We start from the raw sequence: 57,671 nt of genomic DNA, 5'->3' as shown, positions 1-57,671 counted from the left end.
ATTCCTATTACAGCGATCTGCTTAACCCTCAGACCGTCCGTCTGTTCATCGATTCGACTCACGAAGTATATAAGAAAAATTTTTCCGAAGATTTCGGCAAGACTATTCGCGGTATATTCACGGATGAGCCGCAGTATGCGGCCGGCAAATATCCATGGTCGGAGGCGATTGCTCCTTATTTTGCTCAATTGCAAGGGTATGACTTGTTGTCAATCCTGCCGGATCTGCTGGTTGGCTGCGAAGATGCGATGCCCGTCAAACATGATTACTGGCAGACGATATCCAGCTTGTTTGTGAAGTCTTATGCCGAGCAAGTCGGAATGTGGTGCGACGAGAATCGTCTTTGCTTCACCGGACACTTCGCATGCGAGGATACGCTGAAATTTCAAATGACGGCAGTCGGGGACGTCATGCGCAAGTACGAATGGATGCATATGCCCGGTATTGATCATTTAGGCAATCGGACGACTAGACCGGTCATTCTGAAGCAGGTTGCGAGTGTAGCTAATCAGTTGGGCAAAAAACAAGTGCTGTCGGAAATGTTCGGATGCAGCGGTTGGAGTGTGAGCTTTCGCGATTTGAAATATATAGCCGACTGGCATTACAGCATGGGGGTTAATGTCCAATGTCAGCACTTGGCCGCCTATTCGCTGCGGGGGAGAAGAAAGCGCGATTACCCTCCGTCCTTGTCTTATCACCAGCCGTGGTGGAAGGATTATACGTTATATACGAATTATGCGGAGGAAGCCCATCGCTGGATTACCCGCGGCCAAGCCGCATCTAATGTGCTTGTGTTGCATCCGTTGACCAGTGCTTGGTGCGTACATGATTCTGGAAATCCCCGGGAGATCTGGGAATTGGATCGGCGCCTGGGAGAGTTGACAGAGCTTCTGGCTTCGATGAAGGTTCAATTCGATTACGGTGATGAGCATCTGCTTCAGAAGTATGGTGGAGTTAACGAGGGTACGCTGCGGATCGGCGAGATGGGCTATCGCGCAGTCATTTTGCCCTCGTTGCTATCCATAGAGCCTGCAACGTTTGCCATTCTCAAGCAATTCCGCGAACAAGGCGGAACGATTATTAGTGCAGGGGAAAGTCCTGCGCGAATCGCGGGTTCGCCGTCACCGGAGCTGAAGCTGTGGTGCAGAGAGCATATCCGCCAAGTCATGCCGATAAGAAAAGCGCTGGAAGCCGTACTTCCCGAAGAGCTGCGACAGCTGACAATCTATAACGGCAGCGGAGCGCTGGACGATATTTTATATGCTAATGAAAGACATGACGGGGAAACAAGCATCTATTTCCTGTATAACCGGGAGAAGCACAGGCAATGGTCGGGAATGTTGCAGTGGAAGGGCACATACCGGATCAGCCTTATTACTATCGGCAACGATGATGCAACGGATCTCGCCGTCACTTATGAAGACGATCAATCGTTAGTGCGCTTGGACATGGAAGGAGGAGGGTCCGCATTGCTAGTCGTTGTTCCCGTTCACCTTGAAGCAGAGGGAGGACCAGGCGTGTTGCATCGTTCTCAGGAGGTCATCCCCACACCCTATGCGCACTATTCTTCTAGGACGACCATAGCCCTCACGGATACATGGGAGCTGACAACGCCGCTCGATAATAGGCTAGTGCTCGATTACTGCCAATATCGATTACACGAATCGGAGCAATGGAGCGAACGAATTCATCATCTACGACTTCAGGAACAGCTAACCGAGCTACGCCGGCAAGTGGAAATCCAACTTCGCTACGAGGTCCACATTCAGGAAGATTTCGACCTAGGGCATTCTCTCCGTATAGTTCTAGAGGATGCGGAGGAATGCACCCTTTATTTGAACGGTAATCCGTTATTTGTCGATGATACGCACGAATGGCTGGATCCGGCGATGCTGTCGATCAAGCTTCCTTCGGGACTGAAGCACGGCATTAACGAATTAATCATCCATCGTACTTTCCGATCCGGGGAATCCGACCATAGTTATTCGGATGAAGACGATGTATTCGAGACGGAAACGAACCGGTATTTCCAAGCGACGGAGCTGGAGTGCATCTATGTGACGGGGGAATTCGCGGTTATTCCGGGCAGCAGCAGCTTTCAGGATACGAATCTAGTGCACGTTTGTCGGACGCAGCATTTCATCATTGCTCCACAGCAGAACAAGGTTAAGCCAGAAGATTTGACCTCGCAGGGTTTCTGGTTTTATGCCGGGGAAGTCGAGATCAAGACGAACCTTCCTTATGCGGCCGGCGATGATGAGGAAGAAATCTATTTGGAGCTGGCATCCCCTCAGGCAACCGTAATTGGGCTGGATGTGAACGGTCAGCAGCTAGGCTCACGCGCTTGGGAGCCCTATTTGTTCCGGTTAACACCATACCTAAGGGAAGGAAATAACGTTGTGACGCTTCGGCTAACAAGCGGATTGCGTAATTTGTTAGGACCGCATCATCATGTCGACGGGAACCCTTCCTTCGTTGGGCCCAGTAGCTTTAAAGGGAAGAGTGGATGGGAGGATCACATTTTTGCTTATAATCCGCCGGACGTAACCTGGAGTGATCACTACCACTTCGTTCCTTTCGGAACGGGTCAAGCACCGATAGTCCATGTAGTTTCAGGAAAGGTGGTGGTGACCACATGATTGTGGTTGATCGCTGAAAAACGGATATTCAGTTGCCGGATTGGACGAATGACCTATCAGCAGTATACGTAGTAAATCATTCGGAAAGGAGGGAGCATAATGGCAGGAATCGGAACGACAGGCTTGATCGTCATAGTTTTTGTAGCATTGCTTTTGTTCGGTCCAAGTAAATTGCCCGAATTAGGAAGGGCATTCGGCCGCACGCTGAAGGAGTTTAAGAACAGTGCGAAGGAATTAACGTCGGACAAAGAACTCGTGTATGAGAGCAAAGATATACCGCAAATCGAGAAATAATCAGGTACCTTTTCGATCTCCGGATATCGTTTCGGATTTTCTCGTTGAATGCAAAATGAACAATGAACAATGAGGAGGATGTTAGATGAGAGAAGACAATCAAGATTATCTGCAGTCCGAACAAGAGGGGAGTCAAGATACCGGAGGGAGATTGATTAGCAGAAGGAAAATACTAGGCAGTATTGGCGCGGCCGGTGCGGTCACGGCAGGAGCATGGCTCTTGGGATCGTTCGGAGGAAAACTGCCTGAGGCAAACGCAAACGGGGCATATGCAGAGTGCTGCAAGATGGTTACGATCGCACAATTGAGAGCCCTAACAACCCCGGAAACCGATCGTATTTATTTCGTGAAGGATCGCGATCAGGAAGGTTCTTATTATTACGATGCTAGCGATACGTCTTCCGCAGATAATACGGGGATTATCCTCGTATCGACTTCCGGCGCCAGATTCAGACGGATTTTCGAAGGACCTGCCCATGTCAAATGGTTCGGAGCGAAAGGCGACGGAACGACAGACGACACAGTGGCTATTCAGTTGGCTATAAATTCGTATTCACACATTTATTTCTCTCCCTCCTCCTACAGAATAACAGATTACGTGTTTTTGCAGGATAATTCCCGGATAGAAGGTACTCGGTCTTCCAAGATATTCATGTCAACGAATCCCAACGGCGTAAATTTAATTTCCGCGAAGGATAAAGTGAATATTACGATCGATAACCTATGGATTGAAGGGGTATACGGTGTTGGCAATCCTTTTCCGGTACCTGGAGTGATGGAGGGTCAGGGCGTTACGCTCGCGGTCTATGGGTGTAGGAACGTAGTGATAACCAATTGCTATTTTACTTACAACGGAGAAGGTTCGGGGAATATTTACGTATCCAAATGCAAAGATGTCGTCGTTACGAATAATTTCGTAGAGAAGTCGATGAATGGCATTTGTTTCGATAATTGGTACGGTGATAATGATACCCCTGGCGGAACGCATGTGTTGAATGTGACTGTTGCCAACAATGTGGTCAGTGATATGGGCGGCAGAGCTATTGCATTTGATCTGGATGACAAAAATTCCAACATCGCCGTTGTGGGCAATACGGTTCGGGCAGCTGCTTATGCTGCTATAGCAGTTAATGCCACCGGTGTCACTGTCGTAGGTAATATTATCAATGGCAAAAGAGATGGTGGCATATCCACAGTAGGCGGTCAGCAGTCTCTACCAACCTATTATGGATTTTTATCCAATTTCCATTGTGAGCATGTTCATCTTGCGGACAACATATTTGAAGAAATTTTTATGAATGGTGTAAAGATTTTAAATGGATCAAGTGTATCGATCGTGAATAACAGCTTTTCATTTGCACTTAAATATTTGAATCAAAATAATAACCAAGTATTGGACCTACATGAGCCCAATAATCAAATGATTTCCTTGGAGTGGGATACGAATGCCTACACCTCTCCCTTTACGATTAAGATCGATAACAACACAATCGTTAATGACAGGAATCCGACAGGTCAACTTCCAATCGCCGAGCTTATCTCTTTAAAGGATATTTCTAACAGCGCGGAAAAGGCTGCCTCTTCATTTATCCATGTGACCAATAATCAAATAAGATCGAAGAAAATATCAACGGCTATACAATATGCCAAATCGTTGTATCAAGAAGGGGGAACCGGTAAATTGTATATTACCGGAAATACCATTTATTCTCCCGTCAAGTCAGGTACTGCTATTTTAGCAACGAGACTTGAGGAGCTCCACATTGAAGGAAATAAAATTAACGGCATCGCCATCGCGATTGAAATGGGGACAGGGGGGCTTGCGAATTTTTCTAGTAATGTCATTCGCAACTATAACACAGCCTATTTCTTCAACGTATCCAATTTACTCAATGAGATCGACCAGCTCATTGTACAAGATACGATAATAGGCAATCCAGCGGAAGGATCATATGTCTTTACTGGACTTGTAACCAACCCCTACATCGTAGCATCTTCGAATGGAGCGGGCATGAAATTTATCGACGTGAATGTGAATCAAATCAAAGGGACTTATTATCCGGAAAGCCTGGTAGTAGAAGGCACTAATTCGGCTCCTACGGCAGGCAGATGGGCAGTTGGCGATCGTGTGACGATCAAAAATGTGACTGCTGGCGGGTATTCGGGATTCATCTGCACGACTTTAGGTACGCCAGGCATGTGGAAACAATACGGCGCGATACTTGCTTGATTGGATAAGCGAGGTATGCTGCTGCCAAGGGTGGAATTGAAGACTTCACAAAAACACTGGCGGCGGAGGCTATTCCACATAGGGCTAAAAATCAGCGGCAATCTTGGACGAATCCTAGACTGCCGCTGATTTTTAGCCCTTTTCAGCTCGTCCTTAATACCGATTCTGCTTGCGGAACTCGGAGGGGCTTATGTCCATCGCTTTGCGGAACACGCGGCTGAGGTAGAAGCCGTTTTCGTAGCCGCAATTTCCAGCAATGACGTCAAGCGTCCAATCCGTGGTCAAGAGCAGTCTGCACGCATGCTTGACCCGGTACGACGTTAAGTATTGCAGCGGGTTGACGCCATAGCTCTTTTTGAACTTGCGAATCAGCTTCACGGGCGTCATCCCGAACTGCTGCGCGACATCGCGGATTTCGAGCATTTCATGGGCATGTTTGTGCAGATAGTCCGCGACATCGCGCATGGAGTCGTCATGCCCCGCTATGAGATCGGTGTCAGGGGATTCCATCGCCTGCCGCGTAATCATAAGCCAAATATCGATCAAATAATGCTGCCGCAGCTTTTGACTTTTCGGATTGTAGGACATTTGCTGATCCGTTTGTCGTAAACCACTGTAATTTTCGGACAGTCGCCGGATTTGCGGCAGCCTGATTTTTCGTTGTGCAAGGAGGGGCTGAATCTGCTGCAATTCTCCTTCGTGGAGCAGGAACGTAAGGGAATGAAAGGATAAAGGCGTCAGCACATTCCGATGAAAAGTAATTTGAGGCGGGCACACGACCACGTCTCCGAACTCCGCAACTCCGTAATCTTCTCCGATCTGGTATTCAAAACTCCCTTCTTCCACCGCGAAAAGCACCCACGTCGCATAGTTATCCGCTTCCATCAGAAATTTATCTTTTTTGATCCAATAGTTATGCCATATGAGCTCGGGCAAGGCTGCGGGCATCTTGGTTCACCTCGTCGATTGGATGAAATTTTGGATATGAAAAGTAAATTTTATGAATTCAAATACGATATTAAAAGATAGTATCATTGAATTAAAGATATAGTATAGCAAGCAAAGGAGTCAATAAGTGATGGGACAGACGGATACGAAAATATGGGATACGGATGTTTTGATCGCCGGCGGAGGGATGACGGGAGTAGCAGCCGCATTAGCGGCAGCACGCAATGGCGCGCGCGTTATATTGTGTCAGGATCGCTCCGTACTGGGCGGGAACGCCTCGTCGGAGATTCGCATGAATATATCCGGCGCTTCAACCATCGGAACGATATTGGAAGCGGAAAGAAGAGAAAGCGGTATCATTGAGGAAATTATGTTGGAATGCTCTGTACGAAATCCGCAACGAAGCGCGAGCATGCTGGATTTGATCCTGTATGAGAAATGCCGCGCCGAACCGAATTTGACGCTGCTGTTGAACACGGCGGTTGTCGGAGCCGATGTCGAGGATTCCCGAATCCTTGCCGTTCATGCGGTTAGAGAGAGCACGGAAGACCGATTTACGATTCATGCTGCCATTTACGCGGATTGTACGGGCGACGGCAGGCTGGGGTTTGAAGCGGGCGCCGCGTTTACGACCGGTCGCGAAGCGGCTCATGAATTTAATGAATCCGGCGCGAATCTGAATAGAGACGCATACCGGCTGGGATCCTCCCTCTTATTTACCTCGAGGGATATGGGCCGCCCGATGCCTTTTGTTCCACCGCCGTGGGCTCGCAAGTTTACGGAGGAGGATTTGCAGTTTAGAGACCACAATGCTTGGGAGTTCGGTTATTGGTGGGTGGAATTCGGAGGGACGCTGGATACGATCAAGCATAATGAACATATTCGCGACGAATTGCTGGCGATTATGCTCGGGGTATGGGATCACATCAAAAACAGCGGCAATCACCCGGATTCCGCCAATTGGGCGCTGGACTGGTTCGGTTTTCTGCCAGGCAAAAGAGAGTCCAGACGTTTTATCGGTCAGCATGTCCTGACCCAAAACGATATTCAGCAGGCTGTCGATTTCGACGATGTAATCGCTTACGGCGGTTGGTCGATGGATACGCATCCGCCTCAGGGCATCGATGCGAAAAACGAAGAGCCTTGCAATCAGCCATTTACTCCATATTTGTATAGTATTCCGCTGCGCTCGATGATAAGCAACAATATTGCGAATCTGATGTTCGCGGGCCGCAATTTGTCGGCTACTCATATCGCCTTCTCCAGCACGAGGGTAATGGCGACTTGTGCGGTCATGGGAGAAGGGCTTGGCACATTCGCGGCAACGGCGGTAAAACGCAATCTGCCGCTAGAGTTGGCATTTCGTGAAAGCGGTGTCGTGAAGGAGGCGCAGCAGCAATTATTGCGGCAGGGCGCGTTTTTACCGGGCCGTATGTTGGAAGGAAATCTCGCGCAGCTTGCTCGAATTTCCGCATCGTCCGAGCAAAAGCAAGGAAAATGCAGTAATGTGGTGAATGGGCATACTCGCGCGGTACACGGAGAGAAGGGAGTACGTCCCGACTTGACGACGGCGGGCACGCATCGCTGGATGTCGGAGCCGGGAGACGACAGTCCGTGGCTGGAGCTTGAGTGGGCGGAGCCGGTAACGGTTTCCCGGATTACAATCGTCCTTGATACCGGGCTGCACCGATTGCTTATGTTATGCCATCTGGACGTGCTCCAGAAGCATATGCAGTGGGGACGGCCGCAAGCCGAGACGCTGAAGGAATTCAAGTTGATTGCGCAGGACGAAGATGGAAGAAAGGAAGTGGCTCATTTTAAGGATAATTACGAGCGAATGGTTCATTTGCCGACAATGCTGAAAAATCTGAAGACGCTGCGTCTGGAGGTCATCGCGACGAATGGATTGGACCATGCGCGAGTGGTTGAAATCGTTTGCGAGTAATTGCTTTGCGGCAGCGTCCTCGGGAGGAGAATGTGGATGAATAACGGCAAAGCCAGTTCCGTCTGGCTCTACATGAGAAAAAACAAATGGCTGTATCTGTTGCTTATACCGGGATTTCTTTATCTGTTTATTTTCAAGTACGTTCCCATGTTCGGAATTATTATTGCGTTCCAGGATTTCAATTTGATTAAAGGCATAACGGGAAGCGACTGGATCGGCTTCGAAAATTTTCGTTATCTGTTCCAGTCGGACGATTTTTTCATGATTTTGCGAAATTCGCTCGTCATCAGCTTTTATCAGGTGTTGTTCGGATTTCCGGCGCCGATTCTGCTGGCCATTTTGCTCAACGAAATACGCAGTCTGCTGTTTAAAAAATTTGCGCAAACGGTGCTGTATTTGCCGCACTTCATATCATGGGTTGTCATTGCCGGCATCGTTATTAATATGTTGTCCCCGTCGTCAGGCTGGGTCAACCGGTTGATTGTCGATTTTGGCGGGGAGCCGATTCATTTCCTGCTCAAGCCGGAATATTTCCGGACGATTCTCATTTCCGCAGAAATATGGAAGGAGCTTGGTTGGGGAACGATCATTTATTTGGCCGCGCTGACGACCATCGACCCGTCGTTTTACGAAGCGGCCACAATTGACGGAGCCAACCGGCTGCAAAAAATATGGTATATTTCGCTTCCTAGCATCGCGTCGACGATCATAATCATTTTGATTTTGCGGGTCGGAAGCATTCTGGATATCGGTTTCGAGCAAATTTTCCTGTTGTACAATCCCGCCACGTACAAAGTGGCCGATGTGTTTGAAACGTACACGTACAGGGTGGGGCTGCTGGAAGGAAGGCTCGCTTTTACGGCTGCGGTCGGTTTGTTTAAATCGGTAGTTGGACTCATTATGATCGTGCTGGCTAATCGGATTGCGCGTCTGTTCGGCAAGTCATTATGGTAGGAGGTGAAGGAACTTGCGCAAGAGAATCGAGCTTTTTGACATCGCCGTCTATCTGATTGTATCCGTGATCTGCATGGTCATGCTGTATCCTCTGCTGAACGTTGCCGCAGTCTCGATCAGCTCGCACACCGCGTATATGCAAAACCCGATGCGCATATGGCCGAGTGACATCACATTTGATGCCTATAAGGATATCCTTTCGCATCCCGTGCTGGCAAGAAGCTATCTCAATACGATCATGATTACGATCAGCGGCGTGGCAATTGGGATATTTCTGTATATTATTACTGCTTATCCGCTCTCCAAGGTACATCTGAAAGGCAGAGCGATTATGATCAATTTGGTTATTTTCACGATGCTGTTCAACGGCGGACTCATTCCGAATTTTTATTTGATCCGCTCGCTCGGCATGGTGGATACGCTGGCTGCACTCGTGTTTCCTACGCTGTTCTCCGCGTTCAGCTTGATTCTGATGATCAATTTTATGCAGAACATACCGGAGGAGCTGGAGGAAGCCGCGAAAATCGACGGAGCCTCAGAGCCCTACATTTTATTTAAAATTGTCGTCCCGCTTTCGATGCCGATTATCGCGACATTGACGTTGTTCGCAGCAGTCGGTTATTGGAACAGCTTTTTCTCGGCGATCATCTATATTCGCAGCGTGGAGAACTGGCCGCTCATGCTGTTTCTGCGGGAGGTCATCGAGGGAGCCAAAATGCTGCAAATTTCCGCAGGAGGCAACAATGCCGAGATTGGCAATATGAACGTCATGCCGGAGACGCTGAAATACGCGACGATCATGATCGTCATTCTACCGATTTTGTCGGTGTATCCATTCCTGCAACGTTATTTCGTCAAAGGGATTATGCTCGGGTCCGTCAAGGGATAACTCCTTCCGGCCCCTGTCATAGATAAACATAATTAAGGGAGGCTGAATCAAGGTGAAATTAAAAAAAGCAATAGCTTGCGTGGGCGCTGCGGTGCTGCTTGTCGCAGTTACCGCGTGTGGAGACAAAGGCGGTCCGGCGGAAATCGACGACCCGAAGCCGACGTCGGGGGCAGCGGGGGAAACCGCCAAACCGAAAGTAAACATGACGATTATGGGAGAGTTCGCGTCATCCAACTTGTCGGAAACGGACAAGCTGCTTGTTCAATCAATCGAGGAAGCGACGAATACGGCGATCAAATTCGATATCCCGCCGTCGACTGGTTATACCGAGCGGTTGCAATTATCGCTGACAACCGGCGATCTTGCCGATGTCGTCTGGTTTCCAAGTCCGGACGATGCCTCGTTTTTGAAAGCGGTTAAGGATGGCGTTATCATTCCGATCAACGAATATTTGAATGAAGCCGACAATATCCAGAACTATTCCTACGACATTTCCTGGGACGCTCTGCGCGTAAACGGCGACGACAAAGTTTACGGCATTCCGCGTACAACCGTAATCCGTTCCGACGGGTACTGGTTCCGCAAAGACTGGCTCGATAAATTGAATATCCAGATCCCGGATAATAACGAGATTACATTTGATCAAATGCTCGATATCATGACCAAATTTTCGAAGGAAGATCCGGACGGCAACGGGAAACACGATACGTACGGATATGGATGGGCCGCGCAGCCTGACAAATCGATCAGACCGGTTTTCCAGAATGAGCAGGGACTTTACGGCTGGCAGGAGTCCGACGGGGGAGAGTACAAGTATATGAATCCCCAATACGATCTGAACTCGGATAAATACACGAAGGCTTTGGAGCTGACGGCCAAGCTGTTCAAAGAAGGAGTGATCGATCCGGATGGCCCTACGCTCGACGGAAGCAAAGTTCTGGAACAGTTTCAAAGCGGTAAAACGGGTGTAATTGATGGGTTTGCAGGTCATTACGAAACTTTTCTGAATGCCGGTAAACAGATCAATCCGGAGTTTGAGCTTGCCTATGTTTTCGTCAAGAACGAGCAAGGCGAGATGAAGGGATTAGGGCAAGGTACGGGCTTATGGGGATTCTGGGCGGTAACAAGCAGCGCGAGTGACCCGCAAAGAGTGGTTGACGTATTTGACTATATGCTTTCGGATGAAGGTTGGGATTCCATCTACACCGGCATTGAAGGGCATGACTACAAGGTGGAAAACAACCAGCGCGTCTACTCGGCGACACCGCTGGAGACATTCGTCCGCAAAAATATGGTTCGCCGCGCCAATGACTTCATGTTCTTTATTAATCCTGCTATGTCGGAGGAACTGAAGCAGAAGCTTGTGCCGAATATCGAGAAAGCCGTAAAAAGAATCGTGATGTCCAAAGATCGCAATTACACGCCAGCCATTGCGAAGACGCCGCCATACCTCGACTTTAACAAAAAGTTCAGCGAGGTTACGACAAAAATCATTATCGGCGATGCGCAGTCATCCGAGTACAAAGAGGTGCTGCAGGACTGGAATACGAAGTTCGGTCAAACGTATCTGAAGGAAATGAACGATTATATTGACCAAATGGAAAACAAAAAATAAGTAGCAGGATGTTTGCTCGGATATCCTTTTCCCCCCACGTTCTACATGAAAAAAACGGATACGCTTTCATGCGGAACGTGGGTTTCTTTTGTTGCGTCCAATTTTGCTCACTCAAATCACGATTAGAAGGAGATGATTAATGTGATAGGAAAGCGCTTTCTTGTATGGGGGATGATTATTATGCTGTTGTTTTCCGTAGTTCCCTCGGTTTTGGCGGAAAATGGCTCAACCGGTTTGCCTGAGGAGATTGGCATGGATGCTTTGAACGCAGTGCCGAATGATACGGGTCCTAAGCTCGCATTGGTCGAGAACGGAGAATCACGGTCCACGATCATCTTGTCGCAAAGCGCAACCGAACAGGAACAGAAGGCCGCGCAGGAACTCAAAGACTACATCAAACAAATATCCGAAGTTGAGCTGCCTGTCGTGAGCAATTCGATCGGCCTGGACGGAATCAAGATCTATATTGGAAGTGCTGCCCCAGACCTTGATACAGCGAAGGCCGCGATCCGGGCGGAGGGAGATGAACCCGACTCATTCCGGCTACATGTAGAGGAGGGAGCCATTAACCTGGTAGGGTTGGACGACCGCGACAAAGGAAGCCTTTATGCCGTTTACGAGCTCCTCGAGCAAATTGGCGTACGGTGGTTTATGCCTGGCGATATCGGAACTGTCGTTCCGGAGCTGGAAACGATTGAGGTTAACTATCAGGACACCATCCAGCACGCGGGTCTTTCTTTCCGTTTTTTTCAAGCTACCACGCCATACTTATGGGCTGCCGGTATGCCGATGGGGAGCAATCTCGAAGAGGCTACACCCTGGGTCGAGCATATGCGCCTTAATCAAAAGACAGTAGGTGCGCATGAATTGTTGAGCGCCCCTCCATCGAGATCAACGCGAGCGGATCTGTATCTGCCCAACGCCGACGGAACACCTTCGTTACACCTCGACGTGACGAAGCCGGAGGTGCTGGATATGGTTGTAGCAGAGTCGCTTGCAAAAATGCAGAAAAATCCCAACCTTGAATATCTGAGTATAGGACCAAGCGATGGGCATGTGGTGGTACTCAAGCCTGACCCTGAATGGGATGGGGATGATAGGGATGTATTAACAGGAGCATTATCGACGACGGATCGTTATATAAAGTTTTTTAATCTTGTTTTGGAGGAACTTGAAAAAGAAGGCTATCAAGATGTGAAAATTGTTTTCTACGCTTATAACACTTACTATAATCCGCCGGTACGGTGGACGCCAAATCAACGAATTGTACCGATGATTGCTTCCCTCACTCTGGATCGGATACACAGCATCGGAAATCCGCTTGCATGGGAGCGCAACTATCTAAAAGAAGTTATTGATGGCTGGAATGAAGTAAGTCCCACGGTAATGATTTACGACTATCTGTATAACCCTGCCGATCCGGGCCTGCCTGTTTCGCTGGCAGAAAGAGTAGGTACAGAGTACAAGTACTTCAAAGAACATGGAGTTATAGGCATACGCGCCGAGACTACGCCGGAGTGGGGGTATGGAGGCCTGGGACTTTATCTGGCGGCCAAGATGATGTGGAACCCCGATCTGGACGTGGAAGCTTTGCGGGAGGACTACTTTACAACGTTTTATGGACCTGCGGCATCGCCGATGAAGGAGCATTTTGAAATCTTGGAAAATGCTTTTGCAAGAGCGGATTATTCCGCCGGAAACATTTATGATTTCCAACACATTTTGACCGATGAAGTCATGCAAGAATTGGCAAGAACACTTGGGGAAGCAAAGGCGAAGGTGGCATCGGATTCGGTATATGCCAAACGGATTGATATGATCAGCATCGCTAACGGTTTCAGTGAAAACTTTCTTGAAATGCTTGAACAGTTCAATCTTTTTCATTTTGATGCGGCAAAGGAAAAGCTTAATAACGTTTATGATTTCAGGGAACAGGCCGTTCTTCACTCCCCGGCCATTTTAAGCAGCTATAAAGCTTATACCTATGTAGAGTGGTTTTTTGACAGAATGGTAAACGGAGGAAAACAACGAGTCAGCAATGGGAACCAAATTGTTGCTGAGTTGCCGGATGAATGGAATGTCAAGCTGTTCCCAAATGCATCCGGCGTTGACCTGGGGCTTTGGAAACCTGGCTTGGGAACAGAATCCTGGGGGAAGCTGAAAACCTATTCAAAGACCTGGTCCGCCCAAGGGCTTCGTTATTACAAGGGACATGCCTGGTACCGGACAACGATAGATATCGCCGAGGAATTTGACACAGGAAAACCGATTCGGCTTTGGTTCAGCAGTATCGATGAGACAGCCAGGGTTTGGATAAACGGCGAAGAGCTGTCATTGGTGCAGAAGGGGACGGGTTTGACAAAACCTTGGGAATTCGACGCTACGCCGGCGGTTAAATTTGGCGAGCCCAATGTCATTGTCGTTGATGTGCGCAATGAAGACATAGATGAACTGGGTACCGGGGGGATCATGGGTCCTGCCATGCTTTGGCAGGTCAATACGGAGTTGGATTATCTCCCGCCTGCGGATGTGAAGAACTTGAAAGCTGTACACATCCCCGGTACCACCACCGTGAAGGTAACCTGGGATATACCCGCAGATAATACAGGAGTTACAGGATATCAGTTGGAAATGCTGAACCGGGAGAGCGTAGGGGGAGTGCTTGGATCGGTCATCACTACGACAAATGAATATATCGACACCGGTATGGAACCCGGCATGGAACGCAGGTACAGGGTAAAGGCAATCGATACCGGCGGAAATAAATCGGTTAACTATAGTGCTTACGCACGCGTAACCATGAATCCACCCTCAACGGTGACGGGTTTGAAGGTTAAGCAAACCTCCGCCAACCAGGTTTATATAAGCTGGGACCCTTCTACCGTTTATGAAGATTTCGAAATTGCCGGGTATAGCCTGGAAGTGCTGAACCAGAATCCTCCGGGGGGAGTGCTGGAAACGATAAAATCGACAACGAATGCGTATATCCTCAGCGGACTGCAACCCGGTATGACACGCAGGTTCAGGGTGAAGGCAATCGATACTGCCGGAAATATGTCTGCTGATTATAGTGCCGTAGTACAGATAACAATGGCGGAAAATGTAGCACCTGCCGGCCCGCCTACAACCCCAACGGGTTTGAAATCGGAGCCGCTGGCTAACGGCGCGATGAAAATAAGCTGGGATCCGGCGACATCAGATGTAGGGATTGCCAAATACATGTTGGAGGTGTGGGATGTAGACGGCGGAGCGGGACAGCTTATGACGGTAGAAGCAACAACAAATGAATTTATCTTCACCGATTATTTTAAAATGGGCATCGTACGCAAGATAAGGGTACTGGCAGTCGATAATGCTGGAGGTCAATCTGCCGTGAGTGCTTTCATGACTCTAAAAGTCCCACCTACAAAGCCTACACTGACCGTTGAGCAGATCTCTGACACCGAGGTGAAAATAAGCTGGACTGCATCCGAATCGGTTTACGGAATGAGGGAGTATGTTTTGGAATTGCTGAATCCGGTCCCCCCGGGAGGAGTCAACAAAGAACTAATGAGAGCGTTAGAAACGGAATTTACCCACACCGGACTGGAAGCTGACGGTAAGACGCTCAGGTACAGGGTAAGGGCGATCGATCATTATAGTACGGCGTTTCCGAATGTAAGCTCTAGCGACATAGTGGAAATCACCATGCAGCCCCAATGACCCTCTAAATTATGGATGATAGGAGTTGAGCATCTTGACAAGAAAACTTTTTCTTTGCTGGGGATTAATCATTGGGTTATTGTTTGCTTCGGTGCCCCAGACATTGGCTGCAAATGGCCCTGCGGATCCCAAGCTCGTATTGGTGGAGAACGGAAAATCACGGTCTACGATCATCTTGTCGCAAAGTGCAACCGAATATGAAAAGAAGGCGATGCAGGAACTCAAAGACTTTATTCGGCAAATATCTGGAGTAGAACTGCCTGTGGCTGATGACACGGCCGAGGTGCAGGGCACAAAGATCTATATCGGAAGAGCCGCTCCAGATCTTGATGCAGCTAAGGCCGCAATCCGTGCCAAAGGAACTGAACCCGATTCATTCCAGCTATATGTGAAGGAGGGGATCATTCGATTAGCAGGATTGGATGACGATGACAAAGGAAGCCTTTATGCCGCTTACGAGCTCCTGGAGCAAATTGGCGTGCGGTGGTTCATGCCCGGTGATATCGGCACCGTAGTTCCGACTATGCGTACAATTGCGGTCGGTTATCAGGACAACATCCAGCACCCGGGCTTTGATTTCCGCTTTTTGCAAGCTGTTGCGCCATATGTCGTGGGTGCCGGTTTGCCGGTGGGCGTCAATCTGACAGAAGGTGCGCCCTGGGTCGAACATATGCGTCTGAATCAGAAAACGTTAGGAAATCATGGATTACTGATTACATCGCCTACGAATAAAGAACGCCCTGATTTGTTTTTGCCCGATGCCAAAGGAAATCCGACCGGACAATACGATGTGACCAAGCCGGAAGTACTGAACCTTGTCGTGGCGGAGGCAATCAGAAGATTGGAGGCAGATCCCAAGCTTGAATATCTAAGAATGGGACCCAATGACGGACCTGTATTGGTACTCCAGCCTGACCCTGAGTGGGACGGGGATTTTAAGGGTGCCATTCATGGAGGAACATTATCGTTAACAGATCGCTATATGAAATTTTTTAATCTTGTTTTGGAAAAGCTTGATGATGCCGGATATCATGATGTGAAAATTTCTTTCTTTGCCTATGACGAGTATTATTATCCGCCAGTAAAGCATATGCCGGATCCCAGGATAGTACCGAACATCGCTTCCATTAGAACGGATAGGATGAAAAGCATTGACAATCCGCTTTCGTGGGAGCGACAGCACATCAAGGACATGATTGACGGCTGGAAAAGGGTGAGTCCTAACGTAATGATATATGATTATCTTTATAATCTTGCTGATCCGGGGCTACCTTTTTCGCTTACAGAAAGAATAGGCTCAGAATACAAGTATTTCTACGAACAGGGTATTATCGGCATACGCGGCGAGGCGCTTCCGGCGTGGGCCTATCATGGACCAACGCTCTATTTGGCGGCCAAGATGATGTGGAACCCCGATCTGGATGTGGCTGCTTTGCTGGAGGACTACTTTACAACGTTTTATGGATCTGCCGCAGAGCCGATGAAAAGACATTTCGACATTTTGGAAAATGCTTTTGCCCAAGCAGATTATTATGCGGGAAGTATCCATGATTTTCAGCATATTTTAAGTGACAGTGTCATGCAGGCGATGGAGCAGTCGCTAAGGGAAGCTGAAGATGCGGCGCAACGGGCAGCGGATCCCGTATATGCCAGACGGGTCAATATGGTGCGCGTTGCTTTTAGCTTTGGCGATAACTTCCTTCAAATGAAGGAACGGATTAACAGCTTTAAGTTTATTGAGGCTAAGGAAAAATTCGATCAAATCTCTAAAGTAAGAGAACAGGCTGTTATTCACTCTCCTGTCATGCTCAATACCCTTGCCTCCTATAATTATACGGACTGGTTCTTTGATAAAATCACAAATCAGGGAAGTCAACGGCTCGGCAACGGCAACCGAATGGTTGCCGAGTTGCCGGACGAATGGAATGTTATGCTGTTCCCGAATGGTTCCGGGGATAAATTGGGGCTCTGGAAACCTGGGTTGGGAACGGAATCCTGGATGAAACTGAAAACCTATTCGGAGTCCTGGTCCGATCAGGGGATTGGTTATTACAAAGGACATGCCTGGTACAGAACAACGGTTGATGTTGACTCGGAGTTTAATACAGGAAAGCCGATTCGGCTTTGGTTCAGCAGTATTGATGAGACAGCGAGAGTATGGATGAACGGTACAGAGCTGACATTAGTTCAGAAGGGCTCTCCTTTGATGAAACCGTGGGAGTTTGACGCTACGCCGGCGATTAAATTTGGCGAACCGAATTTGATTGTCGTTGATGTGGGAAATGAAGTCCTGGATGAACTGGGTACCGGGGGCATCACCGGTCCTGCAATGCTTTGGCAGGTCAATACGGAACTGGATGTAACACCGCCAACGGCTCCGGAAGGTTTGAAAGCCGAACAAATCTCGGGCAGCGAGGTGCGTGTAAGCTGGTCGCCGGCTACCGATGATGTAGGCGTTGTCGGATATATTCTGGAAGTGTTGAACTCGCCGGAGATAGGCGGGATTAATGGAACGGTCAGAACGGATTCAACAACATATATTCACGCCGGATTGGAGACCGGTACGGTACGCAGGTACAGGGTAAAGGCCATTGATGCGGCCGGAAATATATCCGGGATTAAAGATGTCGTGCTGATAAAGATGGTGAACGGGACGACAAGTCCGGGGACGCCTTCCCCGACACCAACACCAACATCGGTGCCTGGAACAACGTTTGAGGATGGACGTGTAACAACGACGATACCTGTAAAACCCGCGACAGATCAGAACGGAAAGGCTGTAGCGCCAATATCCGAGAAACAGGTGGAGGATGCCATCGCGAAGGCTGAGGCTGAAGCGGCAAAGCAAGGTGCAGGAACAGTGACGACAGTTAGAATTGAAGTGAACGCGGGGGCGGATGCCGGGACAGCGGGTATTAGTCTGACAGATGAAGCCCTAAAAGCATTCATAGATAGCAAGGCGGATACCTTGATCGTTTCTACACCGTTTGGAACGATGACCTTGGATGACAGGACGGCAGAAGGACTTCTGAAACAGTCGGCGGGGACCATAACCATTACGGCTGCGAAGGAGAAAGACATCGGATTGCCGGCTGGAATTCGGAGCCAGGTTGGCAGCAGACCGGTAGTGAGCTTTGATATTGCAAGCGGAGATAAGGGAATACCACAGCTTGTAGGCAAAGCGGAAGCAGCTATTCCGTATACACTGAAAGCAGGAGAAAATCCGAATGCCATTGTCGCTTATGCCATCAACGAAGAGGGGCTACCGGTGATAGTGACCAGTGGCATCTACGACCCGGCAACAGGAATACTGACCTTCAAGATAGAAGGAGCCTCGAGGTTTGCAGTCGCGTACAACAAGGTCGGCTTTGCAGATGTGGCAGAGGGCGCATGGTACTATGATGCGGTTACCTTTGCGGCGGCAAGAGGAATCACTACAGGGGTGGGCAATGGAAACTTCGGTTCGCATGACAGTGTAACCAGAGCTCAAGCCTTGGTCATGATGATGAGAGCTTTCGGTATCAGTCCTGATGAAAACACCGGAAACAACTTCGGTGATGCAGGGAACGCCTACTACACCGGATATCTTGCAGTGGCGAAGCATTTGGGAATTACCAACGGGGTAGGCGGCAATAAATTTGCCCCTGACAGACAGGTGACCAGACAGGAATTGTTTGTGTTGGTATACAATGCGCTTACGAACATCAATGAACGGCCGGCAGCAGGCAACGTCAAAAATCTGTCAGACTTCAAGGATGCAGGGAAGATTGCCGATTATGCCAATCACGCCATTGAACAGTTTGTGAAAGCGGGAATAATCTCCGGTTCCAATGGCAACATCCTGCCGCAAGATTCGGCAAGCAGAGCGCAATTTGTACAGATACTCTACAACATCTTGACTAAATCATAATAACTAGGCGGAGTGAAAGGGTAACGGACGGAGAACGGTGAGGGTAGGAGGATCATACGTGTACAAAAAGAGCTTAGAGAATAAGATTATTTGGATTACCGGCGCATTGGGACTGATAGGCAAAGCTTCAGTCGAACGCTTCCTGAAAGAGGGAGCATGGGTGATTGGTTCGGATTTGCACGAGCTCTCCACAGTTGATGAGTTCCTGGAATGGAAACGAATTTACGGGGAACGATTGGATCTGTATGCGTCAGATGCGACAAATGAAGAACAAGTTAAAGATGTAATTCAGCAAATAAAGATCAAATACGGCCGATTGGATGGTTTGTTCCATAACGTCTACACCCAAATCTGGAAGACGATTTCCGAGGCGTCGTTGCAGGAGTGGAACCTTGTCATCGAGGGAACGTTGACAAGCACGTTTATCGTCAATAAATATGTCGTGGAGATGATGAAAGAGTCGGGCGGAGGGACTATCGTCAATACATCTTCCGTGCTCGGCAATATTCCGCTCAAGAATGCTCCGATTGCTTACAGCTCGGCGAAAGCAGCGATCAATCATCTGACTCGTATTATCGCGGTTGAGCAAGCGCCGTTCGGCGTGCGTGCTAATGCGATCGTGCCGGGAGATATCAAATCCCCCGATGGCCTTCAGTCCACGCATAACCTGATCGGGAGAAGCGGCCGTCCGGAAGAGGTCGCCTGTTTGGCGGCATTCTTGCTCTCGGATGACGCCGCTTACGTTACAGGCTCACTCTATCCAATAGATGGAGGATTCATGTGTTGAACGGAATAGACTTTGGCGCATACACGCGCGAACAATTGAAGCAATTCGCCAATGGCGGTTACACTGTGGTCATTCCCTTGGCCGCTACGGAGCAGCATGGCCCGCATCTTCCGGTGTGGACGGATACGGTGATCTGCGAACGAATATGCCGGGAGGCAATTGGAATCGCCACAGGTGCTGGGGCGAAACTCCTGATGGCGCCGGTGCTTGGCATCGGCTGCTCGGAGCATCATCTCGCGTTCGGGGGAACGTTGTCCATTTCATCAGAGGTATACCTGCAGATACTGATGGACATTGGACGGAGCTTGAGTCTTGATGGTTTCGGGAAGCTCGTCTTCGTGAACGGCCACGGCGGTAACGAGTGGGTGATGCAGCAAGCAGCAGTGGATCTGGCTCTACAATATCCGATGTGGACGGCTGCCGCGTCTTATTGGAACTTGGCGAAGCAAGCATTGGCGGACGCTAATGCCGGGGAGATCGGTCCGGTGCCTGGCCATGCGGGCGCATTCGAAGCAGCCATGATGATGGCGCTCAATCCGGAAGTCGTGACCGGCCCCTTCGAGAAGCAGGAGCATCCCGCCATTACTTCGATCGCGCGCGGGATGACGAATGTCTTCGTCGGCCGTCGCGGCATCATTACCGGTTGGGACGGTTATACCGACTCGCCGGGCGGGGCGACGAAAGAGCTGGGCGAGCACTTTTTTAACGTAATTGCAAGTGCAGTTGGGGAGTGGCTGGTCTCTTGCTGCAGTTCTATGGAGAACATTGGGCAGGCAGGGAGTGCGGAGAAGGTGGATCGGGAGAAAGGGGGCAATCGATAATGGGGCAAACGGGTGGATCGGCCAAGCCGAAAGTAGCCGTTATTATAACGGAGTATCGTTACAATTCACATGCCGAAGTCATTGTCGGGCGTCTGTTCGGACAGCTCGGATTCAAGCCGCGCATCGAGGTCGCTTCGCTTTATTTGGATCAATTTCCTGAAAACGATATGAGCAGGGAGGAGGCGGCGCGTGCGGGAATACCGATTTGCGGGACGATTAAAGAAGCGATTGTCGAAGCTAACCGTCACGGTCAGGGGCTTGCAGGCGTTCTGATTATAGGAGAGCATGGGCAGTATCCGATGGTCCCGAACGGTCAGAAAGACTATCCGCGCCGGCGCTTTGTGGAGGAAACGCTGAATGCGCTCGATGAGATTGGCGTGCGGGTCCCGATCTTTTCTGATAAGCACTTGTCGTGGCACATGGACGATGCCTTATGGATATACCGGTCATTGAAAGCGCGCGGAATTCCTTTTTTGGGAGGCTCTTCGATTCCGCTCGTTCCGCCCGTTCCGGCCGTCAACGAAGCGTCGTTGCAGAAGCCGCAGGAACTGCTTGCGGTCAGCTTTGGGGGAACCGAGGATTACGGCTATCATGCATGGGAAGCGTTGCAGTCGTTAGCGGAGAGACGTTCGGGAGGAGAAACCGGCGTAACGTCCATTCGAGTTGTCCAAGGCGAACAAGTCTGGGAGGAGATGGATCGGGGAGAGTGGCCGGAACAATTGATGCATCTGGCGCTCGCAACTCATCCGGATCGCCGGGACGATCATCCGCGGACAAGAATAATCGATCCCGTTTTGATGACTGCGAAGTACGCGGACGGGTTAACGGGGTATGTGCTGCAACTGCCGAACGAAGTTCAGCAGTGGTCCGTTGCATGGCGAACGTTCGCAAGCGAGGAGTACGCCGTACGGTTCGAATCAGATTTGGCGCGTCCGTTCAATCATTTCGAGACGTTAACGGCAAGGATTGAGGATATGGTCCTTAGCGGGCAATCTCCCGTGCCGATCGAAAGGACGTTGCTTACAACCGGAATGATTCATTATTCGATGGAATCCCTCCATCACAATGCGACGATTCAAACTCCTGCGTTGCATATTCAATATTAACGGACAGCTTTAGTTAAAGCATATATTAATAGAAAAGGTGGTTTTTTACATGAGTAGCGTGCCGAAAGTGTTGCCCTTCTCCTCTTCTTCCCGAATCGGCGACTCCATATTCGTTTCCGGACAAGGCGGGCTCGATCCGCAGACAGGTGCGGTTGTCGGTCCTACGTTGGAAGAACAGACGGTACAAACGATGGAAAATATTCTCGCAATATTACGAAAAGACAATCTTGATTTCTGCCATGTCAAGAAAGTAAACATCTACTTATCCAGACGGGAGCTGTACAAAGAGTTTAACGAAATATACGCTCGGTATTTCACCGCTCCTTATCCAGCGCGAACAACCGTATACTGCGACTTGAACTATGATTTGCTTGTCGAAATCGACGTTGTCGCCGAGATGAGCAACGGTACGAAGTAATCATCCGAGCAGCAAAAGACCGCCTCTATTTTGCAGAGAGGCGGTTTTCTTGTTGTGGTCTTTCTGATTATGTTAGAACAAAGGCAGGATTTCACCGGTTGGCAAGGTAGAGGTTTGGTGACTTGGGTGACTGGTAATAAAAGCAAGACATTGTATAATGATAGACAGGATTTCCAAGCCGCTTGGAGCCGCATAATTGTAGAAGGAGGAGAAGTACATATGGGGAAATTCATTGGCAACGAGACGCATCAATACGAAGTGGCCGAGGGATGGGGCCGGCTTCCGGAGGGAATCGCTTATGGTTATACACATGGTATTTGCGTAGATGCGGAGGACAATGTTTATGTCCATCATACAAACAAACACTCTGTTGTCGTGTTTGACCGCGAGGGCAACTTCAAGTATTCATTCGGCGATGAGTTCGAAGGGGGAGCGCATGGATTTTATCTGCACCGGGATTCGGACGGCATAGAGTACTTATACTTTACAGATACGGTAAGAGCGCTATTAGTAAAAACAACTCTTAAGGGTGAGGTGCTGTTAGAAGTTGGTCAGCCGGATCGGCCTGATCTGTATGATGCAGAGCGTAAGTATATTCCGACGGATGTATGCGTGGCGCCTAATGGAGATATTTATGTATCGGATGGCTATGGTCAATATTATGTACATCAATTTACCTCTGCGGGAGACTATGTGCGTTCCTGGGGCGGGAGAGGCTCCGAAGCGGGCAAGCTACTTGAGCCGCATGGCATTTCCGTTAACCTGCGTGGAGATGATCCGGAGCTATATGTTGCGGATCGCAGCAACAATCGCATTCAGGTATTTACGCTAGAAGGCGAGCATAAGCGGTTTATTAATCATAATCTGGATTTTCCGTGCAGCTTTTACTTCTTCGGAGATGAGATCTATTTGCCGGATCTCCACAGCAGAGTCACGATTCTGGATAAAAATGATCGTCTTATTACCCATCTTGGAGAAGATCAACAAGCGTATAAGCAGGCCGGATGGCCGAACTTGCCGAAATCGTATTATCGCGCGGATAAAGTAAGCTCCCCGCATGGCGTGTGTGTCGACTCGCATGGCGATGTCTATATTGCGGAATGGATCTTTGATGGCCGCATCACGAAGCTTATCCGTCAAAGCTAGCCCTAGCCTATCTAGACTATAGGAAAGCCACTCGGAATTTACTTTGCCGGGTGGCTTATTTTGTTTGTCAGGGTACATTTATTATTGCAAATCAATGTTACACTTGTTATAGTTTATATATAACAGATAGTGTTGATGTTGAGGACGACGAACAGCATTGCACAGCGATAAAGAATATGGAGGCGATTGGAATGAGAAAAACTAGCGTTTATGTTTGCTTATTGTTAGCGACTTTATGGATACTGGCCGGCTGCGGAAAGTCTAAGGCGGAGGAACCTGAGAGACAATCCGATTCATGGGAAAGCATAGCCGGGACATGGGAGGGCTCTATTCAAATTCCTGATCAGCCACTGCTTATTATTGTGAAGTTTGAGGAGAGCAAGGGGACGATTAGCATTCCTATTCAAGGACTTACGGATTACCCGCTATCAAGCGTGAAGCTGAGCGATTCCGATTTGTTCTTTGATATGAGTATTGGAGGACAGAAGATTACGTTTGACGGCAATGTTGAAGAAGAAAAGATTGCAGGCACATTTAAGCAGAACGGTCAAACGTTCCCTTTTGAGCTGAGCAAGAAACAAGAAGAGTCTATCGACGAGGGGGATATGGTACAAATGGAGGTTGCTAATGGTACGATGCTGGGTCAGTTGGAATTGCCCGCAGGAGACGGTCCATTTCCGCTCATGATTATTATTGCCGGATCAGGGCCTACTGATCGCGACGGCAATTCGTTGTTGATGCCGGGCAAGAACAACAGCTTGAAAATGATCGCCGAACAGTTGGCCGCAGAGGGTGTGGCAAGCATTCGCTACGATAAGCGCGGTATTGGCAATAATGCTGGATTAGGCGGTAAAGAAGAGGATACTGCCTTTAAAGATTTTGTAGATGATGCGGCTTCCTGGGTTCAGTTTGCAAAGAAGGATAATCGTTTTTCCAAGGTTGGCATAATCGGCCATAGCGAAGGCTCCTTAGTAGGCATGGCAGCGGCCCAGCAGGCAGGTGCAGATGCGTACGTATCTATTGCAGGAGCAGGCAGGCCGATTGATCAAGTGATGCTTGAGCAGCTCGAAGCGCAGCTTCCGGCTAATTTGCTGAAGGAGTCAAAAGATATTTTGGAACAGCTAAAGCAAGGCAAGCAGGTGGACACTTTCAGTGCTGAGCTGCAAAATCTATTCCGCCAATCCGTACAGCCTTACATGATTTCCTGGCTGCAGTATGATCCGGCACGATTGCTGGGCGAGCTTAATATTCCAGTGCTTATTATTAATGGAACAACGGATATACAGGTGCCTGTCAAGGATGCCGAGCTTTTGCATGAAGCCAAGAAAGAGTCAAAGCTGCTTATCATCGACGGCATGAATCATGTATTAAAGGAATCGTCCAACGATCAAGCTGAAAATATGGCGACATACACAAATCCTGATCTTCCATTAACTAAAGGGTTAATAGATGGAATTGCCGGCTTCTTGAAGGAAGCCGGTATTGTACAATAGCTGGTTTTGACCGGCAGGCAAACTAACTTCGTTTCGATTCCATCTCCTTCCGGAACGCAGCAGGAGTCATGCCATATTTCTTTTTGAAGATCGGATAGAACGAAACGGTGGATGTGAAGCCGGATTGAAGGACGATCTCATCAATGGTCAGCGTGGCATCTGCCATTAGCTTGATTACCTCTTCCATCCTTCTATCCGTAATAAAGTCCATTAGCGATTGTTTCGTTTCCGTTTTAAATAAATTTCGAACGTAATTAACGGATAAGCCCAATTGATCGGATATCAGTTTGGTCGACAAATTTTGATCCTGGTATTGCTGATTGACCACGTATTTAATTTCTTCAATGATGCTTAAGCTTCTGGGCGAGATCTCTAAGGAAGAAATTTCAGAGCAAGCCTGCTTGAGCAGACGTCTTGTCCAATCCAGCACGGCCTCCAAGGTTTCCAGTTGATCCAGCTGCTTCTGAATCGCCGATAAGCTCCAGTCGCTGTCCTGATATGCCCGGATCGGAAGCTGCCGCAACGTCTTCCCAATGCTGAGCAGCAGCATCGTTGCCGCCAGCTTCGATTCGGAGTAATGAAACTTTTGAATAAGGATTTCAAAGGCGTCCAATTGCGCGAGCAGCGGGATGCTTTCTCCTTTTTTCAGCCATTGGACAATGAGCTTTTCCTTATCTTCGGGGTATTGGAAAGTTGGATTAGACGGCTCGGCATTGACGGCTTCGGATAGGATGCTGCCCCAGCCCAATTGGAACCGGGCATCCGTCAAATGGTAGGTTTGCTTATAGCTTTCGTGCAGCTCGTGGACTTGTTCGATTAGCGGGCTGACAGCGACCGTCGTGCCGATTGATAAATAATGCTCGATATCGCCTTGGCAGCGTTTGAATTCCAGGCACAGCTCAACGATATCCGATTCGTTTTGCAGATTGAGAATGACGGCAATATGATCTTTGCCCATATCGACGGTTTCGACAGGCCATTTCTCCTGCAGCCTCTCCTTGGCGATATTCGAAACGCCAAACCGAAGAAGCCGCTGATCGCGATCCGAATAATGATCGGTAAAGCTCTGGAATTGATCGATTCGCAGGATGGCCACGGTTATACGCTCTGGCGCGATGGTCAACCTAAATTGATTAAACGGCTGCTCCATCCGCTCGGCACGATGGGCAATATCCGTTTCCAGCAGCTCTTGCAGAAAGGATTCTTTTGCCAGCAACCGTTGGTTGCGCGAATAGGCATCCAGCTCTTGAGACTGCTCTGTAAATACGCCCGAAAGAAAGGCAAACTCATTGGAAATCTGATGGTCTTCGACCATGTGACGATTTCGGGAAGTGACGGCGACAATCAGCTCTTGAATCGGCGAATAAATTTTTCGCGACAGGTTCCAAATGATCCAAATCGTGGCGAGCAGAATACAGCCGAAGAAGAGAAAGGTTTGCATTTTCAAAGTGTTGATATCTTTTAAAATTTCGCTTTTGGGGAAAATTTCGATCATGGTCCAAGGGCCGAGAACGTTTAACGGAATTTCCTCCTGTACGATCAGATACCCCGATTGATCCCCCTCATGCTCGTAAAATCCGGGTTTTCTGGCGACATTATTGCGATAGTCGAGCTCGGAGAAGTTTTTGAGAAAATCCGTTTGACTGTTGCCGGAAATGATGTTCTGGTCGCCGTCCAGCACATATAATTGACTCCCGGCGTTTGCCGAATTCGTACGGTTGGCCGAAATGAGCGCGTCGGCGTTAATGTTCACGACAAAAGACGAGCCCGAGTAATCGAACTCTAGCGGAATAATAATAGAAATAATCCGGGGTTCTATTGGCGTGATGTAATCCGATTCGAGCAGCCGAGGGACGATGGATTTCCGCTCGTTAGCATGTTGGGCTGCCCGGTCCAGCATGGACAGGATATCCTGATCGTAAAACTCCTCGTTTTCCGAGACGCCGTGCCGGGTATCGACGACTTTGCGGTTATAATGGTTGATCAAATAAATCGAATCGATATAAGGGTTGTTGTCTTTCATTTCGACCAAAGCGTTCCATATAAGGTTATCCTCGTGCGGAGTCGTTGAAGACCGCAAAGCATAAGATCGGACGGGCGTGCTGAGACTTGATCGTTGCGCGTAATCGATATTCCAGTTCATCGTAAACGACAGCGTTTCGACCGCATGATGGAGCTGCAATTTCGAATGATTTCCGATAGTCCTCATTAAGGTATTGGAGGAAACGATATAAAGGAATAACGTGCTGATGACCAATATGCCCACGCAAGCCACGATGAAGTAGACCAAAATTTGAGCATACGTTTTACGCCTCTTCGCACCTCTCCATAAGCGGGATATCGAAAATTTCATGCCATAACCTCCATAAAAAATTTAAGAAGCTGCCATCATTACGTTTGCGCAGAAACATAATAGCATACATCCCCCGTTCCAAGAACCGTCCCTCTTCAATTCTGATGGATTTCGATTATTTGCTGAATAGTGATGGATATCTGAATTGCCCTAATTGATGACTTTCTGATAAAGGCTGAAAACGATGAATATTCAACGTGGCGGCGCTGTGGTAGCTTAGGTTCTGTCAGGATGAGTCAAGCGGTCCTGGCTAATAACTCACCTGCGATTGCATTTGCATTATCGGTGTTGAGGACTAAGGAGAGCGTTGCGTTGAACAGCAAAATAATGGAATCATGTCGGCAGGCGTTTAAATCTCCGTTTCTGATTCTTCTCGCGGTGCCCGGTTTGATTACACTATTTATTTTCAATTATTTGCCGATGTACGGGGTGCTTCTCGCTTTCAAGGATTTTGATTATTCGAAAGGGATTTGGGGAAGCTCATGGGTAGGTCTAAAAAACTTCGAATACTTTCTAACGTCCAGTCAACTTTTTGTCGTCATTCGCAACACGCTGCTCTTAAACGTCGCTTTTATCGTATCCCAGACGATTGCCGCGTTGGCGATTGCCGTATTGTTAAATGAAATTCGAATCAAATGGTTCGCCCGTCTATCGCAATCCGTTATTTTTCTTCCGTACTTTATGTCTTGGATCGTCGTCGGCATGATCACGCAGTCGATGCTCGGAGGGCAAAATCCGACCGTCAACGAATGGCTGATCCAGCTGGGATTATCCGAAGTCAATTGGTATTTCGAGGCGCATTTGTGGCCATGGATACTTAGCGTCATTAAAGTATGGCACGGCGCGGGTTACTTCGCGATTATTTATTTGGCCGCCATAACCTCCATTCCGGAGGATCTCTATGAAGCTGCCAGAATAGACGGCGCGTCGCGTTTTCAAGCCGTTCGCAAGATTACGCTGCCTTTGCTGATTCCGACGATCTCCATTTTGACGCTGCTCCTCATTGGGAGAATCTTTAACGGCGATTTTGCGATGATCTATGCAATCGTAGGCGACAATTCGCTTCTGTTTCCTACAACCGACGTCATCGATACGTATGTATATCGCTCGATGAGGGTACTCAATGATTTTGGAATGTCTTCGGCCGTCGGCTTGTTCCAGTCGGTTATGGGACTGGTTCTTGTACTCGCAGTCAATAGTTTCGTAAGAAGAGTGTCGAAGGAATCGGCATTATTTTAGGGGGGGGGAGGGACAGCTATGAATGATAGCTTAAGGGATAGAGCTTTCGGAATCGTATCGTATGTGTTTATCGGTGTTTTCGCTTTGTTCTGCTTTTTGCCCTTTTGGATGATGATCTCCGGATCGTTTACGAAAGAGTCCGAGCTTATATTAAACGGATATTCGTTATTTCCCGAGTCGTTTTCGACGACCGCCTATTCCGTGCTGCTTCAATCGAAGCTGCTGTGGTCCAGTTATATAAACACAGCTTTAATTACCGCCGTGGGTACAGCGTTAGCGCTGTTTATATCCGCGATGCTGGCTTATTCGCTGGCGAACGGGCGCAATACGCTTAGGGGCGGCATGCTGGCCTTCGTTTATTTTCCCATGCTGTTTTACGGAGGATTAATCCCGTTTTACATTACCGTGTCCAAGTATTTGCATTTATCGAATACGTTGTGGGCCGTTATATTGCCTCTCGTATGCCAGCCGTTCCTTGTGTTTCTGATGGTCAATTTTTTCCGGACGCTGCCGAAGGAGCTGGAAGAATCGGCGAGAATCGACGGAGCCCATGAGTTTAACGTGTTTATTCGAATTATGATTCCGATATCCAAGCCGATTCTGGCCACCGTGGCGCTGTTTTATGCGCTCGGCTATTGGAACGATTGGTTTATGTCGCTGTTATTTATTGATGAAGAGAGCAAATATCCGCTTCAATTGATTTTGCGGAGAATGGTGTCCAACCTGGAAGCGGCCAAATCGCTTATTCCGAGTAATGCGGGGATTAGCATCGAATCGCCTTTGCTCGGTGTCAGGATGTCGACGACGATTGTGACGATCGGCCCGATCGTGCTGTTGTATCCGCTCCTGCAGAAATATTTCGTTAAGGGGTTAACTATTGGCGCCGTTAAGGGCTGATGCGACGATAAGTCTGTACCCGGACACGTTCCGGTTATAGAATAAATATCAAACCGTAGGGGGGAAACGCGATGAAAAAGTGGAGATGGATGGGCTCGGTTACAGTCGTACTTCTGCTCGCGGCCATGAGCTTGTCCGCCTGCAGCAGCAACGGCAATTCAAAGCCGAATGCGGAGAACGGCGCAGGGGCACCGACCGCGAGTGAAGGGAACGCCGAGAAGCAGAAGGAAATCGTGGAATTAAAAGCACTGTTCCCGGGCGACACGCCGCAAGGCTTCGACGAAGTGATGGCCGCGGTCAACGAGAAGCTGAAGAAGGACAATATCGGCGCATCCTTAAAGATTCAATTCATTCCATGGAGCGATTACGGCAACACGACTAGCGTAAAGATCGCCGCGAACGAGCAATTCGATATGTTCCTTGAAGCGCCTTGGCTCCATATGGGGCAGATGATCGCTTCCGGTTCGATCTATGCGCTGGACGAGTTCGTGGAGGGACGGGAAGAGCTTAAACAGTCGATCCCCGAAATGATGTGGGAAGCGAATAAGTTTAATGGCAAAATTATGGGCATTCCGCTCGGCACGACACAAACGATGGTATATGGCTTCCAAGTCCGCAAAGACTTGCGCGAGAAGTACGGATTGCCTGAAATCAAAACGTTGGACGATATGGTCAACTTCCTCTATGCCGTAAAGGAGAATGACAAGGATCTCATTCCGTTCGTCGTCGACCAAAGAACCGCGGGCCACAACGCGCAGCGATTCAACAGTCTGTATTATACGAACGATTACGACGGATTTGCGGTAACTAACGAATTTTTGGCGACAAGCGACAAAAAAGTGATTCCGATTTACGAGCGGCTAGGATACGAGAATGGGTACAAATACAGCGAGCAATTTTATAAAGACGGCATTTTCCATAAAAACATCATGCAAGAGCAGAACGCGGCCACACTGTTTAATCAAGGCAAAGCGGCTTCCTACCCTTATTATTCGGACGGAGTGGTCAACTACACGGATTTGCTGAAAAACGTACCGGGAGCGGAATTGGAAATTGTTGTGCCTGCGGTAGACGGCTGGAAGCCGCTGTCCGACTTTAAGCAGTGGAATTTCCTGTCCGTGCCGAAGTACAGCAAAAACGTAGAGCTCGTCATGGACGTGATGAACTGGCTGTCGATCAAAGAAAACCATGATCTTCTCGAATACGGCATCCAAGGAAAGGACTGGAACCCTGTAGGAGAGAGCGGATACGAATCGATTAGCGACTATTCGTTCCCGGGTTACGTGATGACATGGAGACCGCAATTGGCGAGAACGCCTTCCACTATGATTGCGGACGATAAAAAATGGGTCGATTTCTCCAAAGACGCAAACAACTTCAGTCCGGCCGTTACAACGGGCTTTACGGCTAATCTGGATGCGGTGAAGACGGAAATCGCGCAGATCACGCCGTTAAACGAACAAATTCTTTCGCCGATGGCGGCAGGCTTGCACAAATTCGAAGACGGCATTGCGAAATACAAATCGGAAATGGAAAGAGCGGGCAGCCAAAAAGTAATCGAAGAACTGCAAAAACAGCTGGATGCGTTTTTAGCAGGCAAATAGAATTTTTCAATTCTTATTTTTTCGAAATTCCCTCGGTGTACACCCTGTGTATTTACGGAAAATACGATTAAAAAAACTAATATCGTTAAAGCCGACGTTCATCGCGATGATGGCTATTTTGTCGTCAGATTGCTTTAATGCTTGGCAGGCGCGACGAATTTGGGCAGCATGCTTAAATTCGACCAGACTCATACCGGTCGCGCGCTTGAATTTTGCGGTAAAGGAAGAGACGCTCATGCGACATGTCTCCGCGAGGCTGATAAGCGTCAACTCTTGTTCGCAATGCCGTTCGACGAAGTCGACGATCGACGTAATCCAATCGTAACTGGATGGCGTGTTTGGGGCCTGAAGCGACTCACGGTTTTCATTATGGTAACGACTGAGCAGCACCAGACACTCTATCCATCGGCTTTTAATGATGATGGAAAACCCGTCGCGGTGCTGCTTAAACTCTTCATGCATAACCCGAAGATGCGATTCGAGTTGCAGACGTTGATAGTTGTCTAATGCGGTATACGGGACAAACGATGCGTTGTTGCGCAAAAAAGGAGCAAGGTAGAAAAAGTCGATGAATGCCGGAAAACGAAGCAAAGCTTCCATTTCCCGCTCGAGTAACGTCCGATGAAACAAGATGTTGTAAACGATAGTTTCCTGGTCCGAAGACCCGATATAGCCATGAACTGTGTTTGGTTCTATAGCGAACACATCGCCGGGAGAGAGAGGGCTATTTTTGTCCATCCATTCGTGCATCGCGTTTCCGGATACGATGTAGACGAATTCCACGAAGTCATGTTTGTGCGGAGCAATGATTTCATTTTGCTTTATGGTGTACCGATCAATAAAAAAAGGGAAAGACGGATCATCGAAAAACTGCTGCCCCCTCATCTCGATCATTTCTTAATTACCCCCGAGCGTTTTGGTAGATAGTCTTAGTTTTTTCTTCAATACCCCAAGATTGTAAGCCAATGAAGTTGTAATGTAAAGCTAAGAAAGCACAAGTCTTGAGTGAGAGGGGCATGCAGAAATGTCGGGGAAAAGGGTAAAGGCAACAGAGGAACAAGTAGGGTTTTATCGTGAAAACGGGTTCGTGCAAATGGATCATGTATTATCGCAAGAGGAACTGGAGGAGCTTCGTGGGTACATGGACGAGGTGATGAATAGCGAAGGCGGAAAAGCTGTTCAGACGGATCAACAAGGAGGGGCTTACAGTAAGGTTCTGAACCAGAAGGTCAATACGTGGAGAGATCACGGTGGTATGGGGAAGTTCGTACTGCGTAATCGTTTCGCGGAACTTGGCAAGCAACTGACGGGGTTCTCTGGCGTTCGGTTGTTTCATGATCACGCCCTATTAAAGATGCCAGGAGACTCCAAGCCGACGCCGTGGCACCAAGACCGTCCTTACTGGCCGATGGTCGACAACGGCAAGCCGCTGCAAGCTTTCTCTATATGGATCGCCCTCGACGACGTAGACGAGAACAACGGCTGCATGATGTTCGTGCCCAAGTCGCAAAAGATAAAAAATCTGAAAGGCGTGGATTTGGTTTCGCCCGAAGACATTTTCGGACAGGAGGGTGCTTCCAATGCGGATCGGAACACCGCCGTCATCGTCCGAATGAAAGCTGGCAGTTGCACGTTTCACGACGGCATGACCTTCCACTACGCTCACGCCAACAACACCGCCAAGCCGCGCAGGGCGCTTGCGATAATCTTCTTCGAGGATGGAGTTAAATTTAGCGGCGGAAATCATCTGGTGACAGACGGGACGGGGCTTGTTGCGGGAGATAGCTTGGCAGGACCGTTGTTTCCGCGTTTAGTTTAATGAAGAAGAAGGGCTGGCCGCTCCTTCTGGAAACTCAAATAAGCGAGTCCCAAACCAGGGACTTGCTTATTTGGGTTGGTTATCCCGGCATGGGCGATTATGATGAAAATAATTGCGTTCCCCAATCTGCAGCAGCTCGTATTTAACGCCGCGCTTGGGGATCGTAAGCGCAGGCTGGCGCTTTATAACCTTCTGCTTGCGCAGCTGCTGTATTTTATCCACTAGAAGCTGACGGTTGCCAAGGCGACTAACGATGATTTCATCCGGGTCATGCTCAGCAGCATATTGAACAATAAAAGCGTCGGATAGCTCTGCGGGATCATGAGATCCTTTCGGCAGCTGTTCGATATAAATGCTTGTTATGAGACCATGCGAAATAGCGAGTATACATACTTCATTGTCGCCAAAATAGAGCACAGCTTGTCTTGTATCCGTTTGGCGCTCGACGATTTGTTTCTCCTTGGCCGCCGCCTCCAGGCTTTGGGCCGTCAGCAGCAGCTTTTGCGCCTTTTCGAAATGCAGCGCATCAGAGCACTTTTGTATTTGCTCATATAATGAAGCGATTATTTCATGCGAAGGCTTTGAAAGCAACAGCGCAGCCTCTTCGGACTGCAGCTGGTATTGCTTCTTGTCGATCAGCCCTTCACAAATGCCGCTGCAGCGGTGAATATGATAGAGCAAACATACTTTTTTCGGCATGGCTTCGCAGGAGCGCAGTCCGAATTGTTCCGTTATGTAGTTGGCCAGCTCATCGCGGTAACGGGAGCTTTTGAAGGGGCCGAACTTTTTGGCGGCTGATGATTTGGATGCAGATATTTGATCATCACGATTTCTATAATAAATAGCTAGACGAGGAAATTCCTCCTCTGTCAGCTGCAAATACGCATAGCCGCTATCCTCTCGGATCAAGGCGCGATTAAACGGAGGCTTGTGCTGTTTAATGAGATTATTTTCGAGAAGCAGGCTTTCGGCTTCATTATTGACGAGCATTACATCTATAGAATCAACCTGCTCAACCAGTTGAATTAACTTGCGCTCCGTATGCTGACGGGTGAAATAAGAACGCAGCCTGTTTCTAATGTTTTTGGCTTTGCCGATATAAAGCAGCTCGCCTTCCTTATCTCTCATTAGGTAGCAGCCAGCGCTTGTCGGATATTGATCGGCCTGAAAGTGAAACGGCATCGAGCTTCACCCCCTTGGTTATTGTCTAATAGCAGTGAGCCTCCAGGATTGGCCCATGCTTTTATCCTAATAAATATGCAATTGCTTTACAATATGAATGATGAATCTCGAGGAGGAAAACTGATGAGCAACAATTAAGGTGAAATATTTCCATTATGTGTTAATATAAAAACGATGTTTCTATGTTTCAAGCAAGCCTTGATCTCGTTGAAAATGAAAGTGGGAGGGTGTTATTGAAATGGCTAATCTGATCTACGCTACCAACGTATCTTTGGACGGGTACATGGAGGACGAGAACGGCAATTTCGAGTGGACGATCTCCGGTGACGAAGAGTTTGCGTTCTGGACGGACTTCCAGCGGTCGATTGGCACCTACCTATACGGGCGTCGATTGTACGAATCGATGGTGTACTGGGAGACGGCGAGCGCAAAGCCAGGCGATCAACCGGAGGTAATGCGGGAATTTGCGCAGATCTGGCGAGCGGCTGAGAAGATCGTATATTCCCGGACGCTTGAGGCGGTTTCAAGCGCAAGGACCAGGCTCGAGCGCGAATTCGATCCTGATGCGATCCGGAGGCTGAAGGAGTCTGAAGAAGCCGACATTACGATTGGCGGCACCGGGCTTGCTGGGCAGGCGATGAGTGCGGGACTAATCGACGAGTTTCATCTGCTTCTTAATCCGATCGTCTTGGGCGGAGGTAAGCGAGCATTGCCGGACAACCTCCTCTTGCGACTAGAGCTGCTTGGCGAACGCCGCTTCCGAAGCGGTATTGTTCATCTTCATTACCGCGTGATCGTCTGAGCGCGACGCTAGAGGGAAATCTATTAATTTATCGATAGAGACTCGCTGAATGCGGGTCTTTTTTTTATGGATCAAAGGGGCGATAGAAGGGATTCGTCATTCGCTAAAAATGGACAACAAAGTCCCAGTCGAGTCAACAGAATCCGGAATAAGCAGCGGAAAGCGCGGAGTTTGTTTCCAAACACAAAAGAAACGAAAGAAGTTTTGTTTTTCAAACAAAATCAATAAAAACGAAATGTGTTATTGTTTTTACATTAAATTGAAATCTGACAGAACGGGAGACAATCATGATGATTATCGGCATTCCGAAGGAAATTAAAAACAATGAAAACAGAGTTGCCATTACTCCTGCTGGGGTCGTGACTCTTAAGAAGGCCGGCCATCGGGTTTTGATCGAAAAGGATGCAGGTATTGGCAGCGGTTTTATTAATGAAGATTATATCCTTGCCGGTGGAGAAATCATCGCTAATGCTTCTGAGGTGTGGAACGATTCGGATATGATTATGAAGGTGAAAGAACCGTTGGCAAGCGAATACGGTTATTTCCGTCGCGGTCTTATTCTGTTTACTTATCTGCACCTGGCTGCTGAGCCTGCGTTGGCTGCGGCACTCAAGGATAAGGGCGTCGTCGCGATTGCTTATGAAACCGTTTCGGTTAATCGGACGCTCCCATTGCTAACGCCTATGAGCGAGGTTGCCGGTCGGATGTCGATTCTGCTAGGCACACAATTTCTACTGAAAAACAATGGCGGCCAAGGCATCCTGCTGTCGGGAGTGCCGGGAGTAAGCCGTGGCAAGGTCAGTATTATTGGCGGTGGAGTGGTTGGCACTAACGCCGCAAAAATGGCGATCGGACTTGGGGCAGATGTCACGATTATTGATATGAGCGCAGATCGTTTAAGGCAACTGGACGATATTTTTGGTACGCAGATTCAAACGTTGATGTCTAATCCATTTAATATTGCCAAGGCTGTGGCAGAAGCAGATTTGTTGGTGGGCGCGGTTCTAATACCTGGAGCCAAGGCTCCGAAATTAGTTACAGAAGCGATGGTAAAGACGATGAAGCCTGGTTCTGTTATTATCGATGTAGCGATTGACCAGGGAGGAATCGTTGAAACGATTGATAAAATAACGACGCATGATCATCCGGTATTCGAGAAGTACGGCGTCCTTCATTATTCGGTTGCCAATATGCCGGGAGCGGCTCCAAGAACATCGACAATGGCATTAACCAATGTTACCATTCCTTATGCCTTGCAAATTGCGAACGAGGGTCTCCTTCGTGCACTCGCGGGAAGCGACGCATTAAAGAGCGGTGTTAATGTAGCTAATGGATCCATTACCTGCGAGGCTGTTGCAAAGGATCTTAAAGAAGAGTATGTTTCCATAGAGAATGCGCTTAAACAGGAATTTTTAGCGAATTAATATTTTGCTGCAAGGGGAAGACGGCCAAATAGAGGGGTGGCTGTCTTTTTCCTATTTGGGCAGTCAGACAAGGTGATGAATGCGTTGCAAGAGAGAGAGAGCTTTCGGGATACATGGGCGGAAATCAGCCTGGGATCCATATCGAACAACATAAAAAGTATAAAAGGCTACATCGGCTCCGAGACGAAAATGATGGCGGTTGTAAAGGCCGACGGTTATGGGCATGGAGCAGTTGAGGTGGGGAAGTTGGCGCTGCGATTGGGAGTGGATTATTTAGCAGTGGCCATCCTGGATGAAGCTCTGCAATTACGAGAATCGGGCATCGAAGCGCCTATTCTTATATTAGGTTATACGCCGATAAGATCCATCTCTGCAGCAGTCAGCCATCATATTACAATAACAGTTTACACGGATGATGTGCTCGAAGAAGTTATTACGCAAGCTGCTCGGCTTGGCATTGTGGCGGCGATTCATTTGAAGGTGGATACAGGCATGAATCGAATAGGGATAAGTTCGAGAGAGGAGGCATTATCCCTTGTAGAGAAGGCTAATAAAAGTCCATTCGTACGATTAGAAGGGATATATACTCATTTTGCCATTGCGGATGAGCAGGATTGTCCATTTACGGTGGAGCAATTTATGAGATTTATGTCCTACATCCAATTCATTGAGGAAAAAGGGTTCGAAATCCCCATCAAGCATTGCTGCAACTCCGCCGCCACACTGAATTTCCCGCATATGCATTTGGATATGGTTCGAGTAGGTATTGCCTTGTATGGCCTATATCCGGCTCCATCGATGAAGAAGCATCCTGTCGTATTGGAACAAGCGATTAGCTTGAAATCAAAGATCGTTTCAGTAAAGACAGTACCCGAATCTCAGTCGATTAGTTATGGTTGTACCTATAAGCCGGATCGGGAGAGTCTGATCGCCACCTTGCCTATAGGTTATGCGGATGGACTTTCCCGTGCGCTGTCCAATGTGGGGTATGTCGCTGTTCGTGGTCAGAGAGCGCCAATTGTTGGGCGTATTTGTATGGATCAAACGATGATTAATGTAACGGATATTGCAGATTGCAAGCCTGGCGAAGTCATTACGCTGATTGGGATCGGAGGCTTGGCGCCATCGGTGGATGAAATGGCTGATTGGACGGGAACGATTAATTATGAGGTGGTATGTCTGGTCGGCAAGCGCGTTCCGAGAGTGTTTAAATAGGCGCTCCTAAGGAATGCGAGAAAGGACTATTTAGAGCCGTTATGAAATGGTACAATCGATTAGAATGTTAGATTTTTACTCCAGGAGTGGTTGGTTATGACGGAATTAGATGCTTCCATTGGACGGGCCTTTGAGCGTGCCTTTGATAGTCTAGAAGCTCTCGCGGATACGATTAGCGAATCTCTTCAGTCCCAGGTGACGATTGAAGACGATCATCATAATGTTATAGGATATAGCTCTCATCAACTGGAGAGTGATACGGCGAGGCTTTCCACCATTATCGAGAGGCGTGTTCCTAATTCCGTTCTGTCAGGCTTACGTAAAAAGGGGATCCTGCAGCTATTGGAATCCGTGTCCCACTCCGTCAGAATTCCAGCCATTAATGAGATTGGTTTAGGGGCGAGACTGGCTGTTTGTATTAAAAATAATCATGCCGTTCTAGGTTATATATGGGTAGTAGATACAGGGAATTTAGTAGAGGGTCATGCGGAACGGGTCGTCGAAAAGTCTGCAGAAATCGCGAAGCGGTTCTTATTGAAGCAAAGAAGCTGGAAAGCGAAGCAGGACAAAACGCATGATGAATTTATTTGGAAGCTGCTGACGGACTGTTATCAATCCGATTCGATGATAAGAAAAGATGCAGAAGCCTTATCTCTTCTGCTTCCGGATTGTTATCATATTGTTATTTTTGAATGCAATGTACCGATCAACGATGAGAAGGTAGCGAGACTTAGGCTAGCCCTTACTGCTAAATCGCAGGCTCGTTTGGCTTGCCTGACGGCAAGTCAAAATCATTTGATTGCGATCCTATCGTTATATTCGACGGCCTCCAATAAAGCAGATCTTACCTCGTTCATCCACGCTTTTGTTCAGGGAGTTAACGAAAAAAAAGAAGTTACCATTACCGCATTCGGCTGCAGCGGCAAATACGATAAGTATACGCGGGCTTCCAATGCTTACAAAGAAACCTTGCATATTCTCTCGTTGAAAAAACTTCTCCCTTTTCATACTCGCCAGGTTGTCCATTATGATGATCTGGGATTTCTTATGCATGTCCCATCTATTATCGAGCATAAAAAAAATAGCGATTACAGCAGCCCATTGCTGCAATTATTAAGAGAGCACGATCGTGAAAGCAAAAGCGATTTTATGAAAACGTTAGCAACGTATCTGTCCCTCAATTGCAATGCCAAGGATACGGCCGCTCTCCTGCATATTCATGCTAACACGCTTAATTATCGCCTCAATCGAATATCGGAGATTACAGGTCAAAGCTTAAAAAACTCGAATGATTTCGTATCCATTTATTTGGATATTTTGACCGAAGAGACCAGCTCGATTAATCAATGGCTGCCGTCTCGACAGGATAGAAATGACTGACGGATCGGAAAATGGAAGGATACGATGTATCGGGTCCTGCTTGCAGAAGATGAAATACTCGTCCGTCTTGGACTTACGGATCTTAAAATGCCGATCATGGGAGGAATGGAGCTGATTACGACCGAAGGTAAGTTAAATCCTGCGAATTCTGCAACACGTGCTGAAGCGGCGCAGTTTCTCATGAATGTGCTATTAGAAATAACCATAAGGGATTAGAGGCAGAAGGGGAATCACCAAAAAAACGGCAGCCCGTCAATTGACGGGCTGCCGTTTTTTGGCGCGCTTGGCAGCGCATAGGCCTACTCGATTCAGGAATGATAGAATCACGTTTTCGATCCGAGAAAACCAGACAAAATTTTGGCAGTTTCCATCAATTTATCGGCATATTCGGCAACTTTCTGCATAGGCATATTGGCTTTCAAGGTGGAAATGCTGATGGCTCCGAATATATGCTGGTTGTCTCTGAAAATGGGAGTGCCTACGCATCTCACGCCCAATTCTCCCTCTTCGTCGTCAATCGAGTACCCGTACTCTCGAATTTGCTTCAGATGTTCACGGAAAGCGGACTCTGAGGAAATCGAGTTGTCTGTCAAGGAGCCCATCCCCTTATCAAACAATTTTTGCAGTTCATTTTCAGGCAAGAAGGCTGAGATTGCTTTGCCGCAGGCTGACACATTCAAGGGTTTGCGTTCACCGACATAAGAGAGAAATCGCACGGAGCCAAAACCTTCGATCTTTTTAAGGCAGATCGACTCCCCGTTATCAAAGGTGCATAAATGTACGGTGAAGTGGGTTTCATCCCGCAATTTTTCCAAATGCGGTCCGAATAAAGAGTTAGGGTCTATATGTCGAATGGACAACATCCCTAAACTGTAAAGACTTAAACCGAGATTATAAGATCCATCAGGGTTTTTGCGTACATAGTTGTGAGTCTCAAGGGTATGCAGTATGGAGTATACGCTTGTTTTGGGCAAATTCAGCTTTTTGCATAGACCGGATAATGTCAATCCTTCCGCAGAATGTGCGAGACAATCGATAATGGCGATCGATTTCTCCAGAGCAGGGACGGAATAACTTGGACTTTCGGTCTTAATTGACATAACATGTCCCTCCAGAAAACAAAAATGTAAAATTGTTCAGACGGCTACAAATCTATAATAGATGAATTCATAATAATTTGCAAAATGTCCATTTATGCAGCAGGAATGGGGGGTAGGCAAATCGAATAAAGCGCCTTCATTTTCGTTGACAGAAATTATCTTTTAATATATTCTTTATTTAGACCTATTTTTAAATATCGTTCAATATACGGAACAACGCGCGAATGAATAGGTCGTCCGAACAACAAAAAAAGAAGGGAGACGGCAAATGAAGGGAGCAAAATTAAAAAAGAAGTTGATTGCATTGCTCGTCGCGTGTCTTGCACTATCGCTCATTGTCGCATGTACAAACAACGGGGGAAATTCAGGCCAGACGACAGCAAACCCAGAAAGTACTCCTTCAGGCAGCAGTGACACGACAGGGGAAAACCAGCCAGATCGATCGCCTTATACGATCAAGTACATGTATCCCGGAGGCACGAACAAAATCAAATTATCCGATGAAACCGAGATTGGCCAAATTATTAAAGAGAAATTCAATATTGTATTCGAATTCATTCCTTATGCTGGTAATTGGGAGGAAAAAGTAAATCTGATGCTTGCCGGAGGGGATTACCCGGAAATTTTGTGGATTCAATACAATCCGAGTCTGCAAAAGTACATACAAGCCGGAGCTGCTTTGCCGTTAGATGATTATTTGGCGGATTCGCCCAACTTCGCGAAACGGTATGCCGAACAGATTCCCATTTGGCGCAGTATTGCCGCCGACCAGAAGCTCTACAACTGGCAAAACGGGCAAAGCGATTTTATGAACAACATTCGTGGTTTCGATATCGGGACTCGAATCGATGTTCTGGAGAAGCAGGGTTATCCGAACTTGGTATCAGAAGATGAGTGGATCGCTTATTTGAAGCAAGCGATGCAGGATTTTCCGACGACGCCGTCCGGTCAGAAAACAATCGGTATGGTGGCACCGTTCGGGGAGCCGTGGGGAATGGCCGGAATTGCCGGCATTATGTATGAAAAAGGTGGAAGATACACGGGTGTAGCCGGTAACGGAGCGGTTATTTTCGACCATAGCAATAATCAGTTTGTCGACTACTTGAAGAATGAATATGTCAAGGAATCCTTCCAATTCTTCAACAAGCTATACAGAGAAGGCATATTGGATAGGGAAAGCTTTACGGACAAGAGCCCCCAGGTGGAAGAAAAGCTTGATAGCGGCCGCGCGCTAAGCTCTTGGTATCAACTTCCCGGATACGGCACCAATCTGAAGTTGATCGAATCCGGACATCCGGAGATGCAGTACATCACATTGCCGGTTCGTAGCAATACGCAGGTTGAAAGAAACGAGAAACGTTTGATTATGGAACTGGATCTTGTTCCTTTTAACAATATGATTATTACCAAAAACGCCAAGGACCCGAAACGCATTATGGAGCTTGTTGACTGGGCATCGACCGACGAAGCGCAAATTCTGTTCCAGTCGGGCATTAAAGACAAGCATTACACGGTCGATGCGAACGGAGTACGCACTCCTACCGATTTGTACACCTCCGAAGCGCAAAATCCGGATAGCAAAGTCGGCTTGTTCCTGTTCAACTTCCTTGGATACGATTCGAGAACGGGGGAGGACGGTCAAGCCTACAGCGTAAGCTCCAATCTGGAATACCGGGATAAGCTATCGCAAACAGAAGAAACGATGAATGCCTTTAAACAACTCGGCTGGGAGACTTCGTTTGATTACTGGCTGGAAACGGCGGAAGGAGCGAAGTCAGGCGTCGTTCCTTCCATTAAGCTCGACCCGGATTCGGCGCTTAGTCAGACCGATCAAAAGCTGGTGGAATTCAGAGTGAAAAATACAGCCAAGCTTATTATGGCAAAAGACGACGCTGATTTTGAGAAACTATGGGGAGAAGTCCTGCAAGAGTACGAGAAGCTTAAACCGCAGACCGTGATCGATGAATACAACCGGCTTTATCAGGAAGCGTTGCAAATTTTCAAATAGATAACTATTAAATCGGGCGAAGAATAGGAGACGGCTTGTCTTCTATTCTTCCCGGACTAAAGGGTGATCCGCTATCATGTTGCAACGCAAACTGTATCGGCAACGTTATCTCTTTCTCATGCTGGCTCCGGCTTTTCTGCTGGTCCTGATTTTTAACTATGTGCCTTTGGTCGGATGGATGCTGGCATTTAAGCGTTATCAGGTTGGATTGGGTTTTTGGGCTTCGGAGTGGGTCGGTCTTGAGCAGTTCAAACGATTTTTTATGCAAAGCACCGACTATGTCTATTTGCTGCAAAATACATTGTCCATCAATTTCATGATGATCATTACCAATTTGACTTTAGGTCTTTTGTTTGCCGTTCTGCTCAATGAAATCAGACGCCGCTTTTTTGTTAAAATCATACAGACGGTATCATTTTTTCCGTTTTTCATTTCATGGGTCATCATTTATTCCATAGCGAATACTTTTCTTTCCTCTTCTTCCGGCCTGCTCAACGAACTGCTGATGAAATGGGGGATATTGTCCGAAGGGCTGAATATTCTCGGGGAAAGCAAATATGCATGGCCTCTTGTCATCCTGCTGGAAGCCTGGAAATCTGTCGGATATATCAGCATTATCTTTATTGCCGCAATATCCGCCATACCCGGCGAACAATACGAGGCGGCCGATATCGACGGCGCTACGCGCGTGCAGAAATTGAAATTCATTACAATTCCCAATTTAATGCCGACATTCGTGGTCATTCTGATCTTGAACAGCGGCTGGATCCTGAATTCTAACTTTGAGTTGTTCTATATGTTCACAAATGCAACAAATTGGGAGAAGATGGAAGTTCTAGATATGTACATCTATAAATTTGGATTACAGCAGTTGAACTATTCGTATGCTTCCGCCGTAGGGATCGTAAAAACGATTGTCAGTATCGCTATCCTGTTGTCGGTAAACGCATTCTCGAAGAAAATGACAGGGAAATCTATTTTTTGAGCTGCGGAAAGGAGAGCGAATATGCATTACAAAGTAAGTCCGGGCGACCGCGTGTTTGATTTTATTAACTATTTAATTATGATCCTTGTTTTTATTGTCATGGTCTTTCCTTTTCTTCACTTGATCAATTACTCGCTCAGCAATCCTTCGCTTGTCAGCGGGAAATTTCTGTTTTACCCGAAGCAGTTCAATTTGGATTCCTACAGAGCCATTTTTGCCAATCCGGATGTCCTTAACGGCATTTATATCTCGCTTGCAAGGACCATTATCGGCACCTTATTTATGGCTATAGTCACCTCTATGGCGGCTTATGTAATAACGCGCGACGACATGGTCGGCATCAAATTCATAAGAAGATATTTTGTCTTCACCATGTACTTTTCCGGCGGCATTATTCCGACTTACATTTTGATCAAAAGTCTTGGATTGGTGGGTACCTTTTGGGTCTATGTCATTCCGTCGGCGGTAAGTGTTTTCAACATGATTTTGATCAAAACGTATATTGAGGGAATTCCCAAAGAGCTGGAAGAGTCGGCGTTAATTGACGGAGCAAATGACGCATACCTTTTTGCCAGAATTATTCTCCCGCTTTGTCTTCCGGTTATGGCGGCTATTTCGTTGTTTGCGGGCATCGGTCAATGGAACGCATTTATTGATACGCAATTCTACAACGCGATGCATCCGGAGCTATTCCCGCTTCAATATGTGCTTTACAATTCCTTTCAAACTATCACATCGGTAGAGCAGTTTACCAACAGCATGTCCGGTGCGGAAAAATTCAGGATGCTCACCCCGCAGAGTCTCAAAATCGCGATGACGGTAATTACAGTGCTGCCTATTATGCTTGTGTACCCGTTTTTGCAGAAGTACTTTATGAAAGGGCTATTGCTTGGTGCGGTTAAAGGATAAAAATATTACCGGATGGGAAAGTGAGGATATCATGATTTTTGATTGCCATACCCACTTGGCGCAGCCAGAACATATTTCCGGTCCCTTTTTAGCTGATGCGCGACGCGCTTGGGGCGATAGTTTCGCCATGAAGTGCACGCCTGAGGATCATAAAAATGCGCTGGATAAGGTGGAAAATTGCTCCGGCGCGATCGTGCTGGCGCTGGACGCTCCATCGACGGGATTTAACGTGCCTAATGAATATGTCGCGCAATATGTGCAGGGGAATCCGACCCGGCTTTTCGGTTTCGCGAGCATTGATCCACAGCGGGAAGAACCGGAACGGCTGCTGGAAGCCGCCGTGAAGGAATATAAGCTGAAGGGGCTGAAGCTGGCGCCGTTTTATCAGGATTTTCATCCACTGGATCGGCATTGCTATCCTCTGTACGCCAAAGCGCAGCAATTGCGATTGCCCATCATGTGGCATCAGGGCACATCATTTGTTCAGAAAGGGCCCTTGGAAAAATCAAGGCCGGTCTATCTGGACCCGGTAGCGCGCTCGTTCCCTGATTTGAAGATGATTATTGCCCACATGGGGCACCCGTGGATGGGCGAAACGATCTCGGTTGTTCGCAAAAATCCGAATGTATATACGGATATATCGGCATTGGGTCGCAGACCTTGGCAAATGTACAACGGATTGATCGAAGCCATTGAATACGGCATTGAGGATAAACTTTTGTTTGGCACCGACTTCCCGTTTTTTACAATCGAAGAGACGATTGAAAGCTTGCAGAACCTCAATCATCTGGTGGAAGGAACGAATTTGCCGCGGATACCGGATCGTGTCATTGATAAAATTCTCAGCAAGAATACGCCCGAAGTTTTGGGGCTTCGTTAAAAGGAGCGTTGCATCATGAAAATTGTTTCGGTTGAAGCGATTCCTGTTATTCTGCCTTTCCGCAAAGCCGTAAGCGATATATGGGGAACTTACCCCTCATCCCGTCACGGCATTGTGATCGTACGCGGCGAATCGGGTCATTACGGCGCCGGGGAGATCGCTTTCGCATGGTTTGGCGGGGCGCATTCTTTATGTCATGAGGTCAATACGCACTGGGCCGACTTGCTGGTTGGTATGGATATACGGGATATTTCCTTGATTAACGAAAAGCTGGATCATCTTTGCAGCTTCTCCAAACGGCATCTGCTGGCAAAAGCGGGCGTCGAGACGGCCATATGGGATCTGCTCGGCAAGGAACTGCGGCAGCCGGTCTATCAACTGCTGGGGGGGAGGAGAAGAGCGGAGATTCCGCTGACCGGCGGAGTTTCGATGGGCGTCCAGGAGGAGATGGTGGAGGCGGCCGTTCAGCATGCAGCGCAAGGCTACGGGGAGCTTAAATTAAAGATTGGAGCCGATGACCGAAAGGATTTGGAAATGGTGAGCGCCATACGCGCAGCCATCCCCGACTCCATCCTGCTCAGAGTGGATGTAAATATGGCGTGGCGCGATCCGAAGCAAGCGAAACGAATGATTGACGAGCTTGAGAAGCATGGCGTACACATGGTCGAGCAACCGCTGCACTACGACAGGCTGAGCGAGACGGCCTGGCTGCGGCGCAACACCAATGTCAGTATTCTGATTGACGAGGGCGTATGGGATGTTCCGGACGCAAAGCGGACTCTGGAGGCGAACGCAGCAGACCTGCTCCATGTGTACATATCGGAATCCGGCGGGATATGGGGTTCGCGGCAAGTATTCGAGCTGGCCGCCCATTATGGCGTGGATTGCACGATCGGCTCCATGCCGGAGGGCGTCATCGGCGCTGCGGCATCGGCGCATATAGCGGCGGCTATGGCCAATCTGTCTGGACACGCTTCCGATATCCGGGGCTTTACCGGTTATCTTGAGGATGTGGCGGCGGAAGAAATGACCATCCGGAACGGAGCTTTGATTGTGCCGGAAGGGCCGGGGCTGGGAGTCACGATAGATTTTGACAAGCTGCGCAAATTGTCCGTCAGCTAAGGGGGATTCCATGATCTTTCATGATCTGACTTATGAGGAAATTAACGATATCGACTTTTCGCGCACGATTGTGCTTATACCGACGGGGGCAACGGAGCAGCATGGGCCGCATCTGCCGACAAATACGGATACTTTGATCGTCGGTCGATTGGCCGAGAGGATCGAGCGGTCGCTTGCGGAGCATATATTGCTTACCCCGACGATCTGGTTGGGACATTCGCCGCATCATCTGTCGTTCGGCGGGACATTGTCTTTGCCTCATTCGGTTTATATCCAGATGCTGCATGCGGTATGCGATTCCTATATCAGGATGGGTGCGAGGAAACTATGGATTTTAAACGGCCATGGAGGAAATGGAGCTCCTCACCAGATTGTACTGCAACAATTAAAAAACGAGCATCCCGATGTGATCGCCGTTGCCGCCGATTACTGGAATCTGGCCAAGGAAGAGATCGGCAGCATCCGCGAGTCCGGCGCAGGCGGGCTGGGTCATGCCTGCGAGCTGGAAACCTCCCTCTATCTGTATCTGGACGAAGCCAAGGTGCTGCGAGAGCGGATTCGGGACGACGGCATACAACCCGAAGGCGATATCTGGTTGCTGGATATGCAAAAGGGGAATGAAGTGTCGCGCGTGTTTAATTTTCGGGAGTTGACGAAATCGGGCGTTTTTGGCAGGCCTTCATTGGCAACGAAAGAGAAGGGTCAGCGGTTGTTTGACGGCATTAGTACCAGATTGGAGCAATTCGCCCTGCAGTTGCTGCAAATTCAATAGAAACGAGGGTGGCGCATGTCCAAGCAAATTATTAGTTCGCCGCGGGTTCATCCGGTGTTCGGCAATTATTCGTCGGCAGTTCTGAAACAAAATACGATGTATTTGGCCGGATTCGGTCCCTTTGATGTTAACCAGCAGCTGGTAGGGGAAACCATAGTCGAACAGACGCATCAGACGATGCAGAATATTCGCAATCTATTGGAAGATAACGGATTCGGCATGAGCGATATTGTACGCGCCACCGTTTATTTGAGTTCGATATCCGATTGGGCCGCGTTTAATGAAGTTTTCGGCCAGTACTTCGATGGAGATTATCCGGCCAGAACAGTAGTCGCGTGCGAGTTGAACGGTTTTCTGGTGGAGGTCGAATGCACGGCTATCAAGGACTGATTCTGATTCGACAGTCGGGGGGAGGCAAGCGATGAAAGACTTTCTATGCATGGGTGTAATAGGCTGTGGCGATATCGCCGTTTCCAGGCATCTTCCCGCTATGCACGCTTCCGATGCGGTCCGGATTGTTGCGCTTTGCGACACGGATCTGGAGCGAGCCAATCAACTGGCCGCCAGGTACGAAGTACCCTTGGCGACAACCGATCACCGCGAGCTGTTGAATGATCCCGGCATTGATGCGGTGGTCATATGCACGCCGCCTTGGATAACGCCGTTATTGACGATAGAAAGTTTGCAAGCGGGCAAGCATGTGCTGTGCGAGAAACCGATGGCGGTGGATTTGGAGACGGCGCTGAAAGTGCGGGAGGCGGAGCAAAGCAGCGGTTGCCAGGTGCAAGTAGGTTTTACATACCGGCACGGCCCCCTGCTCGAAACATTAAGAACATGGATTCGGAGCGGGCAGCTGGGAGCGCCGCTTATCTATCGAATGGGCATCTTTGATGAAATTTGGGATCCGGACGGCAATCCCGAGCATTATGACAGAATCTATCGCACGATGGAGCGCGGCTCGCCATCTATTCATGACGGCGCCCATGTGGCGGATTATCTGAACTTTCTGAGCGATTCCCGGGTCGAGGAAGTACAGTCGTTCGGCCTGCGCACCCGAGAGGAATTTCCCGCGTCGAATTACGACCTGTCGGTAATCCGGTTTGCCAACGGCGATGTGGCCAAAGTGGAGATTGGATGGTTCATGCCGCGGTTTCCGAAGGGCGAATTTGAAGTTGTCGGTCCGCGCGGCATCGCCATCTTTGATCGCGACTCCCGTACCGTTCAATTGAAAAATGAAACCATTACGCAGACCGTTCAGCTTGAGGATGATTATTTTGAATCCTGCTTTAAAATCCAGTTGGACAAATTTGTCCATAGCATCAAGACAGGGGAGCCATGCATTCCCGGTACGCAAGCGGGCATTGACAGCCTTGCTTTAACCAAAGCTATCGAAAAAAGCATTTCCGGAAAACCAAAATGTTAGATGCGAGGGAGAGAACAGCGTGAATATGAACAGCGACAGTCAACTTTTTGAAGTCATGAAAGCGAAGCTGTATACCGGCGTCATTTGCGATACTTTGGATGATTTGGGGTATCGGGAACAGGCCATGAGCGAGCATGTACGGCCGCTGCAGCCTGATCTTGTTGTTGTAGGGCGGGCCAAAACGATATTGGCAGCCGACGTTTACCATGTGCATGAACATCCGTACAAGCTGGAAATTCAAGCGCTTGACAGCATTAAACCCGGTGAAGTGGTGGTGATGTGCACGAATCAATCCGTGAATAACGGCATTTGGGGCGAACTGCTGTCTACGGCAGCCGCGATGAGGGGAAGCACGGGCGCGATTGTTGACGGATTGATCAGGGATACCCGCAAGATCAAAGACATGAATTTTCCCGTCTTTTGCAAAGGAATCAAACCGGTGGATTCCAGGGGAAGAGGAATCGTAATCGATTATGACTGCCCTGTTGTAGCGGGAGGAATTCGCGTGCATCCGGGCGACGTTGTGTTCGCAGACTGCGACGGCGTTGCGGTTATTCCTTCCGCAGTGCTTGAACAGACGGTCGAATTGGCAGTCGGGAAGGTCGAAAGAGAGAACAACAGCCGTAAAGAACTGCTGGAGGGCAAGCTGCTTCAGGATGTCTTCGATAAATATGGCGTTTTGTAAAAGCGGAGTCAAGGGGAAAGAAGCATTCCGCCACGGAGGCTGCAACTATGCATGATAATTTGTTATATACCAGCCGCGTTTTTACCGAACCGTTTGGATTTACGGACGGAATCGAGGGACCGGCATGCGATCGGCACGGGAATTTGTATGCAGTCAACTATGCGAGGCAGCATACGATTGGCAGGATTGCGCCTGACGGGCAATGCGCCGTATTTGTCGAGCTGGAGAACGGGAGCATAGGCAACGGTATTCGCTTCAATCGGGCGGGCGACATGCTGATCGCGGATTATACCCGTCACCGGATTCTCAAAGTCGAGATGGCAACCCGCCATGTATCCGTACTTGCACACGAACCTTCGATGAGTCAGCCGAACGATATTGCCATCACGGACGACGATATCGTATTTGCCAGCGACCCCGACTGGGAGGCGTCCTTAGGCCGATTGTGGAGAATCGAGCCGGATGGGACAACGACTTTGCTAGAGGAAGGGATGGGTACAACCAACGGCATCGAAGTGAGTCCCGACGGCAAACGTCTTTATGTGAACGAATCATTTCAACGAAAGATTTGGGTTTATGATCTGTCGGCCGATGCACAAATTTCGAACAAATGTCTGTTGTTTGCCTTTGACGATTATGGACTTGACGGAATGAGATGCGACATGGAAGGCAACCTTTACGTGACCCGCTATGGGAAGGGGAGTGTGGTGAAGCTGTCGCCCGGCGGCGAAATATTGGAGGAAATTATGCTGACGGGAAAAAATTGCACGAATTTAACCTTCGGCGGACACGATGGGAGAACCTGCTATGTCACGGTTGCGGACACGGGCAACATAGAAGTCTTCCGGGTGGATGCTCCCGGAAGATGCTGGACCATGCAACAAGCGCAATCATTCACAAATATACGGAGCGTTGGAGAGGAGCAAGAAGGATCGTGATGAATAGAAAAGTAAGATTGGGCGTTATCGGATTGGGACCAAGAGGCGTATATATCGCACAGTTGTACGCAAGACATCCGGATTGCGAGATTGTTGCGTTATGCGATCGTGTCGGCCCCACGGTCGAGCAGGCTGCGGTTGCCCTGAAATCCAGTGCAAACCGGTACACGGACTTCGAGCGAATGATTCGCGAAGAAAAGCCGGATGCGGTATTAATAGCGTCCCCGCCCGACGAGCAAGTGGATATTGCCTGTTATGCGATGGAACAAGGCGTGCACGTCACAACCGAAGTTCCGGCGGCCTATACGATGGAACAATGTTGGAAACTCGTTCGCACGGTTGAGAAAACCGGCGCAAAATATCAATTATCGGAACAAACCCGTTATTGGGGATTTATCGATGAGTGGCGCCGGATGGCGGAGCGCGGCGACTTCGGGCAGATTTTGTTCGCCGAAGGGGAATATTTTCATTATGGCGAGTGGGACTATTATATCGATCCTCAAACGGGGGAACGTTTTTATGGAAACGCGCTGCCTCCGGAAGGCAGGGAAGTAGAAGCAACGTGGCGCAACAAACGGTTTTACAATCCGATCTATTATTTGCCGCATACGCTAAGTCCGCTTCTAAAGATTACGGGCGGGAGAGTGACCAAGGTATCATGTATGGGAACGAGGCCCCGAAGCTATTATGTCGATAACTACGAGGCGAGGGACATTGAGGTTGCGCTTATGCATACAAGCACCGACACCGTATTGCGGGTTGCTGCCGGATTCACCTCGCCGCACGGCCCCCGCAAGGAAACCGGCTTCCACTGGTACCAGGTGAAGGGAACCGAGCAGACGGCGGAATGGGCAAGGACGGAGAACGACAGTCCAAGATTGTGGACGGCAGCGGATCGTCAATGGCGAGAGATGGATTGGAGCACAAACGTCCGTGACGTAAGCGATTTCATCAAAGCAAGCGGTCACGGTAGCTCGGATGGATGGCCCGTCGTCAATTTCCTGCGAGCGATCCGGGAAGACAAACCTATCGATATGGATGTTTACAAGGCCGTCGAGACGGCCGCTCCTGCCATTCTTGCCGCCGAATCTTCCAATCGGGGCGGGATTCTGCTCGAGGTTCCGGATTTCAGAAAGAAGGTACCGGATCATGAATGAGCAGGCTAGATCGTTTGTTGGTTATCTCTATAGCGATCGACTGAGAGCGGAAGCCAATCGCATCGGAAGAAATTACTGGTATGCCTATTTGCCGGAAATATTCGATGAAATGGGTTTGCGCGCGACGGAACTGTCCCTTGATGCATTGGAGAACGTTTCGGATCTTGCAGGATATAAATATTTATTTGCCGGTTCGATGAGCCTGAATGCGCGACAGCAAGAAGTTTTGCGGGAATGGGTGCGCCTCGGAGGCATTCTCATTGGATTTGCCCTCAAGGGAGCGGATGATCTGTTCGGCATCAGTCATCGCAAAACGATTGCGCAGCCGGACGACGAGTTCACGATTTCGGGATACGGCAAATTTTCGCGGCAGGAAGGAGATGCCGAGACGTCTCCGGGTCCGATGTACGATTATCGCGGCGCGCTGCTTCCGATCTTTTCGCCGCTGGAGATGGTCGCGCCAAGCCATGAGGCCGTGATCGAGGAAGCTTTGCTGCTTAACGCAGGTAGAACGGCTACCGGCTGCCCTTCTGTTGTCCGGACACAACTGGAAGCCGGGAAGACATGGTACTTTGCCTTTGATCTGACTCAGACGATCTGGGTGATGCATCAAGGGCGGCCGATTGATCGGGACTACGACGGCGACGGATATTATCGGACCGGGGATGCGATTCCGTTTAGCCGTCTGCATGATCTGGAGGTTCCTTATGGGGATTATTGGCTGCAGTATCTGGAGGAGATATTGTCATCTACTCCCCAGCCCTTTATTCATCAACTCCCGCCATTGCCGGACGGAAGCGCGCCGGACTTGCTCATTCATTTCGGCGGAGACGATGAGTGCACGCCAGGCATTCAGGTCGAGGCTTCCCGCTATATGAAAGCGTTGGGACTTCCTTATCACATGAATTTGATGCCCGTAAACGGCAAATTTGCAATCGATCGGCAAGAGTATGAGATCATCAAAAACAACGGACATGATTTATCGATCCATTTTGATTTTGTCAAACCCCATTTTCATTATACGGAAGCCGATGTGCTGGAACAAATCCAGATGTATACGGAGGCCTTCGGAGAAGTGCCGATTGCTTCCGTAAATCATTGGTGCACAGGCACTGGCTGGGCGGAGCATGCGCGTTGGGCAAGCTCGGGAGGAATGAAAGGCGACAATTCAAGGGCGCATGCGTTCAATCCCCCTTATAATCCAATCAATCTGATGGGCTATGGATTCGGAACGGTATATCCGCATTTTGTATACGACGATTTCAAGCATGACAACGCGCGCATACCGTTTGTCAACATTCCCATCGGCTTTTTCGAGCCGCGTATTTATGAAGAATCGAAAGATCGGGATATTGCTCGAATACAGCTGGCTGTCGAGCGGGCGGCGTATTTCGGGTGGACGCTCAATATGTTCATCCATCCGGTGTATATTTCCGACGCGGAGCACAATATGCATTGCTTGCCCGCGCTGGAAGAACTGCTTCGATATTTGAATGAAAAGCAATTCAAGGTAAAGTATCATTCCACAAATCAGCTGTGCCTTTGGTGGATGGAGCGTGCTTCGACCCGATTGGAGCATTGCGTACTGGATGCTGGAGACGGCGGATCCACTTTATCATTTGAAGTGGAAACGCAATCAAGCGACGGCGTGCTGGTCAAAATCCCGCTAAACGACGGTAACGGGGAAGCAGCCTCTTATTCGTTAGACGGTCAACAGCGGGCGGCTGCCGTTCATCGCCAGAACGGCCGATGCTGGTTCATATGCCATGTACCGAGAGGAGAGCATCGGATTAGCGTAACGTTGCCGAATTGATGGATTCTGAAGAAGGAGTGATGGATAAATGCGACATGCAGAGCTGAAAAGCGGTTTGATGCGATGGAGAAAAGCTGCAGGATATTTTATGCTGGTCGTCTTTATGATTTCTCTGAACTTTTTTGGCGTCACTGCTCCCACGTTGACGTTTGCCCATTCTTCCACGTACACCAATCCGATCCGGCCCGGCGATTTTGCCGACCCTACTATCATTAAAGGCAAGGACGGGTATTGGTATGCGTATGCTACCGGGGACAGATTCCAGATTTCCAGGTCGGAAGATCTGCAAACATGGACAAATATGGGCACGGTATTCGCTTCAAAACCTGCCTGGGCGAGTGGTTATTCCTTTTGGGCTCCAGACATTCGATATATTGATGGGCAATACGTTCTTTATTACAGCGTGATCAACAGTTCCGGCGTGTCGGCGATCGGCGCTGCATCCGCGCCTTCGCCGACGGGGCCATGGACGGACAGAGGCTCAGCGCTGCTGACCGTCGGCGCCACGCTGATTGATCCTGCAGGCTTTACCGATACGGACGGAACAAATTATGTCCTATACGGGAGTTATCCGGGAGGGGTCTGGATTCAGAAGCTCAACAGCAGCGGGCTGAGTGCCGATCCGGCCTTCTCTCCGGTGAAAATTGCCAGCGGCAAATATGAAGGGCCTTACATGGTGCATCGTGACGGCTTTTATTATCTGATGCTGTCGTCATCCAGTTGTTGTGCCGGACCTTCGTCCGGGTATGTAACCTATGTCGGGAAGTCCGCAAGCCTGCTTGGTTCCTATGTCGATCGCGATGGAATACCGCTTGTGAATTCGCGAAGCGGCGGAACGATCATGATGTCCAACAGCGGTAATTCGGTTCTTGGCGGGGGCCACAATGCCATGCTGACCGATCTTTCCGGTCAAACCTATATCGTGTATCATGCGCTTAATCGTTACACGGCTGCCGACACGGTCCGTCAATTGCATATCGATCGCCTCGACTGGATTGACGGATGGCCGATCGTGCGCGAGGGCAGAGGGGCATCGGCTACCCCCCAGCCCATGCCGATTGTAACAGGAACGGTGGATGATCGCTTTGGAGATTCTGTCGCCACAGCCAACAATTTTGTTGCGCTTCAAGGCAGCTTCTCGAACATCGGCGGTGCAGGAACAGACAGCGGGGCGTTCATGCGGCTGACCGGACCGGATACAATGGCGAGAGTGAAGGTGCTTTCCGGCTCGGATGTGCAGGTTCAGGCTGATGTACGTACAATGGGGACGGCCGATGTCGTTGGCTTGCTGAGTAACTATGTGGATGAAGACCATTATGTGCGGATTTTGCTTGATGCCGCAACGAACGAGTTGCAAATCGAAACCGTGACCAACGGAATCCCGACAGTTACGACTACTTCTTTACCATCGAGCTTTGAGCCGGACAAATGGCATACCTTGACCGTCCAAGTGCGCGGCAATCATCTCAAGGCCGAAGTCACCCATGCCAATCTTGGAGACCCTTTGGCTGTAAAAACAACTACGCTTCCAAACGCGCTGGTTAATCAGGGGGTTGCCGGAATAGCGGGAGACGATCTTGCGGAAGTGGATAATTTTTCGTTAAGTACAATCTTTACGGCTTATACATCTTTGGTTTCGGATCCGCCTATTGTCAGCAACAATTTGTTAACCGCCTATTCCGATGAATTTACAGGAAGCTTGGGTGCCGGCTGGAGCTGGATCAGAAATGATCCGAATGCCAGCGTGCAGTCGGGTTCGTTGGCATGGCCGACACAATCGGGGGATCTCGCCGCCGCGTCGGGCAAACCCGGGGTCTTGTTGCGATCTCCGCCTAAAGGCAACTATATGATCGAAACGAAACTCAATTTTAATGTCGGAATCAACACGATCAGAGATTTTGAACAGGCCGGCCTCATTGTTTATACCAATGATAACAATCATTTGCGTTTGGTCCACAGCACCGCGAATACGCTTAGGTTGTTAGAGTTTTGGAAAGTGACGCAAGAGGGCGGCGGTACTCGATGGGCGGGAGCAACGAATTTCGGAGTGCCGGCTGATACGACTTGGCTCCGCATCAATGTAACCATTGATCCTGTAACGGGCGAGCAGCATTATCGGCCTTCAAGCAGTACGGACGGCGTAAACTGGAAAACGGGGGGAGTGTGGGTCCTTCCCGCCAATACCTCCGCCCAGATCGGACTGGTGTCGCACGGCCGTACAAACGCAACCCAGGCAACAGCCAAATTCGAGTATTTCCGTGTGTTCCAGAATAAAATCGACCGAACCGAAGGCGATGTTACTGGTGACAAGTATGGAGATCTGACAACCATTGACGCAGACGGGAGGTTGTCAATCTATGCGAATGGATTCCTGGAGCCGGCCCATAACGGATATCCTTTCGTCAATAAGTACTGGACATCTCTGGGCACATCGTGGGGAGCAGATACAACAGCCATTACGACAGCCGATTTAACGGGCGACGGAAAGGCCGAGTTGCTGGCTCTGGGAACAGACGGTCATCTGCGCATATGGAAAAATACAGGCAGCACCACCCCTTGGACCTTCGTTACCTGGGATTACGTCAATTGGAGCGATGCGATTCGCATTGCTGCGGGGGATGTGAATGGCGACGGGTTGGCTGATCTCGTTTCCACACACACAGACGGTTCCTTGCGCATTCACGTGAATACGGGGAATGCTTCCGCTTCCGGAACGGGACTGCCGTTTAACATGCTGACCTGGTCTGTTCCGTCAGGCTATTCCTCGGGAATAACGGGGATTGCCGTTGCCGATACGACAGGTGACGGGTATGCCGATCTGCTGGTGGCGAGAAGCGACGGAACTTTGACGGAGTATGCCAATCAATGGCCAAGCGCCCCCAATCAGCTGCCCTTCGCTGCCGCAAGCTGGAGCGTGTCAGGGGAATGGGATGACATATCTGATATTTCGGCAAGCGATGTCAACGGAGACGGATGGGCCGATCTGATGGCTCTGACAACAATGGGTCAGCTTCAAATATACGCCAACAAAAAGTTTTATACAGACGCGCCATTTGATACTGCGACCTGGATTTATTACAACTGGAGCGGTGTAAGCGTAATCGGGTAGGCCGTCTTAGGAGCCGGAAGCGAAATTCCTGCAATAGGGAAGACGCGGGTAGTAACGAAGGAGCTTTTGTGCTTGTCCGGGTCATAAAAAGTCGTTTCGAGGGTCCGCTCATGGGCCTCTCTAAACGGCTTTTTTGGCATCCTTGGTGACTCCGAATCTATGAGCGGCCTCACTTAAAAAAACTAACTTTCGATAATCATCAATCGCGCCTTCCTATGGTACGATTTATTTATTCACTTAGTAATTCATAGACTGAAGGAGTGCTTCTAATGATTGGAAACAGCTTCCGCGGCCATCTTGCGAAGGTTGCGGCGGTCGTATTGACTATAGCGGTTGTATTCGCTTGGTTGGGAGGGGGCCGGCAAGAAGTGCTGGCCGCGGCATCGCCCGACCCTCTCGACCAGCAAGTCGTCTCGAGCGGATTAGGAACGGGCGCCATGTTCGATGATACGGCCCAGAGCTTTACAGCGGGAAAAAGCGGCTATCTGTACGACATTGAGCTTCATCTGTTCCGATTTGACAGCGCCGGAGCAGGACAACTCAAGATCGAGATTTTTGCGGGGGAAACCCTGTCGGGTTCGGCGCTTGGTTCGGTCACGCTCGACTATTTGGATATCCCTTTGTCGCCGGCGCCGAATATGACCTTAATCACCTTCGACGGCATACCTATAACGGAGGGACAGCAATATACGATTCGAACCACTTCCGCCAGCCAAGGCGGTATGTGGTTGGGCACGGGAAATTCCTACTCTGGAGGAAGGTTCTATAGCAGCTCTCATTGGCCCCCGGATTGGAAGAACGAATATGACGCTTACTTCCGCACCTATGTAGCGGATGCCGTTCGGACTCCCGACACGCAATTGACGGTGGCTGCGCAGGCGAATGCGACTTATGGAGATGTGGTCGTCTTCTCCGCTCAATTGATGAACGGGGCAAGAGCATTCGCCAATCAACGGGTCGAATTTCAATTGAACGGCGTGCCTGTCGGCAGCGCGGCAACGAATGCTCAAGGCAGAGCGGAGCTGTCGTACGGCATGGACAAGCCGCCGGGGGATCTCCTGTTGGAGGCACGATACAATGGGACCTCGTTCTACTCCATGGCGGCGGACGATACGACGATCACCGTCGCCAAGAGGCCGATAACGGTAACGGTCGGCGGGGCGTCGCGTCCGTACGGAAGCGGCAATCCTGCCTTTACGAGTCAAGTAACCGGGCTCGCTTCGTGGGATGCGGCCTCCTCGCTTGGGACGCTCTCCTACACGACAAACGCCTCCGCTTCCTCAAGCGTGGGAACATACGCCGTTCAGGCATCGGGCTATCATTCTCCGAACTACGCGATAACTTATGTACAGGGCGCGCTCACGATTACGAAAGCCCCGCTGACCGCAGAGGCCGATTCGACTTCGCGCCAATACGGTCTGAGCAATCCGGTCTTAACGGGCACGCTGACGGGACTTAGGAACGGAGATGCCATAACAGTCACCTATTCGACTACGACTTCGCCAAGCAGCCCGGTAGGTGCTTATGCGATTACTCCGGCTCTTGCGGACACGGGAAACGCGCTGCATAATTATGAGCTGAAATTGAAGGAAGGCCAGTTGACCGTGACGAAGGCGCCCTTGACCGTTACGGCGTCGAACGACGAACGGCAATACGGAGCCGTCAATCCGCTTCTGTCGGGGGCGATCGTCGGTCTCCGCAACGGGGACACGTTTTCGGTCGCCTATTCGACGACCGCCGCTGCGGGCAGCGGGGTGGGATCCTATGCCATTACGCCGAACGTGACGGATCGGGACAATAAACTCAAGAACTACGAGGTGCAATCCGTTCCCGGCACGCTTACCGTAACGAAAGCGCCGCTAACCGTGACGGCTCATAATAAAACGCGCGAATACGGAAATCCGAATCCCGTCTTTACGAGTACCAGTGTCGGACTCCGCAACGGGGACACGTTCCCG

42 protein-coding genes and 1 pseudogene (1 of these 43 running past the window's edge) are annotated in these 57,671 nt (G+C 49.1%); 38 read left to right on the top strand and 5 right to left on the bottom strand.

What is annotated here, in order from left to right; translation table 11 throughout:
- The 3 genes from B1748_RS24780 to B1748_RS24770 form a co-directional block, all read left to right on the top strand.
- A protein-coding gene (locus B1748_RS24780; RefSeq protein WP_087570630.1) for a glycosyl hydrolase crosses the window boundary here: on the top strand, positions 1–2,639 show its 3' portion. The gene continues 469 nt to the left of window position 1, outside the view; 2,639 of the gene's 3,108 nt are visible here — the last part of the coding sequence; its start codon lies beyond the left edge, outside the window; its stop codon occupies positions 2,637–2,639.
- 99 nt (positions 2,640–2,738) lie between these two features.
- On the top strand, positions 2,739–2,933 hold the full coding sequence (locus B1748_RS24775) for a twin-arginine translocase TatA/TatE family subunit (protein WP_087570629.1): 195 nt from the start codon (positions 2,739–2,741) through the stop codon (positions 2,931–2,933).
- Positions 2,934–3,018: 85 nt separating this feature from the next.
- Entirely contained in the window at positions 3,019–5,163 is a 2,145-nt protein-coding gene (locus tag B1748_RS24770) for a right-handed parallel beta-helix repeat-containing protein (RefSeq protein ID WP_087570628.1), read from the top strand.
- Between the two features lie 153 nt (positions 5,164–5,316).
- Here B1748_RS24770 and B1748_RS24765 read toward each other — a convergent pair whose 3' ends face one another.
- Positions 5,317–6,111 carry a helix-turn-helix domain-containing protein gene (locus B1748_RS24765; RefSeq protein WP_087570627.1) on the bottom strand — a complete coding sequence of 265 codons (795 nt, stop codon included), beginning with the start codon at positions 6,109–6,111 and terminating at the stop codon, positions 5,317–5,319.
- Between the two features lie 130 nt (positions 6,112–6,241).
- Here B1748_RS24765 and B1748_RS24760 point away from each other — a divergent pair, with 130 nt between their 5' ends.
- The 12 genes from B1748_RS24760 to B1748_RS24705 all read left to right on the top strand — a co-directional run bounded on the left by B1748_RS24760 (position 6,242) and on the right by B1748_RS24705 (position 24,897).
- Entirely contained in the window at positions 6,242–8,056 is a 1,815-nt protein-coding gene (locus B1748_RS24760) for an FAD-dependent oxidoreductase (RefSeq protein WP_087570626.1), read from the top strand.
- A gap of 36 nt (positions 8,057–8,092) precedes the next feature.
- Complete coding sequence (locus tag B1748_RS24755; protein ID WP_256975905.1) at positions 8,093–9,010, top strand: ABC transporter permease; 918 nt, start codon at positions 8,093–8,095, stop codon at positions 9,008–9,010.
- A 13-nt stretch (positions 9,011–9,023) separates the two neighbouring features.
- Positions 9,024–9,899, top strand: a complete 876-nt coding sequence (locus tag B1748_RS24750) for a carbohydrate ABC transporter permease (RefSeq protein ID WP_214627492.1) — start codon at positions 9,024–9,026, stop codon at positions 9,897–9,899.
- 52 nt (positions 9,900–9,951) lie between these two features.
- Positions 9,952–11,514, top strand: a complete 1,563-nt coding sequence (locus tag B1748_RS24745; protein ID WP_087570625.1) for an extracellular solute-binding protein — start codon at positions 9,952–9,954, stop codon at positions 11,512–11,514.
- 141 nt (positions 11,515–11,655) lie between these two features.
- Positions 11,656–15,216: a DUF4838 domain-containing protein gene (locus B1748_RS24740; protein WP_179215810.1), complete on the top strand. Its 3,561-nt coding sequence runs from the start codon at positions 11,656–11,658 to the stop codon at positions 15,214–15,216.
- A 34-nt stretch (positions 15,217–15,250) separates the two neighbouring features.
- Complete coding sequence (locus B1748_RS24735) at positions 15,251–19,126, top strand: DUF4838 domain-containing protein (RefSeq protein WP_087570623.1); 3,876 nt, start codon at positions 15,251–15,253, stop codon at positions 19,124–19,126.
- 58 nt (positions 19,127–19,184) lie between these two features.
- Positions 19,185–19,913: an SDR family NAD(P)-dependent oxidoreductase gene (locus B1748_RS24730; RefSeq protein WP_179215809.1), complete on the top strand. Its 729-nt coding sequence runs from the start codon at positions 19,185–19,187 to the stop codon at positions 19,911–19,913.
- On the top strand, positions 19,907–20,734 hold the full coding sequence (locus tag B1748_RS24725; RefSeq protein WP_256975904.1) for a creatininase family protein: 828 nt from the start codon (positions 19,907–19,909) through the stop codon (positions 20,732–20,734). Before B1748_RS24730 ends, B1748_RS24725 begins: the two co-directional genes overlap by 7 nt.
- Positions 20,734–21,840: a hypothetical protein gene (locus tag B1748_RS24720; RefSeq protein ID WP_087570621.1), complete on the top strand. Its 1,107-nt coding sequence runs from the start codon at positions 20,734–20,736 to the stop codon at positions 21,838–21,840. The genes B1748_RS24725 and B1748_RS24720 overlap by 1 nt, the downstream gene beginning before the upstream one ends.
- A gap of 49 nt (positions 21,841–21,889) precedes the next feature.
- Entirely contained in the window at positions 21,890–22,258 is a 369-nt protein-coding gene (locus tag B1748_RS24715; RefSeq protein ID WP_087570620.1) for a RidA family protein, read from the top strand.
- A gap of 219 nt (positions 22,259–22,477) precedes the next feature.
- The gene (locus B1748_RS24710) at positions 22,478–23,404 is read left to right on the top strand and encodes an NHL repeat-containing protein (RefSeq protein WP_087570619.1); all 927 of its coding nucleotides are present in this window, start codon (positions 22,478–22,480) and stop codon (positions 23,402–23,404) included.
- A 50-nt stretch (positions 23,405–23,454) separates the two neighbouring features.
- Entirely contained in the window at positions 23,455–24,897 is a 1,443-nt protein-coding gene (locus tag B1748_RS24705; protein ID WP_256975903.1) for an alpha/beta hydrolase family protein, read from the top strand.
- Between the two features lie 22 nt (positions 24,898–24,919).
- Here B1748_RS24705 and B1748_RS24700 read toward each other — a convergent pair whose 3' ends face one another.
- On the bottom strand, positions 24,920–27,250 hold the full coding sequence (locus B1748_RS24700; protein WP_087570617.1) for a helix-turn-helix domain-containing protein: 2,331 nt from the start codon (positions 27,248–27,250) through the stop codon (positions 24,920–24,922).
- Between the two features lie 312 nt (positions 27,251–27,562).
- Here B1748_RS24700 and B1748_RS24695 point away from each other — a divergent pair, with 312 nt between their 5' ends.
- From B1748_RS24695 to B1748_RS24685, 3 genes are all read left to right on the top strand, one after another.
- On the top strand, positions 27,563–28,489 hold the full coding sequence (locus tag B1748_RS24695; protein ID WP_256975902.1) for an ABC transporter permease: 927 nt from the start codon (positions 27,563–27,565) through the stop codon (positions 28,487–28,489).
- 18 nt (positions 28,490–28,507) lie between these two features.
- Positions 28,508–29,386 carry a carbohydrate ABC transporter permease gene (locus tag B1748_RS24690; RefSeq protein ID WP_087570616.1) on the top strand — a complete coding sequence of 293 codons (879 nt, stop codon included), beginning with the start codon at positions 28,508–28,510 and terminating at the stop codon, positions 29,384–29,386.
- Positions 29,387–29,457: 71 nt separating this feature from the next.
- Positions 29,458–30,990, top strand: a complete 1,533-nt coding sequence (locus B1748_RS24685; RefSeq protein WP_087570615.1) for an ABC transporter substrate-binding protein — start codon at positions 29,458–29,460, stop codon at positions 30,988–30,990.
- Between the two features lie 6 nt (positions 30,991–30,996).
- On the opposite strand, the gene B1748_RS24680 is transcribed toward B1748_RS24685, so the two are convergent.
- Positions 30,997–31,875, bottom strand: coding sequence for an AraC family transcriptional regulator (locus tag B1748_RS24680; protein ID WP_256975912.1), 879 nt, complete (start codon positions 31,873–31,875; stop codon positions 30,997–30,999).
- A gap of 139 nt (positions 31,876–32,014) precedes the next feature.
- Between B1748_RS24680 and B1748_RS24675 the strand changes: the two genes are divergently transcribed.
- Positions 32,015–32,809, top strand: a complete 795-nt coding sequence (locus B1748_RS24675; protein WP_087570613.1) for a phytanoyl-CoA dioxygenase family protein — start codon at positions 32,015–32,017, stop codon at positions 32,807–32,809.
- Positions 32,810–32,875: 66 nt separating this feature from the next.
- Here the strand turns inward: B1748_RS24675 and B1748_RS24670 are convergent, their stop codons facing one another.
- Entirely contained in the window at positions 32,876–33,991 is a 1,116-nt protein-coding gene (locus B1748_RS24670) for a GIY-YIG nuclease family protein (RefSeq protein WP_087570612.1), read from the bottom strand.
- 238 nt (positions 33,992–34,229) lie between these two features.
- On the opposite strand from B1748_RS24670, the gene B1748_RS24665 reads away from it, so the two are divergent.
- From B1748_RS24665 to B1748_RS24645, 5 genes are all read left to right on the top strand, one after another.
- The gene (locus B1748_RS24665) at positions 34,230–34,793 is read left to right on the top strand and encodes a dihydrofolate reductase family protein (RefSeq protein WP_087570611.1); all 564 of its coding nucleotides are present in this window, start codon (positions 34,230–34,232) and stop codon (positions 34,791–34,793) included.
- A 290-nt stretch (positions 34,794–35,083) separates the two neighbouring features.
- Positions 35,084–36,217 carry an alanine dehydrogenase gene (ald, locus tag B1748_RS24660; RefSeq protein WP_087570610.1) on the top strand — a complete coding sequence of 378 codons (1,134 nt, stop codon included), beginning with the start codon at positions 35,084–35,086 and terminating at the stop codon, positions 36,215–36,217.
- A gap of 75 nt (positions 36,218–36,292) precedes the next feature.
- Positions 36,293–37,432: an alanine racemase gene (gene alr / locus B1748_RS24655; protein WP_087570609.1), complete on the top strand. Its 1,140-nt coding sequence runs from the start codon at positions 36,293–36,295 to the stop codon at positions 37,430–37,432.
- Positions 37,433–37,528: 96 nt separating this feature from the next.
- Positions 37,529–38,812 (top strand): PucR family transcriptional regulator, encoded by a 1,284-nt coding sequence (locus tag B1748_RS24650; RefSeq protein ID WP_087570608.1) that lies wholly within the window; start codon positions 37,529–37,531, stop codon positions 38,810–38,812.
- Between the two features lie 24 nt (positions 38,813–38,836).
- On the top strand, positions 38,837–39,028 hold the full coding sequence (locus tag B1748_RS24645; RefSeq protein ID WP_087570607.1) for a hypothetical protein: 192 nt from the start codon (positions 38,837–38,839) through the stop codon (positions 39,026–39,028).
- A 107-nt stretch (positions 39,029–39,135) separates the two neighbouring features.
- On the opposite strand, the gene B1748_RS24640 is transcribed toward B1748_RS24645, so the two are convergent.
- Positions 39,136–39,912, bottom strand: coding sequence for an IclR family transcriptional regulator (locus B1748_RS24640; RefSeq protein WP_087570606.1), 777 nt, complete (start codon positions 39,910–39,912; stop codon positions 39,136–39,138).
- 268 nt (positions 39,913–40,180) lie between these two features.
- On the opposite strand from B1748_RS24640, the gene B1748_RS24635 reads away from it, so the two are divergent.
- The 14 genes and pseudogenes from B1748_RS24635 to B1748_RS24570 all read left to right on the top strand — a co-directional run.
- Positions 40,181–41,920 carry a type 2 periplasmic-binding domain-containing protein gene (locus B1748_RS24635; RefSeq protein WP_087570605.1) on the top strand — a complete coding sequence of 580 codons (1,740 nt, stop codon included), beginning with the start codon at positions 40,181–40,183 and terminating at the stop codon, positions 41,918–41,920.
- Positions 41,921–41,996: 76 nt separating this feature from the next.
- Positions 41,997–42,905 (top strand): ABC transporter permease subunit, encoded by a 909-nt coding sequence (locus tag B1748_RS24630; RefSeq protein ID WP_087570604.1) that lies wholly within the window; start codon positions 41,997–41,999, stop codon positions 42,903–42,905.
- Between the two features lie 21 nt (positions 42,906–42,926).
- Complete coding sequence (locus B1748_RS24625) at positions 42,927–43,814, top strand: carbohydrate ABC transporter permease (RefSeq protein WP_087570603.1); 888 nt, start codon at positions 42,927–42,929, stop codon at positions 43,812–43,814.
- A 31-nt stretch (positions 43,815–43,845) separates the two neighbouring features.
- Complete coding sequence (locus tag B1748_RS24620) at positions 43,846–44,694, top strand: amidohydrolase family protein (protein WP_087570676.1); 849 nt, start codon at positions 43,846–43,848, stop codon at positions 44,692–44,694.
- A gap of 15 nt (positions 44,695–44,709) precedes the next feature.
- Positions 44,710–45,816 carry a mandelate racemase/muconate lactonizing enzyme family protein gene (locus tag B1748_RS24615; RefSeq protein ID WP_087570602.1) on the top strand — a complete coding sequence of 369 codons (1,107 nt, stop codon included), beginning with the start codon at positions 44,710–44,712 and terminating at the stop codon, positions 45,814–45,816.
- A 10-nt stretch (positions 45,817–45,826) separates the two neighbouring features.
- Complete coding sequence (locus B1748_RS24610; protein ID WP_087570601.1) at positions 45,827–46,588, top strand: creatininase family protein; 762 nt, start codon at positions 45,827–45,829, stop codon at positions 46,586–46,588.
- Positions 46,589–46,603: 15 nt separating this feature from the next.
- Positions 46,604–46,978, top strand: a complete 375-nt coding sequence (locus tag B1748_RS24605; RefSeq protein WP_087570600.1) for a RidA family protein — start codon at positions 46,604–46,606, stop codon at positions 46,976–46,978.
- 31 nt (positions 46,979–47,009) lie between these two features.
- Positions 47,010–47,768, top strand: a pseudogene (locus tag B1748_RS24600) (Gfo/Idh/MocA family protein); the annotation flags it as partial.
- A 268-nt stretch (positions 47,769–48,036) separates the two neighbouring features.
- Positions 48,037–48,696, top strand: coding sequence for an RraA family protein (locus B1748_RS24595; RefSeq protein WP_087570675.1), 660 nt, complete (start codon positions 48,037–48,039; stop codon positions 48,694–48,696).
- A 47-nt stretch (positions 48,697–48,743) separates the two neighbouring features.
- Positions 48,744–49,634, top strand: a complete 891-nt coding sequence (locus B1748_RS24590) for an SMP-30/gluconolactonase/LRE family protein (RefSeq protein WP_087570598.1) — start codon at positions 48,744–48,746, stop codon at positions 49,632–49,634.
- A complete protein-coding gene (locus B1748_RS24585; protein WP_256975911.1) occupies positions 49,634–50,791 on the top strand; it encodes a Gfo/Idh/MocA family protein in 1,158 nt (385 codons plus the stop codon). Before B1748_RS24590 ends, B1748_RS24585 begins: the two co-directional genes overlap by 1 nt.
- Positions 50,784–52,604: a hypothetical protein gene (locus tag B1748_RS24580; RefSeq protein ID WP_087570596.1), complete on the top strand. Its 1,821-nt coding sequence runs from the start codon at positions 50,784–50,786 to the stop codon at positions 52,602–52,604. The genes B1748_RS24585 and B1748_RS24580 overlap by 8 nt, the downstream gene beginning before the upstream one ends.
- Before the next feature lie 28 nt (positions 52,605–52,632).
- Positions 52,633–55,713, top strand: coding sequence for a family 43 glycosylhydrolase (locus B1748_RS24575; RefSeq protein ID WP_087570595.1), 3,081 nt, complete (start codon positions 52,633–52,635; stop codon positions 55,711–55,713).
- Between the two features lie 269 nt (positions 55,714–55,982).
- Positions 55,983–57,671, top strand: a 1,689-nt coding sequence (locus B1748_RS24570) for an MBG domain-containing protein (RefSeq protein ID WP_179215806.1), incomplete at its 3' end; no start/stop codon positions are given.

It is taken from the genome of Paenibacillus sp. MY03 (assembly GCF_002165585.1).
Lineage (GTDB): Bacteria > Bacillota > Bacilli > Paenibacillales > Paenibacillaceae > Pristimantibacillus > Pristimantibacillus agaridevorans.
Note: the sequence above shows the minus strand (reverse complement) of the source record. Positions and strands in the feature narration are given on the sequence as shown.

Excerpts from the sequence above, each read along its gene's own strand:
- B1748_RS24775 (WP_087570629.1), top strand. The coding sequence starts at position 2,739 with ATGGCAGGAATCGGAACGACAGGCTTGATCGTCATAGTTTTTGTAGCA.
- B1748_RS24770 (WP_087570628.1), top strand. The coding sequence starts at position 3,019 with ATGAGAGAAGACAATCAAGATTATCTGCAGTCCGAACAAGAGGGGAGT.
- B1748_RS24765 (WP_087570627.1), bottom strand. The coding sequence starts at position 6,111 with ATGCCCGCAGCCTTGCCCGAGCTCATATGGCATAACTATTGGATCAAA.
- B1748_RS24760 (WP_087570626.1), top strand. The coding sequence starts at position 6,242 with ATGGGACAGACGGATACGAAAATATGGGATACGGATGTTTTGATCGCC.
- B1748_RS24755 (WP_256975905.1), top strand. The coding sequence starts at position 8,093 with ATGAATAACGGCAAAGCCAGTTCCGTCTGGCTCTACATGAGAAAAAAC.
- B1748_RS24720 (WP_087570621.1), top strand. The coding sequence starts at position 20,734 with ATGGGGCAAACGGGTGGATCGGCCAAGCCGAAAGTAGCCGTTATTATA.
- B1748_RS24715 (WP_087570620.1), top strand. The coding sequence starts at position 21,890 with ATGAGTAGCGTGCCGAAAGTGTTGCCCTTCTCCTCTTCTTCCCGAATC.
- B1748_RS24710 (WP_087570619.1), top strand. The coding sequence starts at position 22,478 with ATGGGGAAATTCATTGGCAACGAGACGCATCAATACGAAGTGGCCGAG.
- B1748_RS24700 (WP_087570617.1), bottom strand. The coding sequence starts at position 27,250 with ATGAAATTTTCGATATCCCGCTTATGGAGAGGTGCGAAGAGGCGTAAA.
- B1748_RS24690 (WP_087570616.1), top strand. The coding sequence starts at position 28,508 with ATGAATGATAGCTTAAGGGATAGAGCTTTCGGAATCGTATCGTATGTG.
- B1748_RS24685 (WP_087570615.1), top strand. The coding sequence starts at position 29,458 with ATGAAAAAGTGGAGATGGATGGGCTCGGTTACAGTCGTACTTCTGCTC.
- B1748_RS24680 (WP_256975912.1), bottom strand. The coding sequence starts at position 31,875 with ATGAGGGGGCAGCAGTTTTTCGATGATCCGTCTTTCCCTTTTTTTATT.
- B1748_RS24675 (WP_087570613.1), top strand. The coding sequence starts at position 32,015 with ATGTCGGGGAAAAGGGTAAAGGCAACAGAGGAACAAGTAGGGTTTTAT.
- B1748_RS24670 (WP_087570612.1), bottom strand. The coding sequence starts at position 33,991 with ATGCCGTTTCACTTTCAGGCCGATCAATATCCGACAAGCGCTGGCTGC.
- B1748_RS24665 (WP_087570611.1), top strand. The coding sequence starts at position 34,230 with ATGGCTAATCTGATCTACGCTACCAACGTATCTTTGGACGGGTACATG.
- ald (WP_087570610.1), top strand. The coding sequence starts at position 35,084 with ATGATTATCGGCATTCCGAAGGAAATTAAAAACAATGAAAACAGAGTT.
- alr (WP_087570609.1), top strand. The coding sequence starts at position 36,293 with ATGAATGCGTTGCAAGAGAGAGAGAGCTTTCGGGATACATGGGCGGAA.
- B1748_RS24650 (WP_087570608.1), top strand. The coding sequence starts at position 37,529 with ATGACGGAATTAGATGCTTCCATTGGACGGGCCTTTGAGCGTGCCTTT.
- B1748_RS24645 (WP_087570607.1), top strand. The coding sequence starts at position 38,837 with ATGTATCGGGTCCTGCTTGCAGAAGATGAAATACTCGTCCGTCTTGGA.
- B1748_RS24640 (WP_087570606.1), bottom strand. The coding sequence starts at position 39,912 with ATGTCAATTAAGACCGAAAGTCCAAGTTATTCCGTCCCTGCTCTGGAG.
- B1748_RS24635 (WP_087570605.1), top strand. The coding sequence starts at position 40,181 with ATGAAGGGAGCAAAATTAAAAAAGAAGTTGATTGCATTGCTCGTCGCG.
- B1748_RS24630 (WP_087570604.1), top strand. The coding sequence starts at position 41,997 with ATGTTGCAACGCAAACTGTATCGGCAACGTTATCTCTTTCTCATGCTG.
- B1748_RS24625 (WP_087570603.1), top strand. The coding sequence starts at position 42,927 with ATGCATTACAAAGTAAGTCCGGGCGACCGCGTGTTTGATTTTATTAAC.
- B1748_RS24620 (WP_087570676.1), top strand. The coding sequence starts at position 43,846 with ATGATTTTTGATTGCCATACCCACTTGGCGCAGCCAGAACATATTTCC.
- B1748_RS24615 (WP_087570602.1), top strand. The coding sequence starts at position 44,710 with ATGAAAATTGTTTCGGTTGAAGCGATTCCTGTTATTCTGCCTTTCCGC.
- B1748_RS24610 (WP_087570601.1), top strand. The coding sequence starts at position 45,827 with ATGATCTTTCATGATCTGACTTATGAGGAAATTAACGATATCGACTTT.
- B1748_RS24605 (WP_087570600.1), top strand. The coding sequence starts at position 46,604 with ATGTCCAAGCAAATTATTAGTTCGCCGCGGGTTCATCCGGTGTTCGGC.
- B1748_RS24595 (WP_087570675.1), top strand. The coding sequence starts at position 48,037 with ATGAACAGCGACAGTCAACTTTTTGAAGTCATGAAAGCGAAGCTGTAT.
- B1748_RS24590 (WP_087570598.1), top strand. The coding sequence starts at position 48,744 with ATGCATGATAATTTGTTATATACCAGCCGCGTTTTTACCGAACCGTTT.
- B1748_RS24585 (WP_256975911.1), top strand. The coding sequence starts at position 49,634 with ATGAATAGAAAAGTAAGATTGGGCGTTATCGGATTGGGACCAAGAGGC.
- B1748_RS24580 (WP_087570596.1), top strand. The coding sequence starts at position 50,784 with ATGAATGAGCAGGCTAGATCGTTTGTTGGTTATCTCTATAGCGATCGA.
- B1748_RS24575 (WP_087570595.1), top strand. The coding sequence starts at position 52,633 with ATGCGACATGCAGAGCTGAAAAGCGGTTTGATGCGATGGAGAAAAGCT.